We start from the raw sequence: 43,233 nt of genomic DNA on the forward strand, positions 1-43,233 counted from the left end.
TTCCACTTGCTACATGCCCAACTCCGATATGAGTAAAGTTTTTACTCAAGATGTTAGCTTTATGACCTGGAGAATTCATCCAAGCTTTCATGACTGCTGCAGGTGTTGTTTGACCTTGAGCAATATTTTCGCCAGCTGATTTATATGTAACTCCAAAATATTTCATCATATCGAAAGGTGATCCATAAGTTCCGTCATGGGACATTCTATTAAGGTTTTTCATATCTTGTGATTTGATGCCTGCTACTTCAGATAATTTCGCATCAACTTTCAAAGCTGGAAGAGATACTTTTGCACGTTCTTGATTTACCAGTGTAACCACTTGTTGTTCATATGCTGATAGAGCTGTTGAAGCTGGGGATGGAGTTGATTGTGAAGCTGGTTTTAGTTGAATCACTGATCCCACTTTCATTTGCATTGGATCCACTGTTGGGTTTAGCTCCATTAATTTTTTGTAATCTAATCCGTATCTTTTAGCAATAAACCAAAATGAATCCCCTTGGCTTACTTTGTACGCTTGGAAAGGTGGTTCCTTAAACATTGAGATTGCACTAACTGATGATACCCCACTGAATAAAGAGATCAGCAGAACGAATGATATTAATTTCTTCATCTATGTATTCCTCCTAGGCTTTCCTATCAGTATTTAAATATCTTAAAATTTGAAAAGCTCTAAAAGAATCATAACATGGATTAAACGATGAAAAAGGAGGTAATTTATACCTTCACAATTCATTCTGATATAAAAAGGAACATGGATTTTTGGCAGGACGGAGTGCTTTAACATAATAGGTAAACGATTGGTTGATACTATGCCTCAGATTTAATTTCGCCGCTAATTTCATTGGACATTAATCGATAATTATAAGGTTTCTAAATGCTAGCAAGAGGCATGTACAAATAAAGGAAAGGGAAAAGTGATTTTGTCACTTCCCCCTTCCATAGCATTAGCTCTTAATCTCTTTCATCTTCTGATCAAGCAAATTAAATACTTTCCTTAACTCACTTTTTGGTACACTCTCATACAAGTCTCCTAAGCTCACTTCAAAGAAACAACTCTCATCAGACGTTGCCCTTAAATAACTGGATAGACCAATCCCCGTTTCTTTATGGATTCCTGCTAAAATCATTTCCATTTGCTCTTTTGCCATATGGAAATGAACGTGAAACATATTTGAGACAGGTTCTTGAGGCAATGTCGTTATTCCATAGCAAGAGTTGAAAAGTGTGGCAAGCTCTTTTGCATGCTCATAATATTGACCCATTTTTTCTGATCTTTGATCAAAATAATAATCAGCACTGATTATATAAGGATAGAGGCTAATCAAATCTCCCCCGTGACGTCGCTTCCAAATCTTTGATTCTTGCGTAAAGGCTTGGTCACCTGCCAGAATTGCCCCAGCAATTCCACCAATCCCTTTGTAGACCGACACATACACGCTATCAAACAAACTGCAGATTTCACTAGCAGTCTTTTGATAATAAGGAAGAATTTCAAGAAGTCTGGCACCATCCAAATGCAACATAATTCCTTTTTCACGGCAATGAATCGAGATTTTTTCAAGAGTTTCATAAGACGGTAATTGACCGCCTATTTCACGCTGAGGTAACTCTAGCAACAAACAAGCAATATCTTCTTTCATAGTTAGCACATCATCCAGCTCAATTACCCTGTGTTTGTCAGCCAACAATACCGTTTCGATGTGATGCAATTCTTTCAAGCCATCTTCCTCATGTATTTCTAAATGGCTCAATGGATGATATGCCACTTTTCTCACATCTTTTTTATCGCACCAGATACGTAATGCGATTTGCTGTGCCATCGTGCCACTCGGGAAAAATACGGCTGATTCTTTTCCTAAATACGCAGCCATCTTTGCTTGAAAGGCTTCAATAATTTCCCCTTTCCCATACAAATCGCTAACTGACTGACCTTCAACAGAGTCGAATGCATCTTTCAATATCTGTACGTTTCTTGTTCCGTGTCCACCAACTTGGTATTTCGTTTGTTTAAAAGAATCCTGAAGAAGATCTGAATTATTCATTGAAAGGGTTCCCACCTTTTTTAAAATTGGTATTAGTATAGCTGTGCTTCACTACATTTATATTCTGATGTGATTTGGCGACTGCGCTTGTTTGCTATTTCTTAACATACGCCAAAATTTTCTCTGCACATTCTTTAATTGTTGAGTCCTCCGTATTTACTTCTACATCATACTTTTCGTTTTGCTGATGTACAAAAGTGAGTTGAGATGCAGCGAGGCAACTATGACGATCCCCTCGTGCATTTTCACGTCGAGATAACTCTTCCTTTGAACAATGAACACCTACGAATAAAACTGGGTAATCGTTAAGTGTCTGATGGAAATCATCCAACGTCTCCTTATTATGAAGAATTTGGTCTGCAATTAAATTAACTCCTTTATCTGAGAACATTTGGATCGTGCGATGGAAGAAATATTCGGTTGGAACCGGAATTAAGCGGCCACGATCCCGGTCCTCCATTTTTTCAATGACTAAATCAAAATCATCAATGCTTAAATGAAAATAATTAGGCAGGAGCTTGACTAATTCTTTTGAAAGTGAAGATTTTCCAGAGCTCGAAACGCCATTTAATACAATTATTTGTCCTCTATTCATAAAATCACCCTTACAAATTCTATCAGACAACTAATTTTTTGAAAAATGAAACTTTCTAAGTTTTTGATTGACATAGAAAAACCCCAGCCACTTTTAACAGTGACTGAGGTTGCCTATTAACCTGCAAAATATAATGCAATGGCGAATGAGATCAGTGAGATGACAAATACACTGAGAGCCATCCGTTTGTTCGATTTAGAAATTTCCGGATGACGCAAAATCGAAAAAATCTTCCAAGAAAATGCAATGACGACAAGTATTAATACAACATGTATCGGTTCCATTAGCCGACCACAATATTTACAAGCTTACCAGGAATGGCAATGACTTTTTTGATTTCTTTTCCGTCAAGAATTTCAATCACTTTTTCGTCCTGTAAAACAGCTTTCTCCAACTCATCTTTCGAGAAGTCTTTGCTGACAACCATTTTCGTACGAACCTTGCCATTGAATTGGATAGCCATTTCAATTTCGTTTTCAACTAGTTTGGATTCATCGAATGTTGGCCAAGCCACGTAGGAAATCATTTCGCTGCCTCCAAGTTTTTCCCAAAGCTCTTCTGCCACATGTGGCGCAACAGGAGCAAGAAGCTGAACGAATCCTTTTACATATTCAATCGGAATTTGTGGCGCTTTATAAGCATCATTGATAAAGACCATCATTTGTGAAATCGCCGTATTGAAACGGATTCCTTCATAGTCTTCCGTCACTTTTTTCACTGTTTGATGATACACTTTTTCGAGTGTTCCATCGTTTGTATCCACAATTTTATCGCTAATTGAACCGTCTTCGTTTACGAACAAGCGCCAGATTCGATCCAGGAATCGACGGGCACCGTCAAGTCCATTTTCCGACCAAGCAATTGACGCGTCCAAAGGTCCCATGAACATTTCATATAAACGAAGAGTGTCTGCACCGTGGCTTTCCACGATATCATCAGGATTCACGACGTTCCCTTTTGATTTAGACATTTTTTCGTTATTTTCGCCCAAGATCATTCCTTGGTTGAATAGTTTTTGGAAAGGTTCTTTCGTTGGTACAACACCAATATCGTACAACACTTTATGCCAGAAACGAGCGTACAGTAAATGAAGTACTGCGTGTTCCGCTCCACCGATATAAATGTCGACAGGCAACCATTGTTTAATTAATTCCGGATCAGCAATTGCTTGATCGTTCTTTGGATCAATATAGCGCAAGTAATACCAGCAGCTACCTGCCCAGTTTGGCATTGTGTTCGTCTCACGACGGCCTTTCATACCAGTTTTCGGATCAACAACGTTTACCCATTCATCAATTTTTGCAAGTGGTGATTCGCCCGTTCCACTTGGTTTAATGTCATTAGATTTCGGTAAAATCAGTGGAAGTTCTGATTCATCGATCGCTGTAATCGATCCATCTTCCCAGTGAATCACAGGAATCGGCTCACCCCAGTAGCGTTGACGACTGAATAACCAATCACGAAGACGGTAAGTTACTTTCTTTTCGCCTGTTCCTTTTTCTTCAAACCAAGCAATCGCTTTTTCAATTGCTTCAGTTTTGTCCAGACCGTTTAAGAAATCAGAGTTTACATGCTCACCTTCACCTGCATAAGCTTCTTTTGAAATGTCTCCACCTGCAACAACTTCAACGATCGGAAGTTCGAATTGCTTAGCAAATTCATAATCACGTTCGTCATGAGCAGGTACTGCCATAATTGCCCCTGTACCATATGAAGCCAATACATAGTCAGCAATCCAAATCGGCATTTTCTCTCCATTAACGGGGTTAAGTGCATAAGCACCTGTAAATACACCCGTTTTCGATTTCGCCAAATCGGTACGTTCCAAGTCGCTTTTCAGCTTCACGGATTCAATATATTTTTCTACCGCTTCACGTTGTTCAGCAGTCGTAATGTCTTTAACTAATGCATGCTCTGGTGCCAATACAGCGTATGTAGCACCAAAGATAGTATCCGGACGTGTTGTAAATGCACGGAATGAATGCTCTGTGCCATCTACTTTAAATGTCAATTCTGCACCTTCTGAGCGTCCTACCCAGTTCCGTTGCATATCTTTAATGCTTTCTGGCCAATCCAAATCAGCCAAATCTTCGATTAAACGATCAGCATAAGCAGTAATTTTAAGCATCCATTGCTTCATTGGACGTCTTTCTACCGGATGCCCGCCTCGTTCTGACTTCCCGTCAATCACTTCTTCGTTTGCAAGTACAGTTCCAAGCGCTGGGCACCAGTTCACTGCCACTTCATCTACGTAAGCCAATCCCTTTTTATGTAGTTGAAGGAAAATCCATTGCGTCCACTTGTAATAAGATGGATCGGTAGTATTGATTTCACGTTCCCAATCATAAGAGAAACCAAGTTCCTGAATTTGACGCTTGAATGTTGCTATGTTTTTAGCCGTAAATTCAGCAGGGTCATTCCCCGTATCAAGTGCATATTGTTCTGCAGGTAGACCAAATGCATCCCATCCCATTGGATGCAAAACATTATATCCTTGCATACGCTTGAATCGGCTCAAGATATCAGTTGCCGTGTATCCTTCTGGATGACCTACATGCAGTCCTGCACCTGAAGGGAAAGGAAACATATCCAAAGCATAAAACTTCGGTTTTGATGAATCGTTCCCTGTTTTAAATGTTTTATTTTGTTCCCAATACGATTGCCACTTTTTTTCAATCTGTTGATGTTTGAAATTCATATCTTTTCCTCCTTAAAATAAAGACTCTGTTAAACGATATTGTTGATTTTCGTTCCAGGCGGACGCTTTCCGCGGGCGGTCCACTAGCCTCCTCATTCGCTATGCTCACTGCGGGGTCTAGTTTGGACACGCTTATTCCGCTGGAGTCGCCGCCTTCCACTACAATCATAAAAGTGAACATGTATATGAAGTAGCTTACGTTTTAGTGATATGGAGCAAAAAAGTGAAGACTCCAGCGGGAACAGCGAAGTGCCGAAATCCACTCGGACATTAAGTCCGAGTTAGTTCGGCGCAAGCCCGCGGAAAGCGTAACTGTTTTGCGGAATATCAACAGTAACATTTAACAAAACCAAATAAAAAAACTCTCGTCCATTAGTCAAAAAGACTAAGGGACGAGAGTTATACGCATACTCCCGCGGTACCACCCAAATTAGCAATAAATATTGCTCAACTTGTTTCCTTAACGCGGAAAACGGCACCGGTTACTACTACTTCACCACTGCAGACTCCAAGGCGAGTTCAATAACTTGTGATACCGACTTCCACCAACCGTCGGCTCTCTAAAAACACAACATTATTTACTGATCCTTTTCACAGTCTTACACTATTGTTTTTTATTGTAATCGAAGTTTTCAAAAAGCACAAGATTTATTGAACAGTATATCCGCCGTCCAGCACAACTGCCTGTCCCGTCATGCCTTTTGCCGATTCGCTTGATAAGAACATAGCTAAATCAGCAATCTCCTTCACGTCCAATAATCGTTTTTGTGGAACCAATGGATAAATAACTTCTTCAAGCACAGATTCAAGTGGAACCTTTCGTGTGGTTGCCAAATCTTGCAATTGATTACGCACAAGTGGTGTGTCCACATAACCCGGACAAATTGCATTTACTGTAATGCCGTCAGCTGCTGTTTCAAGTGCGGCAACTTTCGTTAATCCGATCACGCCATGCTTAGCCGAGTTATAAGCCGCTTTACCCGCAAACCCTACTAATCCATTGATTGATGCCATGTTGATTATACGGCCAAAGCCTTGTTTGCGCATATGTGGCAATACATTTTTCGTGGCGATAAATGGAGCAGTTAACATGATTTTTACTAACAATTCAAAGCGTGCAGTCGGGAAATCTTCCAGCATGGCAACATGTTGCATTCCTGCATTGTTGATCAAAATGTCAAGTTTGCCAAAATGGGCAATCGTTTCATCGATAGATTTGATAATTTCATCTTCTACAGTTACGTCACATTTTAAACCGATGGCATCTGAACCAAGTGAAGCAGCAGCTTCTTTAACTTTTTCTTCGTTCAAATCCGTCAAGACGACTTTCGCCCCTGCCAAAGCAAACTCCTGTGCAATTTGAAAACCAATTCCTTGTGCAGCACCTGTAATGAATAACACTTTATCTTTTACCATTTTATTTTCCTCCAATAAAAACAGCCGCGCGAGGCGGCTGAGATTGTTTAATTAAAGTCCAAAACCGAATGTGAATAGTACAATCGCAATGATTACACCAATAATTGGTGTCACAACTGTAGTTGCTGCAACTGCCCAATAAGCAGCACTATATTTTTCATTACAAATGGACTGAATTGTTGTTACTACATAACCATTGTGAGGTAGTGAATCAAGCGCACCCGATGAAATTGCGACAACACGGTGCAACGCTTCTGTATTAACACCAGCTTCCACATAGCCAGGAGCCAGTAGTGGTAAAGCGATTACTTGACCACCGGATGCTGAACCAGTCATACCCGCGATAACAGATACAGCTACGGCAGCACCAATCAATGGTGAACCAGGAAGACTTGCCATTGCATCAACAGCTACACCGAAAGCAGGAACCGCTTTCGCAACTCCGCCGAAACCTACAACAGCAGCAGTGTTACCAATTGCAATAATTGCACCTACAGTACCAGCAGATACTGCTTCCCATGGAGCTTTAAAGTATTTCCAACTAACGATAAACGTTGCAATAATACCACCAAGCAAAGCAACAATTAATGCTGAAGTTTTCAATTCTTCATGGAAAATGAACGATATTACCAATACCACTAATAATGGAATCATTGCTAGGAATGGATTTGGCAATGGACGGTTAACATCAAATGTTGGATCTGTTTCACGATCTTCGAAACGTTCCCCTTTATTCACTGCTTTATTAATAAGTTTTTTCAACCACCAATAACCGAATACAGCCATGAACACAGCTACAATCAAACTGACTTCCCAACCTGCAAGATGATTTGTCCCTAAAAATTGAATTGGAATCCAGTTTTGAATCTCTGGAGAACCTGCAGAAGTCATCGTAAATGTTACTGATCCCAAAGCTAATGTAGCTGGAATAAAACGACGTGGCAAATCTGCTTGCTTGAATAAAGAAATCGCCATTGGATAAACAGAGAATGCTACAACGAACAAACTTACGCCGCCATATGTAAGAATTGCACAAGCACTCACAATTGCAAGTACGGCAAATTTCATACCCAATTTATCAACAAACCATTTGGCAACTGAGTCAGCTGCACCACTGTCTTCCATTACTTTTCCGAAGATGGCACCAAGTAAGAACATCAAATACCAAGCTAAAATGAATGAAGTAAAACCTGTCATATAACTGGTAACAAAGTTTGCCTCTCCCTCTGCAACCATCTGTGGAAATAACGGCAGACCGCTCATTAAAGCAACGAATAATGCTGAAACAGGACCACCGATCAGAATGTTAACGCCTTTCAGTGTTAAAACTATCAGTAAAGCTAGTCCCCCAATAAGACCAATCATACTTAATACAATACTTGTATCCATGAATAAATTTCCCCCGAAATTTTATTTAGACGTATTAGAACTTCACATTTTCTTTTACATTATCAACATTTAAAGAAGCTTCAGTAGAATCAATGACGTCTTGAACAGTGAATCCTTCGAAAACTTCTTTTAAAACTAAACCAGTTGGTGTTACTTCAATTAATGCACGTTCAGTAATAATTTTGTTGACAACGCCTTTACCCGTTAATGGCAATTCACATTGCTTTTTGATTTTAGCTGAACCATCTTTTGCTACATGATCCATGATGACGATAATTTTCTTGGCACCGTGCACTAAATCCATTGCACCGCCCATGCCCTTAATCATTTTGCCTGGAATCATCCAGTTTGCTAAATCACCAGTCTCTGATACTTCCATTCCACCAAGAATGGCCACGTCAACATGTCCACCGCGAATCATCGCAAAAGACTCAGCGCTTGTGAAAAAAGCAGAACCAGGAATTGTTGTAACCGTTTCCTTTCCTGCATTGATTAAGTCAGGATCCACTTCATCTTCTTTAGGATAAGGTCCGATTCCAAGTAACCCGTTTTCGGATTGTAAAACTACTGTTTTGTTAGGAGAAATATAGTTGGCCACCAAAGTGGGCATCCCGATTCCTAAGTTTACATAGTTTCCGTCTTCAATTTCTTGTTCAGCTCGAATGGCAATACGCTCTCTGACATTTACTTTTTCCATGCTGTTTGTCTCCTCCTGTCCTATGAACGAGTCGTTAAACGTTCAATCCGTTTTTCTTGTGATGCTTGCAGTAGTCCTTGTACATAGATACTTGGTGTTTGAATAATGTTCGGATCCAAGTCTCCTGTTTCCACAATTTCTTCTACTTCTGCAATGGTAAATTTCCCTGCAGCTGCCATCATAGGATTAAAGTTTTGCGCTGTTTTGTTATAAACAAGATTCCCAAACTTATCAGCTTTCGCAGCACGAACAAGTGCAAAGTCAGCTCGCAATGCTTCTTCAAGGACGTATTCTTTACCGTCAAATTCACGAATTTCTTTTCCTTCAGCAACGGTTGTACCAACGCCTGCCGGAGTAAAGAATGCAGGAATGCCAGCGCCGCCCGCCCGAATTTTTTCAGCTAGAGTCCCTTGTGGCGTCAACTCCACTTCGATTTCGCCAGATAGTACTTGGCGTTCAAATTCCTTGTTTTCACCAACATATGAACCGATCATCTTTTTTATTTGTTTATTTTTCAATAAAAGACCAAGTCCCCAGTCATCAATTCCACAGTTATTCGAGATAACGGTTAAATCGGTTACTCCTTTATCAACAAGTGCAAGAATCAATTTTTCTGGAATACCAACTAATCCAAAACCACCGACCATTAATGTGGCACCATTTTGAATTTGTTGTACAGCCTCTTCTGCAGAAGAATAAATAGGCTTCATTGGGTTTCCTCCTTACAAGAAATCGTTTGAATTTTAAATAAAAGCGCTTTCACTAGCAATTAAAACAGATGCTAGATTTTCACGCAATAGTAGTTGTGACAACTTTTTGTCGGAATGTATTTCATTTTAGTCCGAATTTCTGGACTTGCACGATATTTTATTGAAATTATCAATGATTTTGTCGAAAAAGATAGTCCGGAAAATCGGATTTATGTCCGCTTTTTCGGAATTAGGTCATAAGTTATATTTTTTAATTTTTTCATAAAGGGTAGAACGACTCAGTCCTAACTGCTTCGCTATTACTCTCTTATCGGTTTCATCTACCAAGGCTTGCTTAATCATTGTGCGTTCTAGGTCTTCGATCGCCTCTTGCAGATTAACTAATACGGGATGCTGTTTTTTTCGAACCTGCTTTAATTGTTCTGGCAAAGCAGAAGGTTCAATTGTTTCATCCTCAGCTAAATAAACTGCTGCTTGAATAACATTTTGTAATTCGCGCACATTTCCTGGCCAATGGTAGTTTTGTAAATACTCTCTCGTTTGGCTCGATAACACCAGTCTTCGTTTGCCTGCTTTTATTATGTATTGCTGTAAAAAAGTATTAGCCAATTCTGTAAAATCTTCCATCCGCTCGCGCAACGGGGGAATGCGCAACGTTATAGCTTGAATACGGTAATACAAATCTTCACGGAATTTGCCTTGTTCAATTAAATGTCCAAGAGGGCGATTTGTCGCGGCGAGGATTCTCACGTTCACTTGTTTCGTGATATGGGAACCAATCGGTTCAACTTCACCTTCTTGAATAGCTCGCAATAGCTTCGCCTGAAGGGTTAATGGCATAGCACCAATTTCATCGATAAACAGGGTTCCTTTATCAGCCAGTTCAAAGCGCCCTTTTCGATGCTTATTTTCATGCTCATGATAGGAACCAAAAATCTCAGCTTCTAATAATTCTGCAGGTATTGCAGCACAATTTATTTTCACAAAAGGCAAATCCGCACGTTCTGAACGTCCATGGATACTTTGGGCAAACAGTTCTTTTCCCGTACCACTTTCTCCTTCTATCAAGACGGATAAGTCGCTTGGGGCAATCATTTGAATCGTCTCTTTTATCGAACGAATCGCTTGTGAACTACCTTTAATATCTTCAAGTCGATATGACTTGCTAGGGGCATCATTCGGAGTCATGTTTATTTTATCCATTGTGGTCCTTACATGAGAGCTAAGCTTTTTCCAATCATTCATATCCCGAAAAACAACACTTCCGAAGGCACCGACGATTTTCCCATCTACTATTAAAGGTACTCGATTGGCGAGCATATATGTCCCTTTTATGTAGTGAGGTGATGCTACGTCAGCTACTCCTGATTTAATTACTTCGTGCATTTTTGTATTTTCGATGACTTCATCCACTGGTTTTCCAATAGCTTGATCTCGTTCAACTTCTAAAAAACGACAATAGTCTTCGTTGATATATAGAATTCTGGAATTTTTATCGACCACGACAAACCATTGAAAAGCGTTCTCCAGTATTTGCGAAAGGACGGACTCTGGTAAATGTTGAACTATAGACTTCATTTTTGCTCACCCTAACTTTACGATTCGTTCCTTTCTATTTTCCCAAACTATACGCAATTATGCAAAAAAACGGAGAGCCTAAATTGGCTCTCCGTTGTCTTTGCTAGCTTTCCGGCAAAGAGACTCATAGTTTTCAGACGTGAAGGCCGTTATTTCAGACGTCGTGCTTCATTTTTCAGACGTCATTGCCAAAAAGTCAGACTGAGCAACCGCTCAAGCAAATTCCCATCCTGCTTTTAAAGATTTAAATGCTTTTTGTTTCCGCTGCGCTCCTGTTTGGGAGAACTCGCGGTTCTCAGACTTCCCACTCTAGCGAGATACCCCTCCAAAGTACACTTATATCATTCCGTTTCTGCAGTGTTCTTTAACGCAGTCTTTTTTAAAGGAAGATCATAGTAAAGACTTGGAATGATCGCCAATGCCATGAATGAAGTCAAGATCAAGAACATGGCGGTCATGCCATATTGATCCACCAGTACTCCTCCTACAAAAGGTCCGAGCATTCTCCCAACAGTTGCAGTACTGTTTACGATTCCTTGATAGAACCCTTCCCTGCCTTTAGGTGCCAATTGACTAGCTAAAGTCGGCACAGCTGGCCATACAAACATTTCCCCAATCGTTAAGATAACCATTGCTGTTACAAACATCGAAAATACTTGCGCATAACCGACAACAATAAATGAAATCATCATAATAACTATTCCAAGTACTAGTTGAGCTTTCACGCGGTGTTCCAGTTTTTTGACAATCGGTTGGATTATGGGCTGTGCTGCAAGAATGAGCAATCCATTAATTGTCCATAAGAGGCTATAATGTTTCAGTGTAAGTCCAAGTTCCTGCGTGTATGTCGCAATGGTCGACTGCCATTGCACGTAAACAAGCCAACACATTAAATACCCGCTGGTAACGATTAGGAGGGCGTAAAATGGAGCTTTATTTCGTATCTTTTTCCCTTCATTAATGACCGAAGTATGCATATTGGGTGATATATCAAATCGACGGTAACCCAAAACTGCAATGAAAAAGAAAATAATATACATCCCTAAATTTGCAATGAAAATATAATCAAAACTGGCATCTGCAATAATACCCGCTACTGCGGGGCCAATTGCCACACCTAAATTCTGCGCCAAGTAAATGGCATTGAACGCTTTACGACCACCTTCCGGCCAAGCAGTTCCGACCATCGCATACATGCTTGGAAAAACAATTCCTCCACTGAAACCCATAATCGTCAGAAACCAGACGTAATGGGGCCAGCCGTGCCAGAGAGTTAATCCGACCAGACCAAAGATGGTGATGACAATACCGAGCATGATTGATTTATAACCACCGATGCGGTCAAATAAGTAACCGCCAAGCAAATTGCCGATGATTCCTGCACCTGCATTCGCCATTAAAACCAAGCCTGCTACTGATAGGCTTTTTCCTAAATGATCGTGTAAATATATTGTATTTAAAGGCCATAAAAACGAACTACCCGTTACATTGACGAGCATGCCAATTATTAAAAGCCATACACTTCTAGGCATGACAATTCCTCCATTATTTCGAAATCCCAAATAATTGTAGTCTTTTTTAGACCATTCAACAAGATGTCTTTAAAAATAGAACTATTCTGCTTTTTGAGGACATGGGATAAATATACGAATCATGTTAAAATACCTTTTTAGAGGAGTGGATGAATAAATGAATTTCCCTTTTCCTTCTGACGGAAAGCGATACTATACTTGGAACCGTCATTTACGAAATGAATTTGGTTTCAAAGTATTTAAAGTAGCACTAGACGCTGGATTTGATTGTCCTAATCGGGACGGAACCGTTGCATTTGGCGGCTGCATTTTTTGTAGCGCGGCAGGTTCGGGAGACTTTGCCGGGGACCGTATTGATCCCATCGATGTGCAATTTGAAGAAATAAAAAATAAGATGCATAAGAAATGGAAAGATGGAAAATACATGGCTTACTTTCAGGCCTATACGAATACGCATGCGCCTCTTCCTATATTAAAAGAGAAATTCGAAGCTGCCCTAGCCCAGGAGGGTGTTATCGGTCTATCAATCGCTACTCGCCCTGACTGCCTTCCAGATGATGTTGTGGAATACCTGGCTGAATTGAACGAACGTACTTATCTATGGGTAGAACTGGGTCTTCAAACTGTTCACGAACGTACAGCGAAATTAATTAATCGTGCACATGACTATGCCTGTTATGTTGAAGGCGTTCAGAAACTCCGCAAACACGGCATTCGAATCTGTGCCCATATTATCAATGGTCTCCCTCTTGAAGACAAAGAGATGATGATGGAAACTGCCCGTGAAGTGGCTAAACTCGATGTTCAAGGCATAAAAATCCATTTACTACATCTATTGAAAGGTACACCCATGATCAAGCAATATGAAAAAGGCATGGTGGAGTTTATGGATCAGGAAGATTACGTTCAGCTAGTTGTAGATCAGCTAGAACTTCTGCCGCCTGAAATGGTCATCCATCGGATAACAGGAGATGGTCCAATTAATTTAATGATTGGGCCGATGTGGAGTGTCAATAAATGGTCCGTGTTGAATGCGATCGATGCTGAACTAGTTCGAAGGAACAGTTGGCAAGGCAGACTTTTTGCTGAAAGGGAGACTGTTTAATGAAACTCGAAAGGGTTCTTCCATACGTAAAAACGTTACTGAAAAGCACCGTATCCCCTGGTGATACGGTTGTGGATGCAACAGCTGGCAATGGGCACGATACCCTTTTTCTTGCTCAACTGGTAGGTCCCACTGGACATGTTTACGCTTTTGATGTTCAGGAAGCCGCAATTGAAGCAACACGCCTGCGATTAGGTGATTGGCAGGAACATGCTACTGTCATCCATGCCGGACACGAAACTATCCCACAACATGTAAAAGAAGAAATATCAGCCGCTGTTTTCAATCTTGGTTATTTACCTGGGGCAGATCATTCAATCATAACGAAACCTAATTCAACTATCGAAGCATTGGATAGTTGTCTTGACTTGTTGAAAATTGGAGGAATCGCTGTATTGGTCGTTTATCATGGACATGAAGGTGGAGATGTGGAGCGTGATGCTTTGCTCGAATATGTACAAACCCTCCCCCAATCATTCGTACATGTTTTGAAATATGAGTTTATTAACCAACAGAATCACCCTCCATTTGTGGTGGCTATTGAAAAAATGAAGCATCTTAAAAAACCTTAAGACAAGCTATTTATTTAGCTTCTCTTAAGGTTTTTTGCATATTTTTAAGAGAATTGGAAAAACTGGGGTTATCATTTTTTACATAAGGAGATCTTTATGCCGAAAATCCAATCCATCAGTTCTTTTCAGCCTCCCTACTCTTATTCGCAGGACCAGGCCTCTACTTTATTAAAAAATTTATTTACTGACCATTATGATGATTTGGAACGGATGCTCAAAGTATTTGAGAATGGTGAAATTGAATCGCGACAATTTTGCGTACCCATGGAGTGGTTTGAACATCCGCATGATTTGGAAGAGCGGAATCGATTATACATTGAACTAGCTACTTCTTACGGAGCCTTAGCCATTAATGCCTGTCTTCAAAATCAGGAGTTCCTGAAAGAGCCTGTCCATCCTTCCGAAATCGATGGGATTTTATTTATTTCAAGTACCGGTTTTTCGACACCTAGTATTGAAGCCCGTATATTAAATCAACTTCCATTTTCAGATTACGTCAAGCGAATTCCGATTTGGGGTCTGGGTTGTGCTGGTGGTGCATCCGGTCTAAGTCGCGCATTCGACTATTGCCTAGCATACCCGAAAGCAAAGGTGCTCGTTCTCTGTGTTGAATTATGCAGTTTAACATTTCAGCCAAATGACTATTCAAAAAGTAACCTAATTGGCGCTTCATTATTTGCGGATGGCGTAGCTTGTGCATTGATTTGCGGAGACGAAGCACAGGTTCAATCCAATAAGCCGAGTCCTGCTTTTGTATCCACATCCTCAAAAACAATGTCTAACTCTGAAAATGTAATGGGTTGGGATATGAAAAACGATGGCTTGCATGTCGTCTTTTCAAAGAGCATCCCTTCTATCATTGAAAAGTGGCTGGAACCTTTCGTAACAGAATTTTTATCGGAGCATCAAATGTCTGCGAATGATCTCGATCATTTTATCGCCCATCCAGGTGGCAAGAAAGTACTGACTGCATATGAAAAATCACTGGGGTTTGGTTCTTCCAAAACTGAAATCTCAAGAGACATTTTACGAAAACACGGCAATATGTCTTCGCCAACTGTTCTGTATGTATTAGAAGCTTTCATGAAAATGGATTGTTCACCTGGAGAAAAAGGGTTATTGACAGCATTAGGGCCAGGATTTAGTGGAGAACTGGTGTTGTTGGAATGGCGATAGAATGGATTATTTTTTTCAGTGTTGTCGGATTTGTAATTGTCCAAAGAATTGTCGAACTGTTTGTCGCTCGCAATAACGAAAGATGGATCCGTGGACAGGGAGGTTATGAAGTTGGTGCGAGACACTATCCATATATGGTTGGCATACATATTGGATTTTTCATCAGTCTTATACTTGAGTTTGTAGCTTTCGACAGAACGCTCCCTCCTACTTGGACTGTACTATTTATTATTTTTGTCGGGCTTCAGTTGATGCGTGTTTGGGTAATCACTTCACTCGGAAGGTTTTGGAATACAAAAATCCTTGTATTACCTGGTGCCCATGTCGTAAAAAGAGGACCATTCAGATTTTTAAGACATCCTAATTATGTCGTTGTTTCTCTGGAAATTTTAGTGATACCCTTAATGTTCGGAGCATATTTCACAGCTCTGTTGTTTACCATATTGAATCTATTTATTTTGTCTGTACGCATTCCAATGGAAGAAGCTGCTTTACGAGAAGTTACTAACTATACGGAAGTTTTTTAATAAAAGATGTAACAAGAAAAAGGCTGACTCCATTGATGAGTCAGCCTTTAAACGTAAGATTTTATTTCTTAAATACAATTTCACCGGCAATGATTGTTTTCACCACTTGTGCTTCAAGAACTTGTTCGTCTGGACCATTAAATAAATCACGATCAAAGACGGTAAAATCAGCATCAAAGTTTTCTTGAATGTAACCCCGTTCCTTTTCCTTGCCTATTGCCCATGCACTGCCAATTGTATATAAAGCAACCGCATCATATCGACTCAGTTTTTCCTCTGGTTGATATCCCCCATGAATTTCGCCAGGGTTTTTCCTTGCTATGGCAGCATATAAGCCAAGTCGCGGATCTACCTCTTCAATTGGAGAATCTGAGCCTCCGCTGCATTTAATTCCACGGTCCAGAAGCTTTTTCCATGCGTAAGCCCAGTCCAGTCTCTTTTCTCCCAATCTCTCTTGTACCCAAGGGAAATCTGAAGGAACGAAACTTGGTTGAATATCCAAAACGATGTCCAGTTTTTCTATACGCGCAACTAAATCCTCACGCAATACATTGGCATGAATCAACCGGTCTCGTTTCCCTTTTGGTACAGGATGTTTTTCAATAGCGGACACAATCATTTCCATCCCCATATCACCAATTGCATGTACAGCGACTGCTTCATTAAATGAGCGTGCTTTTGATACAAGTGCATCTAGTTCTTCCTGAGAATGAATGGACACACCTGAAGTTGAGTTGTCGTCAGCATATGGCTCACTTAGGAGGGCAGTCCGTCCACCAAGCGCACCATCAATAAAGATTTTCATCGCACCTGGTTCAATCCAAGGTTCCTCGTATGTTGCTTCATGCATCATTTTTTCAAATACTGTATGATGGCGCAGTAAATTCACACGGAATTTGCGGTCATTTCCGATGACTGTTTTAAATGCTTCCAACGGCCTGGTGTAATCTCCGTAATAACTCATATCCTCTGTATGAACGCCTGTAAAGCCTCTAGAAATCAAATCTGACAATGAAGTTTCCAATGAAGTAACTAATTGTGCGACAGAAACTTCAGGAATTTGCTTTTCTACAAAAGCCATTGCTCCATCCATCAAGTACCCTGTTGGTTCTCCATGCTCATCTCTGATAATGACACCATCTTCTGGGTCTGGTGTATCTTTGGTTATTCCTGCTCTCTTTAATGCTGCAGAATTCACAATCATGGCATGTCTACATATTCGCTTCAATACGATTGGCGAAGTAGATAGCTCGTCCAATTCGTATCGGGAAAGGATTTTTTGATTATCGAAATTATTTTCATTCCAACCTTCCGCTATAAACCATTCATCTTTAGGGTGATTACTCAGAAGGTTTTTGAGATTTGTCACCATTTCACTAGGGGACATATATTTTGATAAGTCAATATAACGCAATTTATCTCCGTGACCAATCATATGTATATGACTATCTACAAATCCTGGATAGACAAAAGCCCCTGCTAGATCAATACATGTATCGGCGCGCTTTTCCATGTCCTCAAAGAATCCAGTTTCGATGATTTTCCCGTTCTCAACTAATACTGCCTCAATTGTATGTCGTGAATCTCTCATTGTATAAAATGTTGCGTGATGAAAACAAATCTTCGTCATGATGACACCTCCACTTTGTATAAGCATAAAACAAAAACCGTCTCATTCACAATGGAATGAAGACGGTTTTCAATTATTTTATTCTTGAGCTGCTTGTTCAACAGCTCTAGCGACTACTTGATGCACTGTCGGATCTAGTGGATTTGGAATTAAATCGCCAGGTTTTGTATGATTGGCAATGGCACGGGCAGCTGCCACTAACATCGGATAACTAATATCACTTACACCTGCATTCAAGGCACCACGGAAAATTCCAGGGAACCCCAATGCATTATTGACTGATCTTCCATCCGCTGCAAAAGCAGCACCTGCAGCCAATGCATCCTCAGGAGTTATTTCCGGATTTGGATTTGAAAGAGCCAAAATAATTTGACCTGGACGAACCATTTCAGGCTTAATTAGACCGGCAACTCCAGTGGTTGCTACGACGATATCACATGTCGCCATAAGCTTTTCTAAAGACTCGAGTGTTTGCCCACCATAGCCCTTGAGGCGCTCCAAAGCCTCAACTTGACGATCAATTCCGTACACTTCTTCCACGCCATAAGCCATCAACATGCGACAAATTGCAAGTCCGGCAGCACCTAATCCAATTTGGCCAATGACAGCTTTCTTCGGATCCACTCCCGTTGAACGGCAAGCAGATAAAACAGATGCCAAAGTGACGACTGCCGTTCCGTGTTGATCATCATGCATGACTGGTATGTTCAATTCTTTTTTCAGGCGTTCTTCAATTTCGAAACAATGTGGTGAGCCGATATCTTCAAGCAAAATGCCACCGAAACCTTGGTGAATATGTTTAACCGTTTCTACCACTGCGTCTGGATCACTTGTATCCAGTAAAATAGGAACTCCGCTTATGCCAGCGAACTGATCAAATAGAACGGATTTTCCTTCCATTACCGGCATCCCAGCTACTGGACCAATATTCCCAAGACCTAAAATAGCTGTTCCGTCTGTTACGATGGCCACAGTGTTGCCGATACTCGTGAAATAACGTGCTTTTTGAGGGTTTGCTTGAATATCTAGGCAAACGCTAGCAACACCTGGCGTATAAATACGTTGTAAATCGCCTAAAGAACGAACATCAATCCGGCTCTTCATTTGGATTTTTCCGCCTTCATGAGCTTTTAGGACATCATCCGTAATGGCATGAATTTTCACATTTTCCAGTGCTCGGACATTTTCAATTACTTGCTCCAATTGTTCAAAGCTTTCGCAATTCACACTGATGTCCCGAATCGTTGAAAGTGTACCGTTTTTGATTGTCGTGATATCTCCAATACCTCCACCGGCCGCACCAATTGCCGTTGCCACTTTAGCAAAGTTCCCTGGTTTTGATGGTGTTTCTACAATTAACGTACGTATTATATCTTGAAGTGCCATAATTTCCTCCTATAATTTCCTTACTCAAGTAAGAAAAAGTCATTCGTCCATTATAGCAAAATAGACCGTGTATTATTAGTCCTGTTTACATTCTTTTTTAAGTAGTATAGGCCAAAAAAATAAAAAGGCTCTTTGGTGAGCCCTTTTAATATAACGTATCACTTTTTTATTCATCTAAACTATTCCAGTGCTTTTTTCGCAATATCGGGACTGTAATTTACCTCCGGACTATTTATCTGTTGATCAGTTAATGTATCTGAAGGGTTGTTCAGTACTTCTTTATTTGAAGATGACTCATTGGTTTGTTCAGTATCACGAAATGGCGGTTCATCTAACAAGGCTGATTGGTTATTTGTTGTAAATACTTCAGATTGATTGTTGTTGGCATTTTTATAATTAACCAGTCCATTAACCATTATCTTTACTTGCTCTTCACCAAAACGATCGAAAGTCGCTTCAATGTTTTCCTGTGATGCAGCAATAAATACTTCAACTTGTTCTAAAACTGTTTGAACTTCAATTATGGATGTATATCCTAACTCGAGAGATTTCTTTTTTAATGTATCAATATTCATTACAGATGGTTTGGTATCTATCCCTCCCGTTCCAAAAATAAAACCTGAACTAAAGAATAGAATTAATAGAAAAATAATAGTAAGATATTTCCTCATCTTTTATCACACCTTTCAACCAACTATAACCATTATTGACAGATTTATATGTATTTATAACTAAAATTAACTGATATAAAAAGAATCTCTAAAGAACCTGTTTAAGTTTTCGAGATTAATGACAAAATTAAAAGACTCTCACAAGAGAGCCTTCGAAGTTACTCGTTATTTGATCCCTCAACGGATGATGAATCTGATTCAATCGATGAAATCCAAATCGCAAGATGGTTATACCTATCTCAATTAAGATATAGAATTAATCAGCAAATTAACAAGAAGAAAACCAATGACTATGATAGTCATCGGTTCATTTAGTCGGATGTTTTTAAGTTTTTAATTCCAAGGACAATCTGTGCAATGAACGCCAATCCACAAAAGACAATCGCTAAATAGCCGATACAATCTAGTTGGTCATTCATTAACGTACGGCTGAACAGCAAGCCCATAAGTAGAGCGATAGAGAAGTTCACCAGATAAGTTTTACTCGTATGTGAAAATTTTTTCATGATAACAAACACAACTATTGCCGAGATGATGATAAGAAATGTTAAGGTCGTAGCCATTATTAATCCCCTTTTTCTTTAACTATAACAGAAAAAAACATCGCCCAACCTGAGTTGGGCGATTGTACATTATTTCTTCAGGTTTTCATTGTTTAAGTTGTCATTGTATTCGACCCAGAAATCTGCATTTTTAATGCCTAATTTTCTCGGATCAAATACAGGGTCTTTGCCTTCTTTTTTCTGTGCTTCATAATCTTTTAGTGCAAGAAGAGCTGGTTTCGCAATAATAAGAATCGCGATCAAGTTCAGCCACACCATTAAGCCCAAGCCTACGTCACCAAACGCCCATGCCAATTTCGCTTCATTGATTGTTCCATAGAAAGCGGTAATGAGGATGACGATTTTCAGTACAAAGATTCCAATTTTTTCTGCATTGCCTTTTAATAAATAAGCAACATTTGTTTCTGCCATATAGTAGTAAGCCATGATTGTTGTAAAAGCAAAGAAGAATAATGCAATTGCCACAAACCCTGCTCCGATACCAACTCCTGGCATTGCATAATCGATTGCAGCTTGCGTGTAGCCAGCTCCTGCCTCAACTCCAGGAAGATTTTCTACTACAAATTCCCCTTCGCCATCATCCAACTGTACATTATACATGCCCGTGAATAAAATCATGAAAGCTGTTGCCGAACACACTAGTAACGTGTCAACATACACTGAGAATGCTTGAACAAGACCTTGTTTCGCAGGATGTGATACTTCAGCAGCTGCTGCAGCATGTGGTCCAGTTCCTTGTCCAGCTTCATTAGAATAAATACCACGTTTAACGCCCCATGCAATAGCCGCTCCAATCATTCCACCAAAAGTCGAATCAAAGCTAAATGCGCTTGAGAAAATTAATTTGATTACACCCGGTAACTCGGTGATGTTCATTCCAATAATGATGATGGCCATTAACATATACGCAATTGCCATGAAAGGCACAACTAACTGTGCAACATTGGCAATACGTTTAACCCCACCAAGGATAATAATTCCTAAGATAACGACGATTGCCGCTCCAGTAATCCAACGTTCAAGACCGAATGCATTTTCCATTCCGATTGCAATTGAGTTCGACTGAATACCTGGCATCAGAATCGACATAGCTAACAATGTTGCAATTGCAAAAATTACGGCATACCACTTTAAGCCAATTCCTTTTTCTATGTAATATGCAGGACCCCCACGATACTGTCCTTGGTCTTTTACTTTATAAATTTGAGCCAAAGTCGACTCGATAAATGCTGAAGATGCTCCAATAAATGCGATTGTCCACATCCAGAAGATTGCCCCTGGTCCACCAAATGCGATCGCAGTTGCAGTACCAGCGATATTCCCTGTTCCTACACGGCCTGATAATGCGATTGCTAATGCCTGGAATGAAGAAACACCGGCATCAGACTTCTCACCTTTAAAGATTTGAACTACCATGTCTTTAATTAACCGAACTTGCAAGAAACGTGTAAGGATTGAAAATAATAGACCTACTGCCAAACACCCGTAAATCATCCATGGGCCCCATAAAAAGCTGTTTACTTGACCAATAAACTCTTCCATCCTATTTCCCCCTTTGTTAGTTCACAATGTTTTCACACAATTCACTATATTACATATAGTTTATGTGTACAAGAAAAGTAGTATAAATAATTTTCTTGATTTATTAAAATATTTTGTGTAGTTCTGAGGCTTTATTCCTCAAAAATTGTTATCAAGTAAACGTATGTTACCAACCATAAAAGTAGAATAGTAGGTCGTAATATACTTAGATTTAACAGATTTAGGAAAAATGACTCTTATTTAAACAATGTCTTTTCTACACAGAATAAATTTTTAGAGTGTAGATATTTGATAACTATGATTTAAAAACCTAAGCACCACTAGACTATAGATACTTACTCAAACCAGCTTTTTACATGGAAAGATTTTTCTATATCCGCAAATCCAGTCAATGAAAAAAGCCTTCTAATTTTATCATTAGAAAGGCTTTTATTTAGTCCTAAACCACATATCCTAGAGATCGTAACACATTATTCATGAATGAATTGGTGTAATAGAATACCTCTTCACGCTCTGGCTCATGAAACAAATCATGAAAACAGTTCTTCCACTCTTTATATTGTAGTTCTGAAAGTTGTTGTTTTTGAAGCCAATGCTTTGCATATAATGGATCTGTTATTTTGTCCCGCTCTGCACTCATCATCAATATAGGGATATTTTGAATGCTTTCTTGTTTGGCAGCTGTCACTTTCATCAAATGTTGCAATTCGCGATACCATTTTAATGTAATCGTTGTGTTATACAGTTCATCGTCTTTATCTTGCGTATACACATCATAGTTTCTTGTCAGTTGTTTGACTGTTACTTCATGAGTACTTTTCACATTTTCAGCAAGCTTACCCATAGTGGCCAATGCACTTGAAAGCTTGGAAGCATGAATAAGTAAATGCATCCAAGGAGATGTAAGGATTACTCCAGCACATTCAATTGATTTCTCCTGCAGTAAATGCATAACTAATGTTGCACCTAGTCCATGTCCCATTATAAACACGGGTAAGTTATATGTGAGTGACGCCTGAACCAATTGATCGATATAAGCGCCGTAAGATTGAAAATCCTCGTCATGAGCTTGTTTATGCATAGCGACTTCGCCGTGACCCGGCAAATCCCCCATTACCACATGAAATCCAGAACTTCTGAATTCCTCTATTAACCAGGCGTACCGGCGATGATGTTCATACGCGCTATGTACAATGGCGATGACTGCTTTTGCTTGTCCATCAGCTTCCCATTTCCACATAATCATCGCTCCTTTACTATTTCTATTTTCAATGATGTCATCCTTTTATAGTCCCTCTTTTTTTGTATAATGAAACCATACGGAAAGAAGAAAAGAGGTTTTGGAATGATTTACCCTTTTAAAGATAAAACACCCGTGATTGACCCATCTGTATATATTGCTGATTATGTCACAATCAGTGGGGATGTGACAATCGGTCCAGAGTCCACTATTTGGTTTAATACGATTATTCGTGGAGATGTCAATGCAACTCGTATTGGCCGCAAAGTAAATATTCAAGATTTGTGCTGTCTGCATCAAAGTCCAGCCGCTCCTCTAGTTTTGGAAGATGAAGTGACAATTGGACATCAAGTGACTTTACATAGTTGTACAGTTCGCCGTGGAGCCTTGATTGGCATGGGCTCTATCGTATTAGACGGGGCTGAGATTGGGGAAGGCGCTTTTATTGGCGCAGGCAGTCTGGTGCCGCCCGGTAAAGTGATTCCTCCTGGAATGCTCGCGTTAGGTCGTCCGGCAAAAGTTGTCCGTGAATTGAATGAGGAAGACAAGCTGGATATGGAACGTATTGTAAGAGAATATGCTGAAAAAGGTCAGATTTATAAGGAAATGCAACAACAAAAATAAACGATAGTAAAGACCGGGTGAATTAAGCCTGGTCCTTTTACTATTTGAAAACTCATTTCGTTTTATTCCTGTTCATATTGATTTGTTCCCTTTCATTGTTCATTTCTTCCTGTTTAAAAGCAGTTTGTTGCCTCTCACTTCGAGTTATTCCGATTCGCAACTAATTGCTTCCCTTACTAACAATAAGTAAAAAAGCCATTCAAGGGAATTCCCTCGAATGGCTTTTCCTAATATTAAACGCCTGCTTTTTCTTTCAAAGTAGCCGCTCTGTCTGTTTTCTCCCATGGTACATCCAAATCTGTGCGACCGAAGTGTCCATAAGCAGCAGTTTGCTTGTAAATAGGACGACGTAGATCTAACATCTTGATGATTCCAGCTGGACGAAGGTCGAATGACTCGCGAACAATTTCAACAAGTTTTGATTCTTCAACAGTGCCTGTACCAAATGTATCGATTGCAATTGATACGGGTTGTGCAACACCGATTGCATAAGCAAGTTGAACTTCACAACGGTCAGCAAGTCCTGCTGCAACAATGTTTTTCGCTACATAGCGAGCTGCATATGCTGCTGAACGGTCAACTTTCGTTGCATCCTTACCAGAGAATGCGCCGCCACCGTGACGAGCATATCCACCGTACGTATCAACGATAATTTTGCGTCCTGTTAAACCAGCATCCCCTTGTGGTCCACCGATTACGAAACGGCCAGTTGGGTTAATGAAGTATTTTGTGTTTTCGTCGATTAATTCTGCAGGAACTACAGGATTGATGACATGTTCTTTCAAGTTGCGTTGAATTTGCTCAAGTGTTACTTCTGGGTGATGTTGAGTAGAAATAACGATTGTGTCAATACGCAATGGTTTATTGTTTTCATCATATTCAACAGTTACTTGTGTTTTGCCGTCTGGACGTAGGTATGGAAGAATTTCCTCTTTACGTACTAAAGCTAAACGACGAGCTAACTTATGAGCCATACTAATAGGAAGTGGCATTAATTCCGGTGTTTCATTACAAGCAAAACCGAACATTAAACCTTGGTCACCTGCACCGATTGCTTCGATGTCTGAATCTGTCATCGAGCCTTCACGCGCTTCAAGTGCTCTGTCAACACCCATAGCGATGTCAGCAGATTGCTCATCGATTGCAGTCAATACTGCAGAAGTCTCTGAGTCAAAACCATATTTTGCACGTGTGTAGCCGATTTCTCTAACTGTTTCACGTACTACTTTTTGAATATCCACGTATGCTGAAGTTGTGATTTCACCGGCAACAAGTACTAAACCTGTAGTTACAGTCGTTTCACAAGCAACACGTGCATTTGGATCTTCCGTTAAAATAGCATCTAAAATTGCGTCTGAAATTTGATCGCAAATTTTGTCCGGATGCCCTTCTGTTACTGATTCTGATGTAAATAGACGACGAGTTGTCATTAAAAATTCCTCCTATATCCTTCGAGATTGCTCTCGGAAAATTCAAACGGTACTCATTTCCCATGTCCAGCTTATTCATTCGAATAAAACCTTCCGCCTTTTCGGGCTTCTGCACACGAGGATAAAGGGAGATGTCATAAAAAAAACCCTCTCTCACGTAAAAACATGAGGAAAGGTATTCGTTAATGGGCACCTTTCACTCTTATCATCCAAGGAATACACCTTGCTTCAGGTTCAGCACCTTTGCCAATTACTACTTGGTTCATAACTGCAGGTTGCCGGGTTTCATAGGGCCTGACCCCTCCACCAGCTCGGGATAAGAGTATCCGTTCAGTTTTACATCATAATAAACTAATGCTGGGTTGTCAAATATTTTTTTCATTCTATATAAATGTTCGAAAATCAGAAAAAATTAATTAGGCTATTAGTGTAGATTAATAAGCGTAATGTGTTATACTAATTTTCGAATAAAGCATAAACCCGATATAAGGGTAATATACGATAAAGGAAGGTACATATACATGAATTCAGTGAACACGATGAACGAGCTGAACGACTTGTTAAATGGCCAAAACGTGCATGTACAACTTTCAGTCCCACAACTTGTGGAGAAAGCAACATTACGTGGAGAAGCTGTCTTAACATCAACTGGAGCTGTAAAAGTAGAGACAGGAAAATATACAGGACGTTCTCCTAAAGACAAATATGTTGTTGTGGAAGATATCTCGAAGGACAAGATTGATTGGGGCTCTGTAAACCAACCAATATCATCTGAAATTTTCTCATCTTTATATAAGAAAGTCGTTAATTATTTAAAAACTAAAGAAGAGTTATTCGTCTTCAATGGCTTTGCAGGTGCGGACAAAGAATCTCGCCTTTCCCTGCAAGTGATTAATGAGTATGCTTGGCACAACCTTTTTGCACACCAATTATTCATTCGTCCAACACAAGAAGAGTTGGCTACGCATGAAGCTCAATTTACGATTGTATACGCTCCGACATTCAAAGCGGATCCTGCAATTGATGGTACTGGTTCTGAAACGTTTATCATTGTTTCAATGGAAGAACGCATCATTTTAATTGGTGGTACAGAGTATGCAGGCGAAATGAAGAAATCAATTTTCTCTATCATGAACTACTTACTACCTGAGCAAGGCATCCTGCCGATGCACTGTTCTGCAAACGTTGGTGAAAAGGGCGATGTTGCTTTATTCTTCGGATTATCAGGTACAGGTAAAACAACATTGTCTGCAGATGCAGATCGCAAATTAATCGGTGATGATGAGCATGGATGGTCGGATAATGGCGTTTTCAATATTGAAGGCGGCTGTTATGCGAAAGCAATCAACTTGACTCGTGAAAATGAACCACAAATTTTCGATGCTATTCGTTTCGGATCGGTATTGGAAAACGTAGTATTAGACCCAGAAACACGTATGCCGGACTACGAAAATATTTCGTTGACTGAAAACACGCGTGCAGCTTACCCATTACAAGCGATTGATAACATTGTTGATCCTTCTGTTGCTGGTCATCCGAAAACGATCATTTTCTTGACTGCTGATGCGTTTGGCGTTTTACCTCCAATCAGTAAGTTGACGAAAGAACAAGCAATGTATCACTTCCTAAGTGGATTTACATCGAAGTTAGCTGGTACAGAGCGTGGAATCACATCTCCACAAGCAACATTCTCTACTTGTTTCGGTTCTCCATTCCTTCCCCTTCCTGCAACTGTTTATGCAGAAATGTTGGGTAATAAAATCGACGAACATGACGCTCAAGTCTTCTTGGTTAACACAGGATGGACTGGTGGAGAATATGGCGTAGGTAGCCGTATGAAACTTTCTTATACACGTGCGATGGTTCGTGCGGCATTGGAAGGTAAATTGGACAACGTTGAAACAGACAGAGGTTCGGTATTCGGTCTAGCGATTCCTAAGGAAGTTCCAGGAGTTCCAGCTGACGTATTAAACCCACGCGATGCATGGTCTGATTCAGCAGCGTACGATAAAAAAGCTCAAGAATTGGCTAATCAATTCCGTGAAAACTTCAATAAGTTCGGATCTGTGTCTGAAGACATTATCTCTAAAGGCGGTCCAATCATCTAGAATAAAAAATGGCTTGCACTCCATGTGCAGGCCATTTTTTATTCCATGTATTCAATAGTAGTGTTCTCAGGAAAAAAGGATTCTATCTCCTTTGCATCCTCAATACTAATTTGGTAGAAAAATAATTCAGTCCCATGTTGTTTAACAGTGCAAATATGTGAACCATTTCTCTTAAAAACTAATCGAAACCACGGGATGACTCTATTCCCTTCACTAACCTCGTACAACAATAAATCTTTTAACCTATAATTTAATGGCATTGTAAATATAACAAAGCCACTTTCAAATCGAATGGTATGGGCATACGGTTTAATTTTGTAAATCGCTTCTTTTTCATCCTCACGGCAATGCACTTCTACTTCCGTAAACACTGGCAGTAACTCCGTCATTAATGGAAACCAATATGTTTCATTGGATTGCAATGTGGTATCGTACTTAATATAAAAATTCCCCATGCCTCTCCCTCCTCTGCTTACATGAGGTGTTCTTTGAAGTATTCCGAGTGTTCGATTTCAGGGAATAGTGCTTCAAATTCTTCTGCATCTTTTTCATTTACTCCATACAAAACAATCTCTGAACCATATTGTGCAATTTCCAGCATTTGAATATCTTCTTTATAAAAGAATAAAGTAAACCATTTTAAACCGCCATCTGCATCTATTGAATGATTACGTAAATAGTTACAATTTTCTTCGTTTAAAGTAATGGTAAAGGATTTAACAAGCCCTTGATCCACTGAAAGAGCTGAGATTTTGGCCAATTCCTCAATATGATGCACTTCTTCCTGCCAACAATGAATTTCCACTGAGGCATAGTCACTTGTATATGTATCCCACAACTTATTCCAATATGACGTGTCATTAGGAATGGATGTTTTTGTTGCAGTACTGGTAGTCTTTATATAAATTCGGATATGTTTCATCTATTAAACTCCTTGTCGTTTCATCCATTCAGTTAAATCTCTGACTGTCTGTCTATTGATTTTAGAGGGGAAATAATGCGTGTGATCTTTAAAATACCATGTCTCGAATTTTTTATTTTCTTCAATAAGTGCTTTTTCAAGTCGTAAGGCATGCTCAAATCCGACGTTCCCGTCTCTTCTACCATGGATTATTAAAATAGAAGCATCAATCGCATTGATACGTTTGAGTGGTTGACGTTCTTCATATGCATCTGGCACCTTCGTTGGTGTGCCGCCAATAACACGTTTCATCATTCTGCGCATATCCTCCCGCTCCTCATAGGTGAGGAGAATATCAGATACACCAGACCAAGTGACCACTGAAGTAATATCTGATCGCAAAATAGCTGTCCACAATGCCATAATTCCTCCACGGGAAAAAGCAAACAAATGGATACGATTTACTGAAAGAAACTGTTTTAATACTTCTACTCCATTAGTCGCATCAAAACGATCTTCCCCAGCAAATTCATCTCGCCCTTCTCCACCTCTGTTCCCACGATAGTAAGGAGCAAATACAACGAATCCTTGTGTGGCAAACTGAGCAATTCGAGCTGCTCGAACCATGCCTATGTTTTGTATACCTCCGCGTAAATAAAGAATTCCATCATAATTGCCTATTTTACGAGGCTCTGCAAGTAATCCTTTGACCCTTAATCCACATGACCAATAAACGATTTCAGTTAATTTAACATGTGGATTTGGACTCGGATATGGAAGTGTATGTTCAATTGTTCCGTCTACTTTCATCTAACATCACCTGTTCCAACATTTTTCTCATCCCGTCATCAGTCATATGAAAACTAAGATTAGTTGCTTTGAAAAACTCCTGTAACGTCATCCATTTTGGTCCTTCGGTTTCAAATAGTTCAATATTATCTTCAATTGAATCAACTTTTGCACGATATACGGCTTTGCAAAAAGGTTTGAGGTCATGCACCATATATTCTGCAAACCATTCTAAATTTGAGATTATAGCACCAGTTTCTTCATATACTTCCCGTTTTGCAGCTTGTTCTAACGTCTCATTTGGCTCAACTTTACCACCCGGAAATTCAATTCCTCTTCCTGGATGTTTCGTGAATAACCACTGGTTTTGTCTATTCGCTAACACAAGTACGTGTGTGGTAGGAATTGAAAAGGAATTTTGTTCAAATGATAAATTAACTTTCAACTCATTCTGATCTACAAAAGAAAACATGCCTACTACACTCCTTTCAAATAGTGTAGCGAAGGCATGCACAGCATTCAACTATAATAAGGCATGGTTTCTATCTGTTGTTTTGCTTCCTCATTTCCGTACTCATGAATCACGGCATAAAGCTTTTTCAATCTTAAATCGACCCCATCGTTTTCCGGGTCTAAATGGTAAGGAACATAAGGCGTTTGAGCTCTCCAAAATCCTTTCCATTCAAATGATTCTTTTTGATCGAATAATTGATCAAGGACATTTAAAACTTCTGGTTCTGCTTCAATCTCATATTCCCATGGTGAGTCTTCTGGATGAAAATAGTACCTGTGATGAGCGACGGAAACATATACTTTTGTCATTTGATTCAACCCCTTTTTCCTAGCATGGCATTATACAATCAATTCATGCATAGAGAGTAGGGAGAATTGAAAAAAGCAAATTCCCTTTTGGGGAATTTGCTGGTCTGCTTATTTGTTTGTGTCTCCTAAGAATGCATTCAACATCCATTGGTGTTTCTCAATAGATTGGTACACTGCATTTAAAAGATCTTCTGTCATATCGTCTTCATCTTTTGCAGCTTCGTCCATCCCTTTTTTCAGCGATTTCATAATTTTATCGAAATCTTTTACGACAGTCTCAACCATTTGTTTGTCACTTTCTTTTCCAGTTGCTTCAGTCACATCAGATAGTTCTAGATGCTCCTTCAACGTCGCAACAGGTTGACCACCTAATGTTAATAATCGCTCCGCAATTTCATCCATATGTAGCGTCGCTTCATTATAAAGTTCTTCAAACTTCGCATGTAATGTAAAGAACTGAGGTCCTTTTACGTACCAATGGAAATTATGTAACTTCGTATACATGACTGACCAAGTTGCTACTTGTTTATTAAGTTCTTTGTTTAATGCTGCTGACATAAAAATTTCACACTCCTAGGTTTTTTTATAGCTCCGATTACTTTCAATTTACCACTAAGTTCTCTACAATAAACATACAGAACGAAGTGGAGTGAAAAAAATGTTATTATTTATGGTCATCATCTCAGTAGTAATGGTCATCGGCATCACGATGATGTTTCTTCTTGCAACAAAAAAAGCATATAAAATTGAACATAAAATTGATCCAGTTCCGACTCAATCAGTCGAGGATCGAGAGCCCAAATGAAATTCCTGGTGATTGGGATTTTCCGTTTCTATCAGAAATTCATTTCCCCGATGACCCCACCGAGCTGCCGATTTTATCCAACATGCTCTCACTACGGAGTTGAAGCTGTTGAAAAGCATGGTGCCTTTAAAGGGATCTACTTGGCTATCAGCCGAATCCTTCGTTGCCATCCTTTTCATGAAGGTGGATATGATCCTGTTCCAGAAGAATGGCCTCCAAAGAAATGACTTTTATAAAAGTCATTTTTTTTGTGTTCTTTTTTCTTGTATTTTATTGATGTATCTTGTATGATAAGAAAGTTCTTTACACAAATCGTAATCGTTACTATTTAAAAGGGAGATACACATGAAAAAATACTTATTATATAGCTTTATTACTTTGCTTGCTTTAATTACTGTCGCTTGTGGGAAAAGCACTCCAACGACTGGGGAACCTGAAAATCCTGACGCATTAACTGTTTATACTACCGTATATCCACTTACTTATTTTACCCAACGTATCGGAGGAAATAATGTTCATGTAGAATCTGTTTATCCAGCCGGTTCTAACGAGCATACATTTGATCCGACTCAAAAAGATATGATGGATTTAGCAGATGCGGAATTATTCTTTTATGTTGGTCTTGGTCTTGAAGGTTTTGTGGACAATGCGAAAAAGACATTAGCAAATGAAGAAGTTACAATGGTCGCAACTGCCGATGAAGTGACAGACGAAGAATTAGCCATGAGTCAAGGACATGAAGATGACGGGCACGAAGAAGGACATGACGAAGGCGATGAAGAAGGCCATGAAAGTCATGACCATGGTGAAATCGATCCCCATCTTTGGATTTCGCCTCAGATCAGCATGAAGCTTGCCTCTTCAATTAAAAACTCTCTGATTGAAAAAGACCCGGAGAATGAAGCCACTTATACCAAAAACTATGAAGCGTTAATACTCGAACTTGAACAGCTTGATAAAGATTTCAAAGAAATGGCAGATGCTTCAAATAACAAAACTTTCTTTGTTTCTCATGCAGCATTTGGCTACTTGGCTCGAACATACGGACTTGAACAAGTTGCTGTTGCAGGCTTGAATTCGCAGGACGAACCGTCACAACAAGAACTCACTGAAATTGTTAAATTAGCTAAAGAAAAAAACATTACTACGATTTTATTTGAACAGAATGTCTCATCTAATTTAACAAAAGTGATTCAGAATGAGGTTGGTGCTGATGCAATGACATTGCACAACTTAGGCGTACTAACGAAAGAAGATATCGATAATAAAGAGACATACTTCACCTTAATGGAACAGAATTTAGAGACATTAAAGAAAGCATTGTCCTCTGCAAAGTAAAATAAAACCACGGAATGTTTTTCATTCCGTGGTTTTACTTATTTAAACAGCTTGTTTCGCACCTCGAACTGTTGAACAATCGATTGATTCCATTCTACCCCTACGCCTGGTGAGCTCGAGAGTCTAATACTACCTTCACAAATATCGATGAGGGGAAACGCCAGATCATCTTCCCAAAAATGTGACGATGAACTGAAATCCCCTGGGAATGTAACACCTGGCAAAGAAGCAAAAGCCAAATTGAATGCTTTTGATACACCGAATTCAATCATTCCCCCTACCCAAATCGGTACCTCTGCTTGAATACACTGATTATGAATTCGGAGTGCTGCTGATAGACCACCTACTCTGCCCTGCTTCATCACAATTATTTTGCCTGACTTACGTTCAATCATATCTAGAGCATCTTCATAACTCGCAATACTTTCATCCAAGGCAAAAGGCGTTTTCATTGTCTTTTGAGCTTCTGCAGAAATTCGATTAATCTGTTCCGAAAAAGGTTGTTCAATCAAAGCAAAACCACAATCGTCGAATGCGCGTAATTGATTAATTGTACTTTCTGTAAATGCCCCATTTGCATCGGCGAAAAATAATGTTTGTGGGTATTTTGCGATTATGGACTTCATGTCTTTAGGATTGGTGTTTTGAGAAATTTTGATTTTAATTCGTTTATATCCTTTTTCTACAGCGGCATCTATTTCTTCCTTCATTTCAAAATCAGTGGCAGCAGCAACTACGACACCGGCTTCGATTGTTTCTTTTATTCCACCGATTACTTGCCAAAGAGGTTTATTTAATTTCTTAGTATATAGATCCCAAAATGCATGATTGACGGCCGCTTTTGCCATATGGTTGCCTTTGATTGCGTTTAGAGCCGATTCCAGATGATCTGGATGTGAGAAGGATTGATTCAACATGGATGGAATGATCCATTTTTCTAGTGTGTTCCATGCAGTATCCACCGTTTCTTCGGTGTACCATGGAGAAGCAAAGGCTACACATTCGCCAACACCAATTATGCCATCAGTATCCGTCACTTCAAGAAGGATACTCTCTCTTTCTTTCACTTTCTGTAAGTGAGTATTAAAAGGATGTTTTAAAGGCACTTTCACGTGATGTAACGTTACGCTTTTGATTCGGATGTCAACCACGCTCTCAGCTCTCTTCTCAGTAATTTATTCGATGCATTTCTTGGCATAACTTTTACATGATACAATACTTTTGGCATTTTATAAGCTGCCAATTTATCTTGCAAAAACGCCTGCAATGATTCCAATGAAAGTGCCTCATCACCGACAATAAATGCTGCCGGTACTTGCCCCCACTTCTCGTCACTCATTCCGCAGACACCCGCTTCACGTATCATGGGATGCTGAAGAATGGCATTTTCCACTTCTGCCGGATAAATGTTTTCTCCACCTGAAATAATTAAGTCAGAGCGACGATCGACGACGTATAAATATCCTTCGTCATCAAAATAACCAATATCGCCAGTATGTAGCCATCCATTTACCTGTGATGCTGTGGAAGCATTTCTACCGATATACCCAGGGGTTACATGGCCACCACGGATGCAAATCTCCCCTTCTTCAAAAGGGTTTGTTGCTTGATCGATTTTAATAAAACTCAAATACAATGGCTTCCCAGAAGAACCAAGCTTTCTTACTGCATCTTCAGGGGCAAGTGTTGCCGTTTGTGAAGATGTTTCGGTCATCCCGTAGGTTTGCAGAATGGGAATACCACGAGCAATAGCTCTTTCTAAGTAGTTACTCGGAACAGGACCACCACCAACAAGCATCGTCAGCAAACGAGGCGATACACTAACGTCTCGATCCTCTAATTCGCGTAAAATCCGTTCTAACATAACAGAGACAACAGACATACGAGTGACCTCTCCATTTACTAGGTCGTCCACCACTTGACTCAGATCGAATTTTGAATACAATCTCACTTCCATTCCATATAGGACGGAGCGAATGAAGATAGATAATCCACTAATGTGAAAAACAGGCATGGTGCATAACCACACATCATCTGACTGAACCCCCATATTGAAGGCGGAGGCAGTCGCATTGGTTGTGTGGTTTTGAACCGTTTGACGAACACCTTTTGGATTACCTGTTGTTCCGGATGTATACATTATGGACATGGTACGTTCAAGCGGCCATTCGTCTTCTATTTCGAACTTGACGGAAGTTTTCTCCTTCAATACGTTCATGGTAACTGGTGAATGGATAGCCACTCTTTCTTCATAACCACCATCCACTAACAGTAAAGTCGGTTGAGCATCGTCAATTTGATAGGAAAGCTCTCCATCAGATAGTCTTTCATTTAATAACACAACCTCACAACCTAATTGCCAACAAGCATGAATCGTCACAATTAACGCTGGTTTAGATGGTGATAAAATGGCGATACGATCCCCATTCTCGACGCCAAAAGTTTTCAATGAGCCTGCTACTTCTAAAACTTCATCAAAGAGCTGTTGAAAAGTCCATGATTGTTGTCCAAATGTTAAAGCTTTACGATTCGGCGTCATTTTGACACGTTGTGCTAACCAATTAGGATACATTAATTTCAGCCACCTTTAGAAAAAGCTGTCCTCATAAAGGACAGCTTGAAAATTGTTATATCAAGGGAAACGTGGGAATTGACCGAAATCAGGTTTACGTTTTTCCTTAAAGGCATCGCGGCCTTCTTTTGCTTCATCAGTCGTGTAGTAAAGAAGTGTTGCATCTCCAGCCATTTGTTGAAGACCTGCTAAACCATCAGTATCTGCATTCATTGCCGCTTTCAGGAAACGAAGAGCTGTCGGTGACATAGAAAGCATTTCTTCACACCATTGAACCGTTTCATCTTCCAATTGTGCGTAAGGAACTACTGTGTTGACTAATCCCATATCTAATGCCGCTTGTGCGTCATATTGACGGCATAGGTACCAAATTTCACGCGCTTTTTTATGACCGATAATACGAGCTAAATAACCAGAACCGTAACCTGCATCAAACGATCCAACTTTTGGTCCTGTTTGTCCAAATATTGCGTTGTCTGCAGCGATTGTTAAATCACAAACTACATGTAGAACGTGTCCGCCACCGATCGCATAGCCTGCTACCATTGCAACAACAGGTTTAGGGATAACGCGAATCAAACGCTGTAAATCCAAAACGTTCAAACGAGGGATTTCATCTTCCCCAACATAACCACCATGTCCACGGACTGATTGGTCTCCACCTGAACAGAAAGCTTTTTCGCCTTCACCTGTTAATACGATAACGCCGACTTTTGAATCATCTCTCGCATAAGTAAAAGCATCCAATAATTCTTTAACTGTTTTAGGTCGGAAAGCATTTCTTACTTCCGGACGGTTAATTGTGATTTTCGCAATCCCGTTGTATGTTTCATACTTAATATCTTCATATGTACGTTCTGATACCCATTGACGTGTCATACTCTTCCTCCTCAAAATTATACTAATACTTGCTCCATTATTATTGTAGCAAACTGAACGGGATTTTCCACATGAATTGCATGACCCGCTTCTGAAACTTCTAGATGCTGACTGTTTCGAATCTGTTTTGTCATTTGCTTTCCAATATTCTTGAATTTTACATCAAGTTCACCCGTGATTATTGTGACAGGGATTTTCAACTCATTCAATCGGGACCAGTAAGAAGGTTGCCGACCGGTACCCATTCCTTTCAAACTATTTCCCAATCCAGTAGCAGTCTGTTGCATTCGCTCTTCTCTAATGGCTTGAAGCTTTATCTCATCTAATTTTTTCTGAGATTGAAATAACGGTATGTCCTGCCAAAAATCAATGAAGGATGAAAGACCTTCTCTTTCCAGCCTCATCGCTAATTGATTATCTGCAGCTATTCTGGCAAGTCGTTCAGCTTCTATATCTAGTCCTGGCGACGCACTTTCCAATACCAACTTTCGAAGATATTCAGGATAAGTAAGTGCATAAGCAAGCGCAACTCGTCCCCCCATTGAATAGCCCACGAGTGAAAAACTAGTTATGTTGAGAGTTTGGATAAGCGCATGCAGATCCTTCAGTTGTTCCCTCATTTCATACCGTTTGAAGTCTTTAGGGGATTCGGTGTTTCCATGACCTAATAAGTCAACCGTAATACAGCGTACAGTTTCAGGAAATTGCTCAATAATTGGACGCCATGTTTTCGTGCTGCCAGTAAATCCATGCAAAAAAATTATGGTTTCCAAAGCATCTTTGTTCGTAATTGAATAACTGACATTCACACCTCGGACTGTTGAAACTAGTTGTTCCATTTCCGGTCCAACTCCTCTATAATCCCGTTCCATAGTTGACGGTGTGCCAAAACGTTTTGTTGGCGATCCGTCTTCACTTCAATGATTCGCAAATCTCTTTGTTTTGCGGTTGTTAAAGCTTTTATGAAATCATCTTTTGACTCAACTGCAAAGTATTCTGCTTCGTACATCGTCGCTATTGAATCGAACGACAATCCGGTTGGTGTACCGAACAGTTTTTCAAAGTAAATTTCTTCAGATGACTGAGGCAAATATGAGAAAATGCCCCCTCCATCATTATTCATCACGACAATGGTGAGATCCGTCTCATGGAAACGTGAAACCAATAAACCATTGCTGTCGTGAAGGAACGAGATGTCCCCGATTAATAACGTGGCAGGTCGTTTTCTCGCCTGCTGAATGCCAAGTGCAGTTGAAACAACACCATCAATTCCATTTGTTCCGCGGTTAGCATAAATCGCAATGTCTTTACTTGTTTGATTAAAGAAAGTATCGACATCCCGAATTGGCATACTGCTACCTGAAATGAGGTCACTCCCATCGGGCAAATAATGGAATAGCACTCCGGCTAGTGCGCCTTCGTCGTGTTGCTCTTGAATATATTCCTCGACATGAGTTGTTGCAATTTTATTTGCCTCTGTCCAATTGATAAGAGCTTCGTTTTCATGAATGTTACTTAGCTCTTTCCAAAACACTTGCGCCACGGAATGGACATGGTGCGTCACCATCCCTAACGAGTCCCTGAACATTGGATCTTCATCGACTGCAATATAAATTTCAGGCTGAACTTCTTTTAGATATAGTGAGAGTGGCTTAGAAACTGGTTGAGCACCAAAACGAATTACTACATCTGGAATAACGGTCTGTTTAAAGTGTTCACTTTTCAGAAGGGCATCGTATTGATCGATAAGCAAGTGTAAGCAATCTTCCGGGACACCTGTCCGAAGTTGAGAAAGCGAATCTGCCAGTACAGGCCATTGAATGGATTTGGCAAAAGACCAGAAATCACTTTTAGGCGTATCTGCAGACAGTTCCCCAACGATGAGAAGTCCCTTTTTAGCGAGAGTAATCGATTTTTTAACAAAGTCGATTGTAGGCTGTGACGCAACAATCGTCCCTGATGTCGATTCTATGAAAGTGGAAGGTTCAGGTTGAAAGTCAAAATCCAGTAACAAAGGTTCTCGGAAAGGAATGTTAATATGAACAGGCCCCATTGGTGCCGCCTTAGCATGTGTAATGGCTCTCGCAGTATGACGAACAATAAATGGAATCGTTTCTTTATGTTCGTCTGCTAACGGAAAGTCGACACTCCATTTGACGTGTTTTCCGTACAGTTGAACTTGGTCGATGGCTTGAGGAGCTCCCACTTCCCTAAGTTCATGTGGACGATCTGCTGTTAACACAATTAAAGGTATTCTTGCATAGCTTGCTTCCACAATAGAAGGAAAATAGTTAGCAGCTGCCGTTCCAGAAGTACATAGCAAAAGCACTGGACTTCGATTAGCTTTGGCCATTCCTAAAGCAAAAAAACCAGCAGAGCGTTCATCAATTTGCATATATGTGTTGAATTCTTTAGTTTGACTAAATGCATAGGCAAGAGGCGTGGAGCGGGAACCTGGACTGATTACGATATCTTGAACGCCAGCTCGAAGAAAGGTTTGGACGATAGCGTGTACATATTCAGTTAAATTTGTACGGTTATCCATTTAATTTACCTCCAAGCGTGCGTAACATCGGCCTGAATTTCACTAAAGTCTCGGCATATTCAGAAGTCGGATCCGAATCCGCAACAATGCCCCCACCAGCATATAAATACGCATTCGTTTTGTTCAATAACGCAGAGCGTATAGCAACAGCAAATTCACCGTTTCCTTCAGCATCAATCCATCCCACAGGTGCGGCATAGTATCCGCGGTTCATTTGCTCGACCATCCTAATAATGGCCATGGCATCGCTTCTTGGTTCTCCCCCAAGAGCTGGGGTTGGGTGTAAATCTTTCACCAGTTGCAACAGTCCATGACCTTTTTGCAACTTCCCTTCCACTGGTGTATATAAATGCTGAATGTCTCTAATTTTCATCAGCTTAGGGTATTTTGGAACTTTTACGTCTTCACAATATTGATTAAAAACTTCCGTTATCATATCTACCACATACTGATGTTCTTCTCTGTTTTTTGAATCCTGCAACAGTTCAATGCCTAATTGCTGATCTTCGATTGCAGTTTGTCCCCTTTTGACAGAACCAGCTAAACAAGTAGACAGTGCACGTCGATTTTCTACTTTTACCAAGCGTTCCGGCGTTGCTCCAAAAAACAAATTATCTGCAAGCTCTAACCCAAACAGAAAACTTTCTGGTTGCTCTTTAGACATATGATACATGGCTGATGGTGAACTTACTTCTTCTGCAAAAGTCAGTTCCAATGAACGGGCAATGACAACCTTTTGAGCTTCACCCGCATGAATTAATTTCGTAACATGTGAAACCGCATCTAAATACAATTCCTTGAAACGCTCATCCATTTGAGTTAATTGCGGTTTTGCATAAGGTTTTAATTCTTTGACCTGTGCTGCATGAATCAGGTCATCCCGTTCTCCACGCAAGCGATCAAATTGAATTTGTGAATCTTTATCACTCGTTATTAAGTGGATACTAATGAATACTCTGTCGTCACGTATAACGAGTTGAAAAGAAGGCACAGCAAAGTACGCCGAAGGGAACATATCCCACTCGGAAGACAACTTGTTCGCTGGGTCAAAAGAAAACCCGCCAAACAATATCGGTTGTAAATCATGTTCTTCATTCACGATTTTAGAGCACAGTTCATTCCACTGTTGATCCACTTCAGCGAAGCGATTTTCTTCTGTGGTACTAGTGATGACATGAGCATGTCCAAGTCCGACCAATGTAAATGTTTTTTCACGGTTTTGCCAATAAAATCTTTGACCTTTATATGACTCTCCTGCTTCAAAGAAAGCAACAGAGGATAATCCATTTACTTCAATTGTTTCTGTATAAAAATGTACGGCCGAAGACTGATCTTCGACTACATATCCTGTGGATGTAAATGACTTTCGTTTCATCCAGTTTCCCTCCGTAATTAGGACTTCATAAACATATGAGGACCCTTTAATATCCTACCTTCTATCATACCTCTTTATTGACGATTCAGCACCCGTAAAGCAAACAATCTACACAGAATTAAGTGGATGAAGTACAATGAGAGAGGTGAAAAAAGAAGAAGGAGCGGAAACTATATGTCACACGATTTAAAAGCTGATAGTGGCTGGCGTATTTGGTGGCAATTAACACGGCCTCACACGTTAACTGCATCATTTGTTCCTGTATTTTTAGGTACAATGATTGCCATTTCCTATACAGATATACACTGGCCATTATTCTTTGCAATGCTGTTTGCAAGCATGCTGATCCAGGCAGCTACAAATATGTTCAATGAGTACTATGACTTTGCAAGAGGATTGGATAATGAGAAGTCTGTTGGGATTGGTGGGGCTATCGTAAGAAATGGCGTCCAACCAAAAACAGTTATGCAGCTCGCTTTATTGCTCTATGCAATCTCGATTATTCTAGGGATATACATATGTATTGAAACCACTTGGCTATTAGCAATCGTAGGTGCAGTATCAATGGCGATTGGCTACTTCTACACTGGCGGTCCCTACCCAATTGCTTATACACCTTTTGGTGAATTATTTTCTGGTTTATTTATGGGAATGCTGATTGTATTAATCGCATTCTATATCCAAACAGGAGAAATTACGTCCATTGCTCTGTTATTGTCTATTCCAAGTATGTTACTTGTCGCAGCAATTATGCTTTCTAATAATATTCGTGATTTAGTGGAAGATAAAGCAGGCGGACGCAAAACAATGGCTTTACTAATTGGCCGCAAACGCGCCATCAATGTATTGCTTGGATTGTTTATCTCTTCATATTTATGGATTCTTGCATTGGTTGTCATAGGAGAAATCACTCCATGGGCACTATTAGTTATTTTGAGCATTAAAAAACCGATTCATGCCATTCAGACATTTAAAGCTCATGAAGACCCGCTCAAAGTGGGCCCCGCAATGAAAGATACAGCACTTACAAATACGATCTTCGGTTTCCTTCTCGGAATCGGTTTGCTGATCGGATATATCTTATAGAATAGAACAAACCGCATGTGCCTGGAAATCGGCAATGCGGTTTTTTTATGTATTTATAATATAGAGAAGTTTTCAAGTAGGCTCGCAGGTGTTCGGTCGAAACCCCAATTCAATCATTAATTTCACAGAAACACCTACCAAACGACCGTATTAGAGTCAGGGTGAGTATTATTATTTCAAATTCTAATAAATGTGGCCTCTCTCCTTGTTCGACAGCATTCTTGCGTATCACTTATTTTGAGAATGTGCTGTTTTTCAGACGTCAACCACGTTTTTTCAGACGTGATGCTTCATTTTTCAGACGTCGACTCTCATTTTTCAGACGTGAATGCCTAAAAGTCAGACTGAGCTCCCACAAATCAAATAACAGCAAGAAAGCCTACAGCTTGATAGCTGCAGGCTCAAATTTATCTTTAGTCAATTATGAGTAGACATAATATCCTATAATTCGACATTTCTCCATAAAAAAACACGCTATCCCGAAGATAGCGCATCTTTTTAAATGACCCCTACGGGATTCGAACCCGTGTTACCGCCGTGAAAGGGCGGTGTCTTAACCGCTTGACCAAGGGGCCTTATATCTGGCGGAGAAGGAGGGATTTGAACCCTCGCGCCGGTTGCCCGACCTACACCCTTAGCAGGGGCGCCTCTTCAGCCACTTGAGTACTTCCCCAGAAATAATGGCTCCGAAGGTAGGACTCGAACCTACGACCAATCGATTAACAGTCGATTGCTCTACCACTGAGCTACTTCGGAATGGTGGGCCTAAATGGACTCGAACCATCGACCTCACGCTTATCAGGCGTGCGCTCTAACCAGCTGAGCTATAGGCCCACATAAAAAATGGAGCGGGTGAAGAGAATCGAACTCTCATCATCAGCTTGGAAGGCTGAGGTTTTACCACTAAACTACACCCGCAAATATGGTGGCTCAGGACGGAATCGAACCGCCGACACAAGGATTTTCAGTCCTTTGCTCTACCGACTGAGCTACTGAGCCACAATTGAATTGTACTAAGCTGCGAATCTCTTTGCTTAACCCAATTCTTAATACTTCAAGAAAAAATGGCGGTCCCGACGGGAATCGAACCCGCGATCTCCTGCGTGACAGGCAGGCATGTTAACCGCTACACCACGGGACCATTTGGTTGCGGGGGCAGGATTTGAACCTGCGACCTTTGGGTTATGAGCCCAACGAGCTACCGTGCTGCTCCACCCCGCGATAATATTATTGTTATAAACATAATTGCTTCAACACTTATTTGTGTTATGAACACCTGCATTTAGCGAGTTAATATGTATGTTTATATTTGCTAATCTTACTTACACCACACACTTAGTAAAAATGGAGGAGGTAGAGGGATTCGAACCCCCGCGGGATTTGACTCCCCTGTCGGTTTTCAAGACCGATCCCTTCAGCCAAACTTGGGTATACCTCCGCGATATATAAGTGGTGGACCTTGCAGGACTCGAACCTGCGACCGGACGGTTATGAGCCGTCTGCTCTAACCAACTGAGCTAAAGGTCCTAAAAAATGGCGGCAGAGGGGATCGAACCCCCGACCTCACGGGTATGAACCGTACGCTCTAGCCAGCTGAGCTACGCCGCCAGGATCTTTATAAAATGTTGGTGGAGCCTAGCGGGATCGAACCGCTGACCTCCTGCGTGCAAGGCAGGCGCTCTCCCAGCTGAGCTAAGGCCCCATAAAAGGGATGAAATAAACTGGTCGGGAAGACAGGATTCGAACCTGCGACCCCTTGGTCCCAAACCAAGTGCTCTACCAAGCTGAGCTACTTCCCGAGTCAAAAATATGGCGCGCCCGAGAGGACTCGAACCTCTAACCGCTTGATTCGTAGTCAAGTACTCTATCCAATTGAGCTACGGGCGCTAAATATAATGTTTTATGAAAGATGGTGCCGAGGACCGGAATCGAACCGGTACGGTAGTCACCTACCGCAGGATTTTAAGTCCTGTGCGTCTGCCAGTTCCGCCACCCCGGCATTAAAGAAGTTATGGAGCGGAAGACGAGGTTCGAACTCGCGACCCCCACCTTGGCAAGGTGGTGTTCTACCACTGAACTACTTCCGCTTATATAACATTGTGAAAAATGGTGCGGGTGAAGGGAGTCGAACCCCCACGCCTTGCGGCGCTAGATCCTAAGTCTAGTGCGTCTGCCAGTTCCGCCACACCCGCAACTTAGTAAGAAAATGGTGAGCCATGTAGGATTCGAACCTACGACCCTCTGATTAAAAGTCAGATGCTCTACCAACTGAGCTAATGGCTCTAACAATGGTGCCGGCGAAAGGAGTCGAACCCTCGACCTACTGATTACAAGTCAGTTGCTCTACCAACTGAGCTACACCGGCACGGTGTTAAAAAGAATAATGGTGGAGGATGACGGGCTCGAACCGCCGACCCTCTGCTTGTAAGGCAGATGCTCTCCCAGCTGAGCTAATCCTCCGGAATAAATCGCCCAGCGACGTCCTACTCTCACAGGGGGAAACCCCCAACTACCATCGGCGCTAAAGAGCTTAACTTCCGTGTTCGGTATGGGAACGGGTGTGACCTCTTTGCCATTATCACTGGACTGGGTATTCTTTTTTCAGACAAGATTTATTATAACAAGTCTGACGAGATTTACAAGTGTTTTTTATTTTTTTAAAAAAACATTTTTGTTCACTCAAAACTGGATAAACGGGTCATTGAAAACCATTCAAATTCATTTTGGTTAAGTCCTCGATCGATTAGTATTCGTCAGCTACACACGTCACCGCGCTTCCACCTCGAACCTATCTACCTCATCGTCTTTGAGGGATCTTACTTACTTGCGTAATGGGAAATCTCATCTTGAGGGGGGCTTCATGCTTAGATGCTTTCAGCACTTATCC

40 protein-coding genes, 20 tRNA genes, 2 rRNA genes, 1 riboswitch and 1 other annotated feature (1 of these 64 running past the window's edge) are annotated in these 43,233 nt (G+C 40.4%); of the genes, 10 read left to right on the plus strand and 52 right to left on the minus strand.

The genetic code is table 11. The features are described from left to right. The 11 genes from M9R32_RS03920 to M9R32_RS03970 all read right to left on the minus strand — a co-directional run. Positions 1-613: the 5' portion of a CAP domain-containing protein gene (locus tag M9R32_RS03920; protein ID WP_269925442.1), read on the minus strand. The gene continues 32 nt to the left of window position 1, outside the view; only the first 613 of its 645 coding nucleotides appear in the window; the start codon lies at positions 611-613; its stop codon lies off the left edge, out of view. A gap of 334 nt (positions 614-947) precedes the next feature. Continuing rightward, positions 948-2,045 (minus strand): threonine aldolase family protein, encoded by a 1,098-nt coding sequence (locus M9R32_RS03925; protein WP_269925443.1) that lies wholly within the window; start codon positions 2,043-2,045, stop codon positions 948-950. Positions 2,046-2,139: 94 nt separating this feature from the next. Further along, positions 2,140-2,640 carry a phosphotransferase-like protein gene (locus M9R32_RS03930; protein WP_269925444.1) on the minus strand — a complete coding sequence of 167 codons (501 nt, stop codon included), beginning with the start codon at positions 2,638-2,640 and terminating at the stop codon, positions 2,140-2,142. Between the two features lie 116 nt (positions 2,641-2,756). Continuing rightward, positions 2,757-2,924, minus strand: a complete 168-nt coding sequence (locus M9R32_RS03935) for a hypothetical protein (protein ID WP_269925445.1) — start codon at positions 2,922-2,924, stop codon at positions 2,757-2,759. Then, the gene (leuS, locus tag M9R32_RS03940) at positions 2,924-5,338 is read right to left on the minus strand and encodes a leucine--tRNA ligase (protein ID WP_269925446.1); all 2,415 of its coding nucleotides are present in this window, start codon (positions 5,336-5,338) and stop codon (positions 2,924-2,926) included. Before leuS ends, M9R32_RS03935 begins: the two co-directional genes overlap by 1 nt. A 385-nt stretch (positions 5,339-5,723) precedes the next feature. Next, positions 5,724-5,942 (minus strand) — a binding site (T-box leader). A 44-nt stretch (positions 5,943-5,986) separates the two neighbouring features. Then, positions 5,987-6,754 carry a 3-hydroxybutyrate dehydrogenase gene (locus M9R32_RS03945; protein ID WP_269925447.1) on the minus strand — a complete coding sequence of 256 codons (768 nt, stop codon included), beginning with the start codon at positions 6,752-6,754 and terminating at the stop codon, positions 5,987-5,989. 51 nt (positions 6,755-6,805) lie between these two features. Continuing rightward, the gene (locus M9R32_RS03950) at positions 6,806-8,143 is read right to left on the minus strand and encodes a GntP family permease (protein WP_269925448.1); all 1,338 of its coding nucleotides are present in this window, start codon (positions 8,141-8,143) and stop codon (positions 6,806-6,808) included. 34 nt (positions 8,144-8,177) lie between these two features. Further along, the gene (locus tag M9R32_RS03955) at positions 8,178-8,840 is read right to left on the minus strand and encodes a 3-oxoacid CoA-transferase subunit B (protein WP_269925449.1); all 663 of its coding nucleotides are present in this window, start codon (positions 8,838-8,840) and stop codon (positions 8,178-8,180) included. Between the two features lie 20 nt (positions 8,841-8,860). Then, entirely contained in the window at positions 8,861-9,550 is a 690-nt protein-coding gene (locus M9R32_RS03960; protein WP_269925450.1) for a CoA transferase subunit A, read from the minus strand. A 234-nt stretch (positions 9,551-9,784) separates the two neighbouring features. Beyond that, complete coding sequence (locus tag M9R32_RS03965; protein WP_269925451.1) at positions 9,785-11,128, minus strand: sigma-54 interaction domain-containing protein; 1,344 nt, start codon at positions 11,126-11,128, stop codon at positions 9,785-9,787. Between the two features lie 341 nt (positions 11,129-11,469). Beyond that, a complete protein-coding gene (locus tag M9R32_RS03970; RefSeq protein WP_269925452.1) occupies positions 11,470-12,660 on the minus strand; it encodes an MDR family MFS transporter in 1,191 nt (396 codons plus the stop codon). 157 nt (positions 12,661-12,817) lie between these two features. Between M9R32_RS03970 and mnmL the strand changes: the two genes are divergently transcribed. From mnmL to M9R32_RS03990, 4 genes are all read left to right on the plus strand, one after another. Continuing rightward, a complete protein-coding gene (mnmL, locus tag M9R32_RS03975; RefSeq protein WP_269925453.1) occupies positions 12,818-13,765 on the plus strand; it encodes a tRNA modification radical SAM protein MnmL/YtqA in 948 nt (315 codons plus the stop codon). Continuing rightward, complete coding sequence (gene mnmM, locus M9R32_RS03980) at positions 13,765-14,337, plus strand: tRNA 5-(aminomethyl)-2-thiouridylate-methyltransferase MnmM (protein ID WP_269925454.1); 573 nt, start codon at positions 13,765-13,767, stop codon at positions 14,335-14,337. Before mnmL ends, mnmM begins: the two co-directional genes overlap by 1 nt. Before the next feature lie 96 nt (positions 14,338-14,433). Beyond that, positions 14,434-15,513, plus strand: a complete 1,080-nt coding sequence (locus tag M9R32_RS03985) for a type III polyketide synthase (protein ID WP_269925455.1) — start codon at positions 14,434-14,436, stop codon at positions 15,511-15,513. Further along, positions 15,504-16,040 (plus strand): isoprenylcysteine carboxyl methyltransferase family protein, encoded by a 537-nt coding sequence (locus M9R32_RS03990; protein ID WP_269925456.1) that lies wholly within the window; start codon positions 15,504-15,506, stop codon positions 16,038-16,040. Before M9R32_RS03985 ends, M9R32_RS03990 begins: the two co-directional genes overlap by 10 nt. A gap of 61 nt (positions 16,041-16,101) precedes the next feature. On the opposite strand, the gene M9R32_RS03995 is transcribed toward M9R32_RS03990, so the two are convergent. From M9R32_RS03995 to M9R32_RS04020, 6 genes are all read right to left on the minus strand, one after another. Beyond that, positions 16,102-17,670, minus strand: a complete 1,569-nt coding sequence (locus M9R32_RS03995) for an amidohydrolase (protein ID WP_269925457.1) — start codon at positions 17,668-17,670, stop codon at positions 16,102-16,104. Positions 17,671-17,748: 78 nt separating this feature from the next. Then, complete coding sequence (locus tag M9R32_RS04000) at positions 17,749-19,056, minus strand: NAD-dependent malic enzyme (RefSeq protein WP_269925458.1); 1,308 nt, start codon at positions 19,054-19,056, stop codon at positions 17,749-17,751. 179 nt (positions 19,057-19,235) lie between these two features. After that, positions 19,236-19,727, minus strand: coding sequence for a hypothetical protein (locus M9R32_RS04005; RefSeq protein WP_269925459.1), 492 nt, complete (start codon positions 19,725-19,727; stop codon positions 19,236-19,238). 311 nt (positions 19,728-20,038) lie between these two features. Beyond that, positions 20,039-20,290: a hypothetical protein gene (locus M9R32_RS04010; protein WP_269925460.1), complete on the minus strand. Its 252-nt coding sequence runs from the start codon at positions 20,288-20,290 to the stop codon at positions 20,039-20,041. A gap of 69 nt (positions 20,291-20,359) precedes the next feature. Next, on the minus strand, positions 20,360-21,832 hold the full coding sequence (locus tag M9R32_RS04015) for an alanine/glycine:cation symporter family protein (RefSeq protein ID WP_269925461.1): 1,473 nt from the start codon (positions 21,830-21,832) through the stop codon (positions 20,360-20,362). Between the two features lie 439 nt (positions 21,833-22,271). Next, positions 22,272-23,072, minus strand: a complete 801-nt coding sequence (locus M9R32_RS04020) for an alpha/beta hydrolase (RefSeq protein ID WP_269925462.1) — start codon at positions 23,070-23,072, stop codon at positions 22,272-22,274. A gap of 105 nt (positions 23,073-23,177) precedes the next feature. On the opposite strand from M9R32_RS04020, the gene M9R32_RS04025 reads away from it, so the two are divergent. After that, the gene (locus tag M9R32_RS04025) at positions 23,178-23,696 is read left to right on the plus strand and encodes a gamma carbonic anhydrase (protein ID WP_269925463.1); all 519 of its coding nucleotides are present in this window, start codon (positions 23,178-23,180) and stop codon (positions 23,694-23,696) included. A 233-nt stretch (positions 23,697-23,929) separates the two neighbouring features. Here the strand turns inward: M9R32_RS04025 and metK are convergent, their stop codons facing one another. After that, on the minus strand, positions 23,930-25,126 hold the full coding sequence (gene metK, locus M9R32_RS04030) for a methionine adenosyltransferase (RefSeq protein WP_269925464.1): 1,197 nt from the start codon (positions 25,124-25,126) through the stop codon (positions 23,930-23,932). A gap of 199 nt (positions 25,127-25,325) precedes the next feature. Further along, a riboswitch (SAM riboswitch) is annotated at positions 25,326-25,449 on the minus strand. 198 nt (positions 25,450-25,647) lie between these two features. Between metK and pckA the strand changes: the two genes are divergently transcribed. Then, on the plus strand, positions 25,648-27,234 hold the full coding sequence (gene pckA / locus M9R32_RS04035) for a phosphoenolpyruvate carboxykinase (ATP) (protein ID WP_269925465.1): 1,587 nt from the start codon (positions 25,648-25,650) through the stop codon (positions 27,232-27,234). 38 nt (positions 27,235-27,272) lie between these two features. On the opposite strand, the gene M9R32_RS04040 is transcribed toward pckA, so the two are convergent. From M9R32_RS04040 to M9R32_RS04065, 6 genes are all read right to left on the minus strand, one after another. Beyond that, the gene (locus M9R32_RS04040; protein WP_269925466.1) at positions 27,273-27,689 is read right to left on the minus strand and encodes a hypothetical protein; all 417 of its coding nucleotides are present in this window, start codon (positions 27,687-27,689) and stop codon (positions 27,273-27,275) included. Between the two features lie 17 nt (positions 27,690-27,706). Then, positions 27,707-28,156: a hypothetical protein gene (locus M9R32_RS04045; protein WP_269925467.1), complete on the minus strand. Its 450-nt coding sequence runs from the start codon at positions 28,154-28,156 to the stop codon at positions 27,707-27,709. Between the two features lie 3 nt (positions 28,157-28,159). Next, entirely contained in the window at positions 28,160-28,945 is a 786-nt protein-coding gene (locus M9R32_RS04050) for an alpha/beta hydrolase family protein (RefSeq protein ID WP_269925468.1), read from the minus strand. Next, positions 28,923-29,396, minus strand: coding sequence for an NUDIX domain-containing protein (locus tag M9R32_RS04055; RefSeq protein WP_269925469.1), 474 nt, complete (start codon positions 29,394-29,396; stop codon positions 28,923-28,925). The genes M9R32_RS04050 and M9R32_RS04055 overlap by 23 nt, the downstream gene beginning before the upstream one ends. A 47-nt stretch (positions 29,397-29,443) precedes the next feature. Beyond that, complete coding sequence (locus tag M9R32_RS04060; RefSeq protein WP_269925470.1) at positions 29,444-29,746, minus strand: transposase; 303 nt, start codon at positions 29,744-29,746, stop codon at positions 29,444-29,446. A 108-nt stretch (positions 29,747-29,854) separates the two neighbouring features. Then, positions 29,855-30,304 (minus strand): Dps family protein, encoded by a 450-nt coding sequence (locus tag M9R32_RS04065; protein WP_269925471.1) that lies wholly within the window; start codon positions 30,302-30,304, stop codon positions 29,855-29,857. Between the two features lie 100 nt (positions 30,305-30,404). Between M9R32_RS04065 and ytzI the strand changes: the two genes are divergently transcribed. The 3 genes from ytzI to M9R32_RS04080 all read left to right on the plus strand — a co-directional run bounded on the left by ytzI (position 30,405) and on the right by M9R32_RS04080 (position 31,889). Next, entirely contained in the window at positions 30,405-30,551 is a 147-nt protein-coding gene (ytzI, locus tag M9R32_RS04070) for a YtzI protein (protein ID WP_269925472.1), read from the plus strand. Further along, complete coding sequence (yidD, locus tag M9R32_RS04075; protein WP_269925473.1) at positions 30,548-30,778, plus strand: membrane protein insertion efficiency factor YidD; 231 nt, start codon at positions 30,548-30,550, stop codon at positions 30,776-30,778. The genes ytzI and yidD overlap by 4 nt, the downstream gene beginning before the upstream one ends. A gap of 118 nt (positions 30,779-30,896) precedes the next feature. After that, positions 30,897-31,889 (plus strand): metal ABC transporter solute-binding protein, Zn/Mn family, encoded by a 993-nt coding sequence (locus M9R32_RS04080; RefSeq protein WP_269925474.1) that lies wholly within the window; start codon positions 30,897-30,899, stop codon positions 31,887-31,889. 38 nt (positions 31,890-31,927) lie between these two features. Here M9R32_RS04080 and menC read toward each other — a convergent pair whose 3' ends face one another. Genes menC through M9R32_RS04110 form a run of 6 tightly spaced genes read right to left on the minus strand, consistent with a single transcriptional unit; the run spans position 31,928 to position 39,260 of the window. Continuing rightward, positions 31,928-33,040 (minus strand): o-succinylbenzoate synthase, encoded by a 1,113-nt coding sequence (menC, locus tag M9R32_RS04085; protein ID WP_269925475.1) that lies wholly within the window; start codon positions 33,038-33,040, stop codon positions 31,928-31,930. Next, a complete protein-coding gene (locus M9R32_RS04090; protein WP_269925476.1) occupies positions 33,013-34,461 on the minus strand; it encodes an o-succinylbenzoate--CoA ligase in 1,449 nt (482 codons plus the stop codon). The genes menC and M9R32_RS04090 overlap by 28 nt, the downstream gene beginning before the upstream one ends. A gap of 60 nt (positions 34,462-34,521) precedes the next feature. Further along, the gene (gene menB / locus M9R32_RS04095) at positions 34,522-35,340 is read right to left on the minus strand and encodes a 1,4-dihydroxy-2-naphthoyl-CoA synthase (protein ID WP_016426539.1); all 819 of its coding nucleotides are present in this window, start codon (positions 35,338-35,340) and stop codon (positions 34,522-34,524) included. A 17-nt stretch (positions 35,341-35,357) separates the two neighbouring features. Next, positions 35,358-36,179 carry a 2-succinyl-6-hydroxy-2,4-cyclohexadiene-1-carboxylate synthase gene (gene menH, locus M9R32_RS04100; RefSeq protein WP_269925477.1) on the minus strand — a complete coding sequence of 274 codons (822 nt, stop codon included), beginning with the start codon at positions 36,177-36,179 and terminating at the stop codon, positions 35,358-35,360. Then, positions 36,167-37,885 carry a 2-succinyl-5-enolpyruvyl-6-hydroxy-3-cyclohexene-1-carboxylic-acid synthase gene (gene menD, locus M9R32_RS04105; RefSeq protein ID WP_269925478.1) on the minus strand — a complete coding sequence of 573 codons (1,719 nt, stop codon included), beginning with the start codon at positions 37,883-37,885 and terminating at the stop codon, positions 36,167-36,169. The genes menH and menD overlap by 13 nt, the downstream gene beginning before the upstream one ends. Next, positions 37,878-39,260: an isochorismate synthase gene (locus M9R32_RS04110; protein WP_269925479.1), complete on the minus strand. Its 1,383-nt coding sequence runs from the start codon at positions 39,258-39,260 to the stop codon at positions 37,878-37,880. Before M9R32_RS04110 ends, menD begins: the two co-directional genes overlap by 8 nt. A 174-nt stretch (positions 39,261-39,434) precedes the next feature. Between M9R32_RS04110 and M9R32_RS04115 the strand changes: the two genes are divergently transcribed. Beyond that, positions 39,435-40,346: a 1,4-dihydroxy-2-naphthoate polyprenyltransferase gene (locus M9R32_RS04115; RefSeq protein WP_269925480.1), complete on the plus strand. Its 912-nt coding sequence runs from the start codon at positions 39,435-39,437 to the stop codon at positions 40,344-40,346. Positions 40,347-40,849: 503 nt separating this feature from the next. Here the strand turns inward: M9R32_RS04115 and M9R32_RS04120 are convergent. The 22 genes from M9R32_RS04120 to M9R32_RS04225 all read right to left on the minus strand — a co-directional run. After that, a tRNA-Glu gene (locus tag M9R32_RS04120) sits at positions 40,850-40,921 on the minus strand. Positions 40,922-40,928: 7 nt separating this feature from the next. Further along, a tRNA-Ser gene (locus tag M9R32_RS04125) sits at positions 40,929-41,019 on the minus strand. Positions 41,020-41,027: 8 nt separating this feature from the next. Beyond that, positions 41,028-41,102 (minus strand) — tRNA-Asn (locus M9R32_RS04130). 1 nt (position 41,103) lies between these two features. Further along, a tRNA-Ile gene (locus M9R32_RS04135) sits at positions 41,104-41,180 on the minus strand. Between the two features lie 10 nt (positions 41,181-41,190). Then, positions 41,191-41,264 (minus strand) — tRNA-Gly (locus tag M9R32_RS04140). Between the two features lie 5 nt (positions 41,265-41,269). Next, a tRNA-Phe gene (locus tag M9R32_RS04145) sits at positions 41,270-41,345 on the minus strand. Positions 41,346-41,411: 66 nt separating this feature from the next. Next, positions 41,412-41,487, minus strand: a tRNA-Asp gene (locus M9R32_RS04150). Between the two features lie 3 nt (positions 41,488-41,490). Then, positions 41,491-41,567: transfer RNA gene (locus M9R32_RS04155), tRNA-Met, on the minus strand. A 124-nt stretch (positions 41,568-41,691) separates the two neighbouring features. Continuing rightward, positions 41,692-41,784, minus strand: a tRNA-Ser gene (locus M9R32_RS04160). A gap of 12 nt (positions 41,785-41,796) precedes the next feature. Beyond that, positions 41,797-41,873 (minus strand) — tRNA-Ile (locus tag M9R32_RS04165). Positions 41,874-41,880: 7 nt separating this feature from the next. Continuing rightward, positions 41,881-41,954 (minus strand) — tRNA-Met (locus M9R32_RS04170). A gap of 18 nt (positions 41,955-41,972) precedes the next feature. Beyond that, positions 41,973-42,048: transfer RNA gene (locus tag M9R32_RS04175), tRNA-Ala, on the minus strand. 20 nt (positions 42,049-42,068) lie between these two features. Next, a tRNA-Pro gene (locus M9R32_RS04180) sits at positions 42,069-42,145 on the minus strand. A gap of 11 nt (positions 42,146-42,156) precedes the next feature. Beyond that, positions 42,157-42,233, minus strand: a tRNA-Arg gene (locus tag M9R32_RS04185). A gap of 23 nt (positions 42,234-42,256) precedes the next feature. Further along, positions 42,257-42,345: transfer RNA gene (locus M9R32_RS04190), tRNA-Leu, on the minus strand. A gap of 13 nt (positions 42,346-42,358) precedes the next feature. After that, a tRNA-Gly gene (locus M9R32_RS04195) sits at positions 42,359-42,433 on the minus strand. Positions 42,434-42,453: 20 nt separating this feature from the next. Continuing rightward, a tRNA-Leu gene (locus M9R32_RS04200) sits at positions 42,454-42,538 on the minus strand. A 15-nt stretch (positions 42,539-42,553) separates the two neighbouring features. Further along, positions 42,554-42,629 (minus strand) — tRNA-Lys (locus M9R32_RS04205). Between the two features lie 6 nt (positions 42,630-42,635). After that, a tRNA-Thr gene (locus tag M9R32_RS04210) sits at positions 42,636-42,711 on the minus strand. A 19-nt stretch (positions 42,712-42,730) separates the two neighbouring features. Next, positions 42,731-42,806 (minus strand) — tRNA-Val (locus M9R32_RS04215). 10 nt (positions 42,807-42,816) lie between these two features. Next, positions 42,817-42,932, minus strand: a 5S ribosomal RNA gene (gene rrf, locus M9R32_RS04220). Positions 42,933-43,069: 137 nt separating this feature from the next. Continuing rightward, positions 43,070-43,233 (minus strand): 23S ribosomal RNA (locus M9R32_RS04225); the annotation flags it as partial.

It is taken from the genome of Paenisporosarcina quisquiliarum, from assembly GCF_027563315.1.
In the GTDB taxonomy this organism is placed as follows: Bacteria; Bacillota; Bacilli; order Bacillales_A; family Planococcaceae; genus Paenisporosarcina; species Paenisporosarcina quisquiliarum.

Coding starts and splice junctions, on each gene's coding strand:
- M9R32_RS03925 (WP_269925443.1), bottom strand. CDS start 2,045: ATGAATAATTCAGATCTTCTTCAGGATTCTTTTAAACAAACGAAATAC.
- M9R32_RS03930 (WP_269925444.1), bottom strand. CDS start 2,640: ATGAATAGAGGACAAATAATTGTATTAAATGGCGTTTCGAGCTCTGGA.
- M9R32_RS03935 (WP_269925445.1), bottom strand. CDS start 2,924: ATGGAACCGATACATGTTGTATTAATACTTGTCGTCATTGCATTTTCT.
- leuS (WP_269925446.1), bottom strand. CDS start 5,338: ATGAATTTCAAACATCAACAGATTGAAAAAAAGTGGCAATCGTATTGG.
- M9R32_RS03945 (WP_269925447.1), bottom strand. CDS start 6,754: ATGGTAAAAGATAAAGTGTTATTCATTACAGGTGCTGCACAAGGAATT.
- M9R32_RS03950 (WP_269925448.1), bottom strand. CDS start 8,143: ATGGATACAAGTATTGTATTAAGTATGATTGGTCTTATTGGGGGACTA.
- M9R32_RS03955 (WP_269925449.1), bottom strand. CDS start 8,840: ATGGAAAAAGTAAATGTCAGAGAGCGTATTGCCATTCGAGCTGAACAA.
- M9R32_RS03960 (WP_269925450.1), bottom strand. CDS start 9,550: ATGAAGCCTATTTATTCTTCTGCAGAAGAGGCTGTACAACAAATTCAA.
- M9R32_RS03965 (WP_269925451.1), bottom strand. CDS start 11,128: ATGAAGTCTATAGTTCAACATTTACCAGAGTCCGTCCTTTCGCAAATA.
- M9R32_RS03970 (WP_269925452.1), bottom strand. CDS start 12,660: ATGCCTAGAAGTGTATGGCTTTTAATAATTGGCATGCTCGTCAATGTA.
- mnmL (WP_269925453.1), top strand. CDS start 12,818: ATGAATTTCCCTTTTCCTTCTGACGGAAAGCGATACTATACTTGGAAC.
- mnmM (WP_269925454.1), top strand. CDS start 13,765: ATGAAACTCGAAAGGGTTCTTCCATACGTAAAAACGTTACTGAAAAGC.
- M9R32_RS03985 (WP_269925455.1), top strand. CDS start 14,434: ATGCCGAAAATCCAATCCATCAGTTCTTTTCAGCCTCCCTACTCTTAT.
- M9R32_RS03990 (WP_269925456.1), top strand. CDS start 15,504: ATGGCGATAGAATGGATTATTTTTTTCAGTGTTGTCGGATTTGTAATT.
- M9R32_RS03995 (WP_269925457.1), bottom strand. CDS start 17,670: ATGACGAAGATTTGTTTTCATCACGCAACATTTTATACAATGAGAGAT.
- M9R32_RS04000 (WP_269925458.1), bottom strand. CDS start 19,056: ATGGCACTTCAAGATATAATACGTACGTTAATTGTAGAAACACCATCA.
- M9R32_RS04005 (WP_269925459.1), bottom strand. CDS start 19,727: ATGAGGAAATATCTTACTATTATTTTTCTATTAATTCTATTCTTTAGT.
- M9R32_RS04010 (WP_269925460.1), bottom strand. CDS start 20,290: ATGGCTACGACCTTAACATTTCTTATCATCATCTCGGCAATAGTTGTG.
- M9R32_RS04015 (WP_269925461.1), bottom strand. CDS start 21,832: ATGGAAGAGTTTATTGGTCAAGTAAACAGCTTTTTATGGGGCCCATGG.
- M9R32_RS04020 (WP_269925462.1), bottom strand. CDS start 23,072: ATGTGGAAATGGGAAGCTGATGGACAAGCAAAAGCAGTCATCGCCATT.
- M9R32_RS04025 (WP_269925463.1), top strand. CDS start 23,178: ATGATTTACCCTTTTAAAGATAAAACACCCGTGATTGACCCATCTGTA.
- metK (WP_269925464.1), bottom strand. CDS start 25,126: ATGACAACTCGTCGTCTATTTACATCAGAATCAGTAACAGAAGGGCAT.
- pckA (WP_269925465.1), top strand. CDS start 25,648: ATGAATTCAGTGAACACGATGAACGAGCTGAACGACTTGTTAAATGGC.
- M9R32_RS04040 (WP_269925466.1), bottom strand. CDS start 27,689: ATGGGGAATTTTTATATTAAGTACGATACCACATTGCAATCCAATGAA.
- M9R32_RS04045 (WP_269925467.1), bottom strand. CDS start 28,156: ATGAAACATATCCGAATTTATATAAAGACTACCAGTACTGCAACAAAA.
- M9R32_RS04050 (WP_269925468.1), bottom strand. CDS start 28,945: ATGAAAGTAGACGGAACAATTGAACATACACTTCCATATCCGAGTCCA.
- M9R32_RS04055 (WP_269925469.1), bottom strand. CDS start 29,396: ATGTTTTCTTTTGTAGATCAGAATGAGTTGAAAGTTAATTTATCATTT.
- M9R32_RS04060 (WP_269925470.1), bottom strand. CDS start 29,746: ATGACAAAAGTATATGTTTCCGTCGCTCATCACAGGTACTATTTTCAT.
- M9R32_RS04065 (WP_269925471.1), bottom strand. CDS start 30,304: ATGTCAGCAGCATTAAACAAAGAACTTAATAAACAAGTAGCAACTTGG.
- ytzI (WP_269925472.1), top strand. CDS start 30,405: ATGTTATTATTTATGGTCATCATCTCAGTAGTAATGGTCATCGGCATC.
- yidD (WP_269925473.1), top strand. CDS start 30,548: ATGAAATTCCTGGTGATTGGGATTTTCCGTTTCTATCAGAAATTCATT.
- M9R32_RS04080 (WP_269925474.1), top strand. CDS start 30,897: ATGAAAAAATACTTATTATATAGCTTTATTACTTTGCTTGCTTTAATT.
- M9R32_RS04090 (WP_269925476.1), bottom strand. CDS start 34,461: ATGTATCCTAATTGGTTAGCACAACGTGTCAAAATGACGCCGAATCGT.
- menB (WP_016426539.1), bottom strand. CDS start 35,340: ATGACACGTCAATGGGTATCAGAACGTACATATGAAGATATTAAGTAT.
- menH (WP_269925477.1), bottom strand. CDS start 36,179: ATGGAACAACTAGTTTCAACAGTCCGAGGTGTGAATGTCAGTTATTCA.
- menD (WP_269925478.1), bottom strand. CDS start 37,885: ATGGATAACCGTACAAATTTAACTGAATATGTACACGCTATCGTCCAA.
- M9R32_RS04110 (WP_269925479.1), bottom strand. CDS start 39,260: ATGAAACGAAAGTCATTTACATCCACAGGATATGTAGTCGAAGATCAG.
- M9R32_RS04115 (WP_269925480.1), top strand. CDS start 39,435: ATGTCACACGATTTAAAAGCTGATAGTGGCTGGCGTATTTGGTGGCAA.